52 protein-coding genes (2 of these 52 only partly in view) are annotated in these 57,407 nt (G+C 72.7%); 42 read left to right on the forward strand and 10 right to left on the reverse strand.

Annotated features, from left to right (window positions below; all coding sequences use genetic code 11):
• The 3 genes from ABD652_RS09800 to ABD652_RS09810 all read left to right on the forward strand — a co-directional run.
• A protein-coding gene (locus ABD652_RS09800) for an SPFH domain-containing protein (RefSeq protein ID WP_344720758.1) crosses the window boundary here: on the forward strand, positions 1-377 show its final stretch. 1,087 nt of this gene lie to the left of the window's left edge; only the last 377 of its 1,464 coding nucleotides appear in the window; its start codon lies off the left edge, out of view; its stop codon occupies positions 375-377.
• 148 nt (positions 378-525) lie between these two features.
• Positions 526-1,857: a M20/M25/M40 family metallo-hydrolase gene (locus tag ABD652_RS09805; protein WP_344720760.1), complete on the forward strand. Its 1,332-nt coding sequence runs from the start codon at positions 526-528 to the stop codon at positions 1,855-1,857.
• On the forward strand, positions 1,854-3,026 hold the full coding sequence (locus ABD652_RS09810; protein ID WP_344720762.1) for an acyl-CoA dehydrogenase family protein: 1,173 nt from the start codon (positions 1,854-1,856) through the stop codon (positions 3,024-3,026). The genes ABD652_RS09805 and ABD652_RS09810 overlap by 4 nt, the downstream gene beginning before the upstream one ends.
• A 22-nt stretch (positions 3,027-3,048) precedes the next feature.
• Here ABD652_RS09810 and ABD652_RS09815 read toward each other — a convergent pair whose 3' ends face one another.
• Positions 3,049-3,306: a DUF5703 family protein gene (locus tag ABD652_RS09815; protein ID WP_246161045.1), complete on the reverse strand. Its 258-nt coding sequence runs from the start codon at positions 3,304-3,306 to the stop codon at positions 3,049-3,051.
• Between the two features lie 209 nt (positions 3,307-3,515).
• Between ABD652_RS09815 and ABD652_RS09820 the strand changes: the two genes are divergently transcribed.
• From ABD652_RS09820 to mshC, 3 genes are all read left to right on the forward strand, one after another.
• Positions 3,516-3,863: a primosomal protein gene (locus tag ABD652_RS09820; RefSeq protein WP_344720765.1), complete on the forward strand. Its 348-nt coding sequence runs from the start codon at positions 3,516-3,518 to the stop codon at positions 3,861-3,863.
• 169 nt (positions 3,864-4,032) lie between these two features.
• Positions 4,033-4,878: an undecaprenyl-diphosphate phosphatase gene (locus ABD652_RS09825; RefSeq protein ID WP_344720767.1), complete on the forward strand. Its 846-nt coding sequence runs from the start codon at positions 4,033-4,035 to the stop codon at positions 4,876-4,878.
• Between the two features lie 121 nt (positions 4,879-4,999).
• On the forward strand, positions 5,000-6,298 hold the full coding sequence (gene mshC / locus ABD652_RS09830; protein ID WP_344720769.1) for a cysteine--1-D-myo-inosityl 2-amino-2-deoxy-alpha-D-glucopyranoside ligase: 1,299 nt from the start codon (positions 5,000-5,002) through the stop codon (positions 6,296-6,298).
• A gap of 43 nt (positions 6,299-6,341) precedes the next feature.
• On the opposite strand, the gene ABD652_RS09835 is transcribed toward mshC, so the two are convergent.
• Entirely contained in the window at positions 6,342-7,298 is a 957-nt protein-coding gene (locus ABD652_RS09835; protein WP_425574571.1) for a proteasome assembly chaperone family protein, read from the reverse strand.
• 103 nt (positions 7,299-7,401) lie between these two features.
• Here ABD652_RS09835 and ABD652_RS09840 point away from each other — a divergent pair, with 103 nt between their 5' ends.
• The 12 genes from ABD652_RS09840 to tatC all read left to right on the forward strand — a co-directional run bounded on the left by ABD652_RS09840 (position 7,402) and on the right by tatC (position 21,000).
• Positions 7,402-8,217: an HAD family hydrolase gene (locus ABD652_RS09840; RefSeq protein WP_344720773.1), complete on the forward strand. Its 816-nt coding sequence runs from the start codon at positions 7,402-7,404 to the stop codon at positions 8,215-8,217.
• Positions 8,217-8,978: a site-2 protease family protein gene (locus ABD652_RS09845; RefSeq protein ID WP_344720774.1), complete on the forward strand. Its 762-nt coding sequence runs from the start codon at positions 8,217-8,219 to the stop codon at positions 8,976-8,978. The genes ABD652_RS09840 and ABD652_RS09845 overlap by 1 nt, the downstream gene beginning before the upstream one ends.
• A 140-nt stretch (positions 8,979-9,118) precedes the next feature.
• Positions 9,119-10,207 carry a tRNA (adenine-N1)-methyltransferase gene (locus tag ABD652_RS09850; RefSeq protein WP_344721083.1) on the forward strand — a complete coding sequence of 363 codons (1,089 nt, stop codon included), beginning with the start codon at positions 9,119-9,121 and terminating at the stop codon, positions 10,205-10,207.
• 122 nt (positions 10,208-10,329) lie between these two features.
• Positions 10,330-11,991: a proteasome ATPase gene (arc, locus tag ABD652_RS09855; RefSeq protein WP_425574575.1), complete on the forward strand. Its 1,662-nt coding sequence runs from the start codon at positions 10,330-10,332 to the stop codon at positions 11,989-11,991.
• A complete protein-coding gene (gene dop / locus ABD652_RS09860) occupies positions 11,988-13,808 on the forward strand; it encodes a depupylase/deamidase Dop (RefSeq protein ID WP_344720776.1) in 1,821 nt (606 codons plus the stop codon). The genes arc and dop overlap by 4 nt, the downstream gene beginning before the upstream one ends.
• Positions 13,809-13,887: 79 nt before the next feature.
• The gene (locus ABD652_RS09865; protein ID WP_425574572.1) at positions 13,888-14,115 is read left to right on the forward strand and encodes a ubiquitin-like protein Pup; all 228 of its coding nucleotides are present in this window, start codon (positions 13,888-13,890) and stop codon (positions 14,113-14,115) included.
• A 4-nt stretch (positions 14,116-14,119) separates the two neighbouring features.
• Entirely contained in the window at positions 14,120-15,610 is a 1,491-nt protein-coding gene (pafA, locus tag ABD652_RS09870; protein WP_344720779.1) for a Pup--protein ligase, read from the forward strand.
• Positions 15,611-15,764: 154 nt separating this feature from the next.
• Positions 15,765-16,859, forward strand: a complete 1,095-nt coding sequence (locus ABD652_RS09875; protein WP_344720781.1) for an FKBP-type peptidyl-prolyl cis-trans isomerase — start codon at positions 15,765-15,767, stop codon at positions 16,857-16,859.
• A 158-nt stretch (positions 16,860-17,017) separates the two neighbouring features.
• Entirely contained in the window at positions 17,018-17,422 is a 405-nt protein-coding gene (locus ABD652_RS09880) for an FKBP-type peptidyl-prolyl cis-trans isomerase (protein ID WP_344720783.1), read from the forward strand.
• A gap of 6 nt (positions 17,423-17,428) precedes the next feature.
• Entirely contained in the window at positions 17,429-19,795 is a 2,367-nt protein-coding gene (locus tag ABD652_RS09885; RefSeq protein ID WP_344720785.1) for a helix-turn-helix transcriptional regulator, read from the forward strand.
• 69 nt (positions 19,796-19,864) lie between these two features.
• Positions 19,865-20,146 (forward strand): Sec-independent protein translocase subunit TatA, encoded by a 282-nt coding sequence (gene tatA / locus ABD652_RS09890; RefSeq protein WP_344720787.1) that lies wholly within the window; start codon positions 19,865-19,867, stop codon positions 20,144-20,146.
• A gap of 5 nt (positions 20,147-20,151) precedes the next feature.
• Positions 20,152-21,000: a twin-arginine translocase subunit TatC gene (gene tatC, locus ABD652_RS09895; RefSeq protein ID WP_344720789.1), complete on the forward strand. Its 849-nt coding sequence runs from the start codon at positions 20,152-20,154 to the stop codon at positions 20,998-21,000.
• A 92-nt stretch (positions 21,001-21,092) separates the two neighbouring features.
• On the opposite strand, the gene pepN is transcribed toward tatC, so the two are convergent.
• The 3 genes from pepN to ABD652_RS09910 all read right to left on the reverse strand — a co-directional run bounded on the left by pepN (position 21,093) and on the right by ABD652_RS09910 (position 26,455).
• Positions 21,093-23,819, reverse strand: coding sequence for an aminopeptidase N (gene pepN / locus ABD652_RS09900; RefSeq protein ID WP_344720791.1), 2,727 nt, complete (start codon positions 23,817-23,819; stop codon positions 21,093-21,095).
• A gap of 53 nt (positions 23,820-23,872) precedes the next feature.
• Positions 23,873-24,199, reverse strand: coding sequence for a hypothetical protein (locus ABD652_RS09905; RefSeq protein WP_344720793.1), 327 nt, complete (start codon positions 24,197-24,199; stop codon positions 23,873-23,875).
• 135 nt (positions 24,200-24,334) lie between these two features.
• Complete coding sequence (locus ABD652_RS09910; RefSeq protein WP_344720795.1) at positions 24,335-26,455, reverse strand: acyl-CoA dehydrogenase family protein; 2,121 nt, start codon at positions 26,453-26,455, stop codon at positions 24,335-24,337.
• Between the two features lie 246 nt (positions 26,456-26,701).
• On the opposite strand from ABD652_RS09910, the gene ABD652_RS09915 reads away from it, so the two are divergent.
• The 7 genes from ABD652_RS09915 (at position 26,702) to hemW (ending at position 35,397) form a co-directional block, all read left to right on the forward strand.
• Positions 26,702-27,997, forward strand: coding sequence for an acetyl-CoA C-acetyltransferase (locus tag ABD652_RS09915; protein ID WP_344720797.1), 1,296 nt, complete (start codon positions 26,702-26,704; stop codon positions 27,995-27,997).
• 7 nt (positions 27,998-28,004) lie between these two features.
• Entirely contained in the window at positions 28,005-29,390 is a 1,386-nt protein-coding gene (locus tag ABD652_RS09920; protein WP_344720799.1) for a 3-oxoacyl-ACP reductase, read from the forward strand.
• Between the two features lie 11 nt (positions 29,391-29,401).
• Complete coding sequence (locus ABD652_RS09925; protein ID WP_344720801.1) at positions 29,402-30,376, forward strand: MaoC/PaaZ C-terminal domain-containing protein; 975 nt, start codon at positions 29,402-29,404, stop codon at positions 30,374-30,376.
• 186 nt (positions 30,377-30,562) lie between these two features.
• Positions 30,563-31,576 carry a DNA polymerase III subunit delta gene (gene holA / locus ABD652_RS09930; RefSeq protein ID WP_344720803.1) on the forward strand — a complete coding sequence of 338 codons (1,014 nt, stop codon included), beginning with the start codon at positions 30,563-30,565 and terminating at the stop codon, positions 31,574-31,576.
• Between the two features lie 248 nt (positions 31,577-31,824).
• Complete coding sequence (rpsT, locus tag ABD652_RS09935) at positions 31,825-32,085, forward strand: 30S ribosomal protein S20 (RefSeq protein ID WP_153143821.1); 261 nt, start codon at positions 31,825-31,827, stop codon at positions 32,083-32,085.
• Between the two features lie 185 nt (positions 32,086-32,270).
• The gene (lepA, locus tag ABD652_RS09940; RefSeq protein ID WP_344720806.1) at positions 32,271-34,121 is read left to right on the forward strand and encodes a translation elongation factor 4; all 1,851 of its coding nucleotides are present in this window, start codon (positions 32,271-32,273) and stop codon (positions 34,119-34,121) included.
• A 4-nt stretch (positions 34,122-34,125) separates the two neighbouring features.
• Entirely contained in the window at positions 34,126-35,397 is a 1,272-nt protein-coding gene (gene hemW, locus ABD652_RS09945) for a radical SAM family heme chaperone HemW (RefSeq protein WP_344720808.1), read from the forward strand.
• Positions 35,398-35,460: 63 nt separating this feature from the next.
• On the opposite strand, the gene ABD652_RS09950 is transcribed toward hemW, so the two are convergent.
• Positions 35,461-35,880 (reverse strand): DUF4870 domain-containing protein, encoded by a 420-nt coding sequence (locus tag ABD652_RS09950; protein ID WP_211364985.1) that lies wholly within the window; start codon positions 35,878-35,880, stop codon positions 35,461-35,463.
• 215 nt (positions 35,881-36,095) lie between these two features.
• Positions 36,096-36,983, reverse strand: coding sequence for a DUF3097 family protein (locus tag ABD652_RS09955; protein WP_344720811.1), 888 nt, complete (start codon positions 36,981-36,983; stop codon positions 36,096-36,098).
• A gap of 236 nt (positions 36,984-37,219) precedes the next feature.
• Here ABD652_RS09955 and hrcA point away from each other — a divergent pair, with 236 nt between their 5' ends.
• From hrcA to ABD652_RS10005, 10 genes are all read left to right on the forward strand, one after another.
• Positions 37,220-38,236 (forward strand): heat-inducible transcriptional repressor HrcA, encoded by a 1,017-nt coding sequence (gene hrcA / locus ABD652_RS09960; RefSeq protein ID WP_344720813.1) that lies wholly within the window; start codon positions 37,220-37,222, stop codon positions 38,234-38,236.
• A gap of 3 nt (positions 38,237-38,239) precedes the next feature.
• On the forward strand, positions 38,240-39,361 hold the full coding sequence (gene dnaJ, locus ABD652_RS09965) for a molecular chaperone DnaJ (protein WP_344720815.1): 1,122 nt from the start codon (positions 38,240-38,242) through the stop codon (positions 39,359-39,361).
• Positions 39,358-40,185: a 16S rRNA (uracil(1498)-N(3))-methyltransferase gene (locus tag ABD652_RS09970; protein ID WP_344720817.1), complete on the forward strand. Its 828-nt coding sequence runs from the start codon at positions 39,358-39,360 to the stop codon at positions 40,183-40,185. Before dnaJ ends, ABD652_RS09970 begins: the two co-directional genes overlap by 4 nt.
• Positions 40,186-40,195: 10 nt before the next feature.
• A complete protein-coding gene (locus tag ABD652_RS09975) occupies positions 40,196-41,275 on the forward strand; it encodes a PhoH family protein (RefSeq protein ID WP_344720820.1) in 1,080 nt (359 codons plus the stop codon).
• Between the two features lie 77 nt (positions 41,276-41,352).
• Entirely contained in the window at positions 41,353-41,787 is a 435-nt protein-coding gene (ybeY, locus tag ABD652_RS09980) for an rRNA maturation RNase YbeY (protein WP_344721085.1), read from the forward strand.
• Positions 41,784-43,199, forward strand: a complete 1,416-nt coding sequence (locus ABD652_RS09985) for a hemolysin family protein (RefSeq protein WP_344720822.1) — start codon at positions 41,784-41,786, stop codon at positions 43,197-43,199. The genes ybeY and ABD652_RS09985 overlap by 4 nt, the downstream gene beginning before the upstream one ends.
• Before the next feature lie 26 nt (positions 43,200-43,225).
• Positions 43,226-44,182 (forward strand): GTPase Era, encoded by a 957-nt coding sequence (gene era / locus ABD652_RS09990; protein ID WP_344721087.1) that lies wholly within the window; start codon positions 43,226-43,228, stop codon positions 44,180-44,182.
• 298 nt (positions 44,183-44,480) lie between these two features.
• Positions 44,481-46,253 carry a 2-isopropylmalate synthase gene (gene leuA, locus ABD652_RS09995; RefSeq protein ID WP_344720824.1) on the forward strand — a complete coding sequence of 591 codons (1,773 nt, stop codon included), beginning with the start codon at positions 44,481-44,483 and terminating at the stop codon, positions 46,251-46,253.
• Between the two features lie 125 nt (positions 46,254-46,378).
• Positions 46,379-47,116 carry a DNA repair protein RecO gene (recO, locus tag ABD652_RS10000; protein ID WP_344720826.1) on the forward strand — a complete coding sequence of 246 codons (738 nt, stop codon included), beginning with the start codon at positions 46,379-46,381 and terminating at the stop codon, positions 47,114-47,116.
• A gap of 105 nt (positions 47,117-47,221) precedes the next feature.
• Positions 47,222-48,112 carry an isoprenyl transferase gene (locus ABD652_RS10005; protein WP_425574573.1) on the forward strand — a complete coding sequence of 297 codons (891 nt, stop codon included), beginning with the start codon at positions 47,222-47,224 and terminating at the stop codon, positions 48,110-48,112.
• Here ABD652_RS10005 and ABD652_RS10010 read toward each other — a convergent pair.
• Positions 48,055-49,161, reverse strand: coding sequence for an alpha/beta hydrolase (locus tag ABD652_RS10010; RefSeq protein WP_344720830.1), 1,107 nt, complete (start codon positions 49,159-49,161; stop codon positions 48,055-48,057). The genes ABD652_RS10005 and ABD652_RS10010 overlap by 58 nt on opposite strands.
• Positions 49,162-49,253: 92 nt before the next feature.
• Between ABD652_RS10010 and ABD652_RS10015 the strand changes: the two genes are divergently transcribed.
• Positions 49,254-50,408 (forward strand): quinone-dependent dihydroorotate dehydrogenase, encoded by a 1,155-nt coding sequence (locus ABD652_RS10015; protein ID WP_344720833.1) that lies wholly within the window; start codon positions 49,254-49,256, stop codon positions 50,406-50,408.
• Here ABD652_RS10015 and ABD652_RS10020 read toward each other — a convergent pair.
• Positions 50,383-51,015 carry a DUF3043 domain-containing protein gene (locus ABD652_RS10020; protein ID WP_344720836.1) on the reverse strand — a complete coding sequence of 211 codons (633 nt, stop codon included), beginning with the start codon at positions 51,013-51,015 and terminating at the stop codon, positions 50,383-50,385. The genes ABD652_RS10015 and ABD652_RS10020 overlap by 26 nt on opposite strands.
• A gap of 231 nt (positions 51,016-51,246) precedes the next feature.
• Here ABD652_RS10020 and ABD652_RS10025 point away from each other — a divergent pair, with 231 nt between their 5' ends.
• The 5 genes from ABD652_RS10025 to def all read left to right on the forward strand — a co-directional run bounded on the left by ABD652_RS10025 (position 51,247) and on the right by def (position 55,862).
• Positions 51,247-51,630, forward strand: a complete 384-nt coding sequence (locus tag ABD652_RS10025) for a HesB/IscA family protein (protein WP_153143805.1) — start codon at positions 51,247-51,249, stop codon at positions 51,628-51,630.
• Positions 51,631-52,063: 433 nt separating this feature from the next.
• Positions 52,064-52,933, forward strand: a complete 870-nt coding sequence (gene ctaC / locus ABD652_RS10030) for an aa3-type cytochrome oxidase subunit II (RefSeq protein ID WP_344720839.1) — start codon at positions 52,064-52,066, stop codon at positions 52,931-52,933.
• 2 nt (positions 52,934-52,935) lie between these two features.
• Positions 52,936-54,660, forward strand: a complete 1,725-nt coding sequence (ctaD, locus tag ABD652_RS10035; protein ID WP_344720841.1) for an aa3-type cytochrome oxidase subunit I — start codon at positions 52,936-52,938, stop codon at positions 54,658-54,660.
• A complete protein-coding gene (locus ABD652_RS10040; protein WP_344720843.1) occupies positions 54,660-55,061 on the forward strand; it encodes a cytochrome c oxidase subunit 4 in 402 nt (133 codons plus the stop codon). The genes ctaD and ABD652_RS10040 overlap by 1 nt, the downstream gene beginning before the upstream one ends.
• Positions 55,062-55,169: 108 nt before the next feature.
• The gene (gene def, locus ABD652_RS10045; RefSeq protein ID WP_344720845.1) at positions 55,170-55,862 is read left to right on the forward strand and encodes a peptide deformylase; all 693 of its coding nucleotides are present in this window, start codon (positions 55,170-55,172) and stop codon (positions 55,860-55,862) included.
• Between the two features lie 69 nt (positions 55,863-55,931).
• On the opposite strand, the gene trpD is transcribed toward def, so the two are convergent.
• Positions 55,932-57,035, reverse strand: a complete 1,104-nt coding sequence (trpD, locus tag ABD652_RS10050; RefSeq protein WP_344720847.1) for an anthranilate phosphoribosyltransferase — start codon at positions 57,033-57,035, stop codon at positions 55,932-55,934.
• Positions 57,036-57,322: 287 nt separating this feature from the next.
• On the opposite strand from trpD, the gene ctaE reads away from it, so the two are divergent.
• Positions 57,323-57,407 carry the 5' portion of an aa3-type cytochrome oxidase subunit III gene (gene ctaE / locus ABD652_RS10055; RefSeq protein ID WP_344720849.1) on the forward strand. The gene runs 563 nt beyond the window's last position, so only the first 85 of its 648 coding nucleotides appear in the window; it begins with the start codon at positions 57,323-57,325; the stop codon falls past the right edge of the window.

Genomic DNA, 57,407 nt, shown 5'->3' on the forward strand with positions numbered 1-57,407 from the left:
ACCAGGAAGCGGTGCTGGCCCGTGAGGCGCTGGCCGTGCTGCCCCAGCTGATGGACTCCTTCGCCGCCGGCTATGCCAACGTCGGCTCGATGACGCTGATCGGCGGATCCGGCGAGTCGGGAGCCTCCGAGCACTTCGACGGAGAGTCCTCCGTGGCCCTGGCCGGGGTCTTCAAGCGCGTCGAGGCCGCCACCGGCATCGACCTGGGGTCGATCCTGCAGGCGAAGGTCCAGGGCGAGGCCGTCGGCACCGCGATCTCCGAGTCCGGCCGCCGCGACGTCGGCGGATCTGCCGGGGCGTCGGCCGCGTCCTCCGCGGCCGACGGCGACCAGCCGCGCCAGGAGCCCGGCACGCCGTCGCCGGAGTCCGGTGAGTGACGCTCGACCGCCCGGTGAGCAGGCCCCCGTCGACCAGGAGCTCCTCCTGGTCGACGGGGGCCTTCTTCGTCGGCGGAGGGCTCCGGCCCCGGGCCCCGCGATAGGCTGGACATCGGCGAGACCACCCCACCGTCTGCAGGAGGCGCTGATGACCCCCACCGATGCCGACATCGTCGATCCCGCGGCGCAGGCCGAGGCCGACGTCGTCGCGTTCTGCCGCGACCTGATCCGCATGGACACGCAGAACTGGGGCGGCGGGGAGGCTTCCGGCGAACGCGAGGCGGCCGAGTACTGTGCGGCGATCCTGCGGCAGTCCGGCCTCGAGCCCGAGCTCGTCGAGACGGCGCCGGGCCGGACCTCGGTGGTGGCGCGGATGGCCGGCACCGATCCGGAGGCGGGCGCGCTGGTGGTCCACGGTCACCTCGACGTGGTCCCCGCCCAGGCGGCCGACTGGCAGGTGGACCCGTTCTCCGCCGAGATCGTCGACGGCATGATCTGGGGCCGCGGCGCCGTGGACATGAAGGACATGGACGCGATGATCCTCGCCGCCGTGCTGCGCATGAGCCGCGAGGGGCGCCGTCCCCGACGTGATCTCATCATCGCCTTCTTCGCCGACGAGGAGGACAACGGCCGCTGGGGCGCGGGGCGGATCGTCGCCGACCGGCCCGAGCTCTTCGCCGGCGCGACCGAGGCGATCAGCGAGGTCGGCGGGTTCTCCGCCGACATCGCCGGCCGGCGGGCCTACCTGATCCAGACCGGAGAGAAGGGCCTGCACTGGACGAAGATGATCGCCGAGGGGACCGCCGGCCACGGCTCGGCCGTGCAGCGCGACAACCCGGTGGTCACCCTGGGGGAGGCCGTCGCCGCGATCGGCGCGCACCGCTGGCCGATCGAGTACACCAAGACCACGCGCGCGCTGATGGAGCAGCTCTCCGAGCTCACCGGGATCCCCTTCGACGAGGAGGACCCCGCGCCGCTGCTGGAGGCCACCGGGTCCACGGCGAAGTTCGTCGCCGCGACGCTGCAGAACACCTCCAATCCGACGGCGCTCGACGCCGGCTATAAGCACAATGTGGTCCCCGGATCCGCCGAGGCGCTGGTCGACGCGCGCACGCTGCCGGAGCAGGACGCGAAGGTCGCCGCCACGCTGGCCGAGCTGGCCGGCGAGAAGGTGCGCTTCGAGCTGCAGAACGGCGGCCCCTCGCTGGAGGTGCCGTTCTCCGGAGCGCTGGTCGAGGGCATGGTCTCCAGCCTGCGCGCCGAGGACCCCGAGGCCGTGGTGCTGCCGTATATGCTCGGCGGCGGCACCGACAACAAGCATCTGGCCGCGCTCGGCATCTCCGGCTACGGCTTCGCCCCGCTGCGCCTGCCCGCCGAGCTGGACTTCACCGGGATGTTCCACGGCGTCGACGAGCGGGTGCCGGTGGATGCGCTGCAGTTCGGCGTCCGCGTGCTGCACCGCTTCCTGGAGGCGCAGTGACGGGGCCGGCGGCGGGCGCCGGGGTCGCCGAGGTGCTGGACCCGGCGCTGCTGGGCCGCATCCGGGAACGCGCCGCCGACTTCGACGTGCGCAACGCCTTCTGCCACGAGGACGTCGAGGAGCTCGCCGCCGCCGGGCTGCTGCGGGCCCTGGTCCCGGTCGAGCACGGCGGCCTGGGCTGGGACCTGCCGACCGCCGCGGCCGCCCAGCGGCTGCTGGCCGCCCATGCTCCGGCCACCGCGCTGGCGGTGAACATGCACCAGGTCTGGGTCGCCGCCGCCCGGCGGATGGTCGCCGGCGGCCATGCGGAGTTCGCCCAGGTCCTCGACGAGGCCGCCGCCGGCGAGATCTTCGCCTTCGGGATCTCCGAGCCGGGCAACGACGCGGTGCTCTTCGACTCCACCACCGACGTGCGCACCGACGCCGACGGCTCGGCGTCGTTCACCGGGCTGAAGATCTTCACCTCGCTCACCCCGGTCTGGACCCGGCTGGGGCTGCTCGGCCGCGACGTCGACGGCGGCGAGACGCCGCTGGTGGTCGGGTTCCTGCCGCGCTCGGCCGAGGGATGGTCGCCCGCCGGGGAGTGGGATGCCCTGGGGATGCGCGCCTCGGGCTCCTTCGCCACGGCGCTGGACGACGCGACCGTGCCCGCCGAGCGGGTGGTGCGCCGGCTGCCCGCCGGCCCGAACCGGGATCCGCTGATCTTCGCGATCTTCTCCAGCTTCCTCGGGCTGCTCTCGGCGGTCTACACCGGACTCGGCGACCGGGCGCTCGAGCTCGGCGCCGAGCACGCCGCCGCACGCACGGCGCTGACCACCGGGCGGGCGCTCGCGCAGGACCCCGACGTGCGCTATCGGCTGGCCGAGGCCCAGCTCGATCAGCTGGCCCTCGACGCCCAGCTGCGCGGGACGCTGACCGATCTGGAGTCCGGCGTCGACCACGGCGAGATCTGGTTCCCGCGTCTGGTCTCGCTGCGCACGCGGGCCACGCGCACCGCCCGGGCCGCCGTCGACGCCGCGCTGCAGGTCGGCGGGGGAGGGCAGTATGCCCGGACGAGCGAGCTGTCCCGGCTGCACCGGGACGTGCTGGCCGGCATCCACCATCCCTCCGACGACGCCTCGGCGCACCGGACGCTGGCCGCCCAGCTGCTCGGGCCTCTGGAGGACTGACTCCGCCGGGAGGGTGGGGCGCTCAGAGCGTGCGCCGGACCTTCATGATGCGCCGGCGCAGCCAGTACTTGCGGAATCCGCCGGAGTAGATCCGGCTGCGGCGCAGCTCCCAGCGCCCCTGCTCGGCGTGCTCGACGACCCGGCGTCGGACCTCGGCGAGGGACTCGCGCGGCTCGCAGCGGATCACCAGGTACTCCCAGGCGGAGCCCGGTCCGGAGTCGTCGGTGTAGTGCGCCGCCACCGCGGAGGCGGATCCGGAGAAGTGCTCGGCCATCGTCACGCTCGCTCTCTGCTGCGGTCCTTCCGGCAGGGCCGACCGGCGCGGCCTGGCCCTCGGGGCCACACCCTAGCGCACCGCCGGCGGCGGTCGGCACCGGCGGGGGAGGTCGCCTGGCGCGCGCCGTCTCGGGGTGCCGCCGCATCGGATCCGGCCGAGGATTCCTCCGCCGACGTCTTACCGTCGGGGCCCCGCATTGGTACCGTGATGCCATGAACATGGATCCCCGCGTCGCACTGAGCACGCTGACGAACGCTCTCGAGGAGCACCTTTCTGCCTCCCTCAACCGTCGCGGCGAGGAGGACCCTGCAGTCGAGTCGGCCTTCTACGGCGTAGCCGACGCCTTCGAGGCCTATGAGGACGCGCTGTTCGCGGCCACCGGCGAAGTCACGCCGCTCGACCTCTACGAGGAGGAGGGCGACGACGAGGACGACTTCGACGAGGACGAAGATGACGAGGACGAGGACGAAGACGACGAGGACGACGAGGACGACGAGGACGAGGGCGACGACGAGGACGCTGCGGAGGAGGACCAGCCCGCCTCCGCCCGCGGCGTCTGACCCGGCGCCTGATCCGGAGGCAGAGCCCGCCCGCGTCCCGGCGCGGCGTCCCGTCCGGAGTGCGCAGCACCGGCGGTGACCCGAGGCGCGGTGCGCCCGGTGCGGGGTGGGCGATGTCACCGACGCCGCCCGCGGCACACAGCGCCAGGTTCACCACGTCGGCGGGCTGATGGAATACGCTCACGGTGTGCAATGGATTGAAGCGATCATCCTGGGGCTGGTCCAGGGTCTGACGGAGTTTCTCCCGGTCTCCTCCTCGGCGCATCTGCGCATCGTGGGGGAGTTCCTGCCGGGAGGCACCGACCCGGGGGCGGCCTTCACCGCGATCACCCAGCTCGGCACCGAGGCGGCGGTGGTCACGTTCTTCTGGCGTGACATCGTGCGCATCATCGGCGCCTGGTGCCTGGCGATCGCGGGGAAGCGCCCGCATCGGGATCCCGACGTGCGCATGGGCTGGCTGATCATCGTCGGCTCCGTGCCCATCGTGGTGCTCGGGCTGCTCTTCGAGGACCAGATCGAGAGCGTGTTCCGCTCGCTCTGGCTCGTCGCCGCCATGCTCATCATCTTCGGTCTGATCCTCTCGATCGCCGATCTGAAGAGCCGGCAGCGCAAGCCGCTGGACCAGCTCACCGTCCGCGACGGCATCCTCTTCGGCCTCGCGCAGTCGCTGGCGCTGGTGCCCGGGGTCTCGCGCTCGGGCGGCACGATCACCGCGGGCCTGCTGATGGGCTATACCCGCGAGGCCGCGGCGCGGTACTCCTTCCTGCTGGCCATCCCGGCCGTCTTCGGCTCGGGCTTCTACATGCTCATCCAGTCCGTCGACGAGGCCTCCGGGCCGTATTCGCTGCCGCAGACGGCGCTGGCGACCGTGGTCGGCTTCCTGATCGCCTATGTGATCATCGGCTGGTTCATGAAGTTCATCTCGAGCCACTCCTACACCGTCTTCGTGATCTACCGGATCCTGGCGGGGCTGGCGGTCTTCGTGCTGCTCGGCCTCGGCATCATCAACGCCTGATCTCCTCGGCCCGGGCCGGAGCGCGGAAATACCGACGGGCGTCGGGCTGTTGGCCAGTGATCGGACGCCCCAGCCCAGATGCCCCCGTGCCGCGTGCGACGGGGAGGAAAGGACCGACTGCGTGGAATCGTGGACCTCCCCGACCGTGCCGAGCATCCCGGCGCTGCCGCCGACGCTGCGGCTGCATGACACGGCGACGGGCCGACTGGCCGACGTCGAGCCCCGCGACGGCGTGGGCTCGCTCTACGTCTGCGGCATCACGCCCTACGACGCCACGCATCTGGGGCATGCGAACACCTATGTGAACTTCGACCTGCTGGTGCGCTACTGGCGCGCCTGCGGGCTCGAGGTGCAGTACGTGCAGAACGTCACCGACGTCGACGATCCGCTCTTCGAGCGCGCCGCCGCCACCGGCATCGACTGGCGCGAGCTGGGGGAGGAGCAGACCGAGCTCTTCCGCCGCGACATGGCCGCCCTGGGCGTGATCGCTCCGGACGTCTTCCGCGGCGCGGCGGAGTCGGTGCCCGAGGTCGTCGCCGACGTCGAGCGGCTCGTGGAGGCCGGGATCGGCTATCGGGTGCCGGTGCCGGAGTCCGAGCGCGTCGACGCCGCCGACGGCGACGACGTCTACTTCGACATCGCCGCCGCCGAGTCCGCCACCGACTGGCGGCTGGGCTCGATCGGCGCCTACGACCGCGCCGCGATGGAGGAGCTCTTCCCCGAGCGCGGCGGCGACCCGCAGCGTGCCGGCAAGCGCGACGCACTGGATCCGCTGCTGTGGAGCGCGCGGCGCGCGGGGGAGCCCTGGTGGGAGGGCGGCGCGCTCGGACCCGGCCGGCCCGGCTGGCACATCGAGTGTTCGGTGATCTCCCGGCGTCACCTGCCGGCCCCGTTCGCCGTGCAGGGCGGCGGCTCGGACCTGCGTTTCCCGCACCACGAGTTCTCCGCCGCGCATGCCACGGCCGCCGACGGAGTGCCGCTGGCCGAGACCTACGTGCACACCGGCATGGTCGGGCTGCGCGGCGAGAAGATGTCGAAGTCCCAGGGGAACCTGGTGCTGGTCTCCGCGCTGCGCGCGGACGGCGTCGACCCGCAGGCGGTGCGGGTGCTGCTGCTCAGCCATCACCACCGCTCCGACTGGAGCTTCACCGACGAGGAGCTCGCCGCCTCGGGCGAGCGGCTGCAGCGCTGGAAGGAAGCCCTGGCCCGGGCTCCGCAGTCGGCGCGCGGCGGCGACGCCGATCAGGAGCCCGAGGACCTGCAGCACGCGCTGCACTCGACGCTCTCCCAGGACCTCAACGCGCCGGCGGCGCTCGAGCAGCTGGACCGCTGGGCGGCGGGCCAGCTGGCCGCCGGCACCGACGCCGCGCGCGCCGCCGACGTCGTGCAGGCGCTGCTCGGCATCGACCTGCGCGCCTGACCGGGAGCGGCCGGCGGAACCGGCCGGCGCCGGAGGCGGCGGATCAGCCGCGGCCGCCCCCGGAGCCGAAGCCGCCGTCCGGCGGGCGCCGACGGCGCAGGTAACGCTCGAACTCGCGGGCGATGGCCTCCCCGCTGGCCTCGGGGAGGTCCGAGGTGTCGGTGGCCTCCTCGAGACGCTTGACGTACTCGGCGATCTCCTCGTCCTCCTGGGCGAGGTCGTCGACGCCGCGCTCCCAGGCCGCGGCGTCCTCGGCGACGTCCTCGACGTCGAGGGCGATCCCCAGCAGGTCCTCGAGCTCGCGCATCAGCGCCAGCTGCGCCTTCGGCGAGGGCGCCTGGCCCACGTAGTGCGGCACCGCCGACCACAGCGAGACCGCGGGGATCCCGGCCTGGAAGGCGGTGTGCGAGAGGACGCCGACGATGCCGGTGGGGCCCTCGTAGGTCGGCTCGTCGACGTCGAGCCGGTCCTGCAGCTGCTCGTCCTCGGTGGACAGCGCCGCGGGGATCGGACGCGTGTGCGGCACATCGGCCAGCAGCGAGCCCACCAGCACGATCGCGTCGACGTGATGCTCGGCCGCGCGGGTCAGCAGGTCTGCGGTGAACCCCTGCCAGCGGAAGCTGGGCTCCACGCCGTGGACCAGCAGCAGGTCCATCTCGGCCCGCCGGGGACGAGCCCGGAAGATCCGCGTCGAGGGCCAGATGATCTCCCGATGGGAGCCGGTGCGGCGGACCTTCGGGCGGGTGAACTGGTAGTCGTAGTAGTCCTCGTCCTCGAGGCGCTCGACGAGCTCGGCGTCGGCGGCGGAGCCGATCGAGCGCACCGCCGCGGACGCCGCGCCTCCGGCGTCGTTCCACCCTTCGAAGGCCAGCACCATCACCGTCGGGCGCGCGGTCGTGCCGTCGCCCACCTCGCGCAGATGCGCGGCGAAGCGGGCGGCGCGACCGGGCTCCTCGGCCGGCTGGTCCGGCGGCTGCGTCGTCTCGTCCACGGTCCTCACACTAGCCCCGGGGCCTGCGCGGGGAAAGCACCCAGGTCAGCGTCGCCTCCGGCTGTGATCTGCTCGACGGCGCGACCCGGCACGACCTCTTAGAATGGGCTCCATGGTCTCCCGCGTCCCCGCCCCCTCGTCCGCCGCCCGCCCCTCCGCCGCCGACGCGTCGGCGGCGGGCCGCCCGGATCAGCGCCTGCAGGCGGTGTTCTGGGACATGGACGGCACGCTGGTCGACACTGAGCCGCACTGGATCGAGGCCGAGTACGAGCTCGTCGCCTCCTACGGCGGCACGTGGTCCCAGGAGCAGGCCCATGCGCTGGTCGGCCAGGCGCTGACGCACAGCGCCGCCGTCCTCCAGGAGGCCGGGGTGCGGATGACCTCCCGCGAGATCATCGACTGGATGATCACCCGGGTCGCCGCCCGGGCCCGGGAGAACATGCCGTGGCGTCCAGGGGCGCGCGAGCTGCTGGCCGATCTGCACGCCGCCGGGGTGCGCTGCGCGCTGGTGACGATGTCGGAGTCGCTGCTGGCCGAGACGGTCGTCGCCGCCCTGCCGGCCGGACACCTCGAGTTCATCGTCTCCGGGGACATGGTCGCCGCCGGCAAGCCCGATCCGGAGGCCTACCACCAGGCGGTGGAGCGGATGGCCGCCGACCATGCCGCCGTCTCCGGCGAGCCGCTCGACCCGGCGCGCTGCCTGGCGGTGGAGGACTCGGTGCCCGGCACCGCCGCCGCGGCCGCCTCCGGACTGCCCACGCTGGCGGTGCCGCACTTCAGCCCGCTGCCCGAGGACGACCGCTGGCACCTGCGCGAGAGCCTGGAGGGCCTCGACGTCCCCGCCCTGGACCGGATGGTCGGCCCCGGGGCGCCGTCGCCGCTCGCCCCGTCCCTCGGCGCGGTCCCGGACGCCTCGGCGGCCGGCTGATGACCCGCCGGCGCGGGGGATCCGCGGCGCGGATCCGCATCCTCGGCATCCCGCTGCGGCTGCGCGCCTCCTGGCTGATCGTCGCCGCGGCCATCGTGATGATCTTCGGCCCGCAGGTCGACCGCATCTTCGACCTGGGCATCGCGGCCTACGCGGTGGCGCTGGCCTATGCGGGGCTGCTGCTGGTCTCGGTGCTGGCCCATGAGCTCGCCCACGCGCTCAGCGCGCGGGCCTTCGGCTGGCCGCCGACCGAGATCGAACTCAACCTGTGGGGCGGGCACACCGAGTTCCTCGCCGGCGACTCCACGCCCACGAAGTCGTTGGCGGTCTCGCTCGCCGGGCCGGCGGCGAATCTGGTGATCGCCGGGGTCGGCTGGTGGCTGATCGAGACGTTCACGCCGGTCGGAGTCCTCGGCATGCTCGCCTCGGTGACCGTGCTGATGAACTTCCTGGTGGGCGTGTTCAACCTGCTGCCGGGTCTGCCGCTGGACGGCGGCCGGCTCGTCGAGTCGACGGTCTGGGCGGCCACCGGCAGCCGGCTCCGCGGCGCGCTGGCCGCCGGATGGGCCGGACGCGTCGTCGTCGCCGGCCTCGTCCTCGCGGCGGTGTGGCTGCTGATCGCCGACGGCGGCGGCACGAATCTGGTGGTCGTGGTCGTCGCCGCGATGGTGAGCTTCGTCCTGTGGCAGGGCGCCTCGGACACTGTCGCCGCCGCCCGCGCCGGTCTGCGGCGAGAGCGCGGCGAGGGGCGGGGACGATAGGCTCGCAGTGCCGCCCGACGAGACCGGCCCGCCCGCGCCGGCGGACCGGCCCCGCCTGATGACCGACCCCTCGAGGAGGACGATCCCCCGTGACCACCACCCAGCCCGACGGCCAGAGCACCGGCCCCGTCGGCGCCCGGATGCGCACCGGCCCGCTGCGTGCCGGCCAGCGCGTCCAGCTGACCGATCGCAAGGGCAAGCCGAGCACCATCACGCTGCAGCACGGCGGCGAGTGGCACACGCACCAGGGCGTGCTGCGGCATGACACGCTCATCGGCCGGTCCGAGGGGATCGTGGTGGCCAACGAGGCCGGGTACGAGTACCAGGTGCTGCGTCCGCTGCTGAACGACTTCGTCCTCTCCATGCCGCGCGGGGCGACGGTGGTCTATCCGAAGGACTCCGCGCAGATCGTGCAGGTCGCCGACGTCTTCCCGGGCGCGCGGGTCGTCGAGGCCGGGGTCGGCTCGGGCGCGCTGTCGCTCTCGCTGCTGCGCGCGGTCGGCGACCAGGGCGTGCTGCACTCCTATGAGCGGCGAGCGGACTTCGCCGAGATCGCCCGCGGCAACGTCGCGGCCTTCTTCGGCGAGGAGCACCCCGGCTGGGCGGTCCATGTCGGCGATATGCAGGAGAAGGTCCTCGAGGTCGAGGAGCCCGGCTCGGTGGATCGCGTGGTGCTGGACATGCTCGCCCCCTGGGAGTGCCTGGACGCGGTGAAGCAGATCATGGCCCCGGGCGGAGTGTGGGTCAGCTACGTGGCCACAGTGACCCAGCTCTCCCGGCTGGCCGAGGCCATCCGGGAGTCCGAGGGCTTCACCGAGCCCGAGGCGCACGAGACCATGGTGCGCACGTGGCACCTCGACGGGCTGGCGGTGCGGCCGGATCACCGGATGATCGCCCACACCGGCTTCCTGCTGGCCGCTCGGCGGCTCGCCGACGAGGAGACGCCGCTGACGCTGAAGAAGCGTGAGAAGCAGTCCGAGGTCAGTGCCGAGGACCTGGCGGCCTGGCTGCCCGACGACGTCCAGCAGCCCTGGGACGAGCAGGCCTTCAAGAAGCGCCCGGTCACCGGCAAGAAGGCCCGCAAGGCCGCCGCCCACGCGCAGAAGCTCGCCGATGCCGCCCGCGGGGCCGTCGACGGCGAGCTCGACGACCCCGACGTCGGCCCCGCCGGCGAGCCGGGCGGCACGGGCGCCGCCGTCGCCGAGGGGGATCGAGAGGAGGACCAGTGAGTCAGGACCACCCGCAGCAGGACGAGGCCCGGCAGGACCACGCGCGACAGGATGACGTGCGGCAGGACGACGCCGAGCAGCTGCGCGGCCGACTCGAGCAGACCCGCCGGCAGCTGGACTCCATGCGCCGGAGGACTCGGGAGCTCGAGGAGGAGGCGCGCACCGCCGGGCGGCAGAACACCCAGCTGGCCGAGACGCTGACGGCCGCCCGCGGGCGCATCGAGGAGCTGCGCGAGGCGCTGCACGCCGACGGTCAGGCGCCCTTCTCCTTCGCCACGGTCATCGCCTACCGCCCGCGGCACGAAGTCGTCGAGGGGCGCGAGATCGAGGCGGCCGCCGGTCCCGGCGTCGACGTGCTCCATGCCGGGCGCCGGATGCGGGTGAGCCTCTCGCCGCTGCTGGACCCCGAGGAGCTGGAGCCCGGCGCGGAGGTCCTGCTGAACGAGCACCTGGCCGTCGTCGCCGTGCTCGAGCCGGAGACCACCGGGGAGATCGCGCGGGTCAAGGAGGTGCTGCCCGACGACCGTCTGGTGATCCTCTCCCGCGGCGAGGACGAACGGGTGGTCCGGCTGTCCCCGGCGGCGAGCCGCCGCGCCGACCAGCCGGTGCGCGTCGGCGACGCGGTCACCGTGGACCTGCGCACCGGCACCGCCACCGAGATCGTCCCGCTCTCCGAGGTCGAGGACGTCGTGCTGGAGGAGACCCCCGACGTCAGCTACGCCGACATCGGCGGACTGGGCGAGCAGATCACCCAGATCCGCGACGCCGTCGAACTGCCCTTCCAGCACGCCGACCTCTTCCGCGAGCACGGACTCTCGGCGCCGAAGGGCATCCTGCTCTACGGGCCGCCGGGCTGCGGCAAGACGATGATCGCCAAGGCGGTCGCCTCCTCGCTGGCCGAGGAGGGGCCCGGCGCCGCGGGCGGGGTGCGCTCGCCGTTCTTCCTGAACATCAAGGGCCCGGAGCTGTTGAACAAGTACGTCGGTGAGACGGAGCGCCATATCCGGGTGATCTTCTCCCGCGCCCGGGAGCGCGCCGACGCCGGCCATCCGGTGGTGGTCTTCTTCGACGAGATGGAGGCGCTGTTCCGCACCCGCGGATCGGGGGTCTCCTCCGACGTGGAGACGACGATCGTGCCGCAGCTGCTGGCCGAGATCGACGGTGTCGAGACGCTGGACAACGTCATCGTCATCGGCGCGTCGAACCGTGAAGACATGATCGACCCGGCGATCCTGCGTCCGGGGCGGCTGGACGTGAAGATCCGGGTGCGGCGCCCCGCCGTCGACGGCGCCCGCGAGATCCTGCGCATCCACCTGGGCGCCGGAGTGCCGCTGCGGGCCGATCAGGTGGCCGCGCGCGGCGGTCGTGACGAGGCGGTCCAGCAGCTGGTGGAGACCGTGGTCTCGCGGCTCTTCCCGGCCGACGGTCGGGCGTGGCTGCGCCTGCGTCATGCCGACGGCGGGATCACGGACCTGGCCGCCGCGGAGGTCGTCTCGGGCGCGGTGCTGGGCAGCATCGTCGACCGGGCGAAGAAGGCCGCGATCAAGGAGCACCTCGGCGCCGGACGGGATCCGGAGACCAAGGGCGTGACGGCCGAGCACCTGCGCGTCGCCGTCGACGACGAGCTGGCCGACCAGCAGGACCTGCTCAGCACGGCGGACCCGCAGGAGTGGGCCCGCGTGCTCGGCTCGGCGCCGACGCCGGTGGTCGCCGTCGAGCGGCTGGCCGCGACCGGCGACCGGACGAGCGAGCGCGCCACCGAGCGGAACGGAGGACGGGCATGAGCGTGCGACGGCTGATCGGCATGGAGACCGAGTACGGGGTCCATGCGCCGAGCAATCCCCGGGCCAGCCACGTGGCGCTGTCCATCGAGCTGGTCAACGCCTACGCCGCCGCCGTCACCGAGGCCGGAGGACAGGTCGCCGGTGCCGAATGGGATTATCAGTCCGAGTCGCCGCTGGTGGATGCCCGCGGCTGGGTGCTGCCGCGCTCCGCGGCGCATCCGAGCCAGCTGACCGACAGCTCCGAAGCAGCCGACGCCGGCGATGGCTCAGCCGGCGCCGGCGTCGAGCCGCTGACCGGGGTCGGCGGCCCGGACCCCAGCCCGGCCGACGTCGCCGAAGGCGCCGGGGGAGCGGCCGCGGGCCGCGCCGACGTCGAGTTCCAGCAGGCCGGAGCCGCCGGCTGGCGCGGAGACTTCTTCCGGATGCGCGAGGACCAGCCGCATCTGCTGACCAACCTGGTGCTGTCCAACGGGGCGCGGCTCTACGTCGACCACGCCCATCCGGAGTACTCGGCCCCGGAGACCGTCGGGGCCAAGCGGGCGGTGCTGCACGACGTCGCCGGCGATCTGGTGGTCCGCCGCGCCGCGGAGCGGCTGGCCGCCGAGGAGGGCAGCCCGCAGGTGCTGCTCTACAAGAACAACACCGACGGCAAGTCGGCCTCCTACGGGGCGCACGAGAACTACCTGGTGCCGCGCGAGCTGCCCTTCGACGAGCTCGCCGCCGGTCTGATCCCGTTCTTCGTCACCCGGCAGATCCTCTGCGGCGCCGGACGCGTGGGGATCGGCGCCGAGCACCCGGAGCCGGGGTATCAGATCTCGCAGCGCGCCGACTTCTTCTTCGAGGAGGTCGGGCTGGAGACCACGATCCGGCGACCGCTGATCAACACCCGCGACGAGCCGCATGCCGACGCCGATCGGCACCGCCGGCTGCACGTGATCATCGGCGACGCGAACATGAGCGAGTACTCGTCCTGGATGCGGGTGGGCACCACGGCGCTGGTCCTCGACCTCATCGAATCGGGCCGCGCCCCGCAGCTGCGGCTGCGGGATCCGGTCGGCGCGCTGAAGGCGATCTCCCACGACCCGACGCTGCAGACGGCGGTGCGCACCAACCGCGGCGAGATGACCGCGCTGCAGATCCAGCGGCTGTATCTGCGCGCCGCCGTCTCCCGCGCCGCCGAGAAGTCCGGCCCCAAGGCCGCCCGCCATGCGCCCGACACCGAGACCGCCGAGGTGCTGGATGCCTGGGAGCAGCTGCTCGACGACCTCGCCGAGGACGTCGACTCCGCGGCCGACCGTGTCGACTGGGTGGCCAAGCGCCAGCTGCTCGAGTCCTACCGCCGGCGCGACGGGCTGGACTGGGATGCGCCGGTGCTGGCGATGGTCGACCTGCAGTACCACGACATCCGACCGGAGAAGGGGCTGCACCACCGGCTGGTCCGGGCCGGACGGATGCGCCGGCTGTTCACCGACGACGCCGTGCGCTGGTCGGCCGCCCACGCCCCGGAGGAGACGCGGGCCTGGCTGCGCGGTCAGCTCGTCGCCGAGCATCCCGAGCTGCTCGCCGGGGCGAGCTGGGACCAGATCCTGCTGCGTCCGGATCCGGCGTCGCCGCCCGAGCGGCTGAGCATGCCCGAGCCCACCACCGGCGCCCGCGCCGAGGCCGAGCCGGTGCTGCTCGCGGCGAAGGACCCGCGGGCGATGATCAGCGGGCTGCGCCGGATGCTCGAGCAGGTCTCCTGGCAGGACGGCGGTCCGGGCTCGGCGCCGTCGACCGGTCCGAGCCCCTCGGCCGCCTCCTCGCGGCGGAGGACGTAGACTCGCAGGACGGATCCCTCGACGCTCCCGCCGAGGGATCGGCATCGACAGCACGACACGTCGGCAGAAGGTGATCTCCATGGCCCCACACACTCAGGGCGGCGCCGAGCGCCGTCCGCAGGACGCCCGGCAGGAGGAGTCCGGCGACGGCGGACCCGGTGCGGGCGACGCCGGCGCGGCGGGCGGCAGCCCCCAGGCTCGACAGCAGGCCGAGGAGCTCGACGGGCTGCTCGACGAGATCGACTCGGTGCTGGAGTCCAACGCCGAGGAGTTCGTCCGCGGCTTCGTGCAGAAGGGCGGACAGTAGCGGCATGGATCGTCGCGTCGTCGGCGTCGAGACCGAGTTCGGTCTGGCCCACCGCGGCGGGGAGCGGCGAGGGCTGCCTCCCGAGGAGGCCGCCCGCTACCTCTTCCGGCCGGTGCTGGACTGGGGGCGCAGCTCCAACGTCTTCATCCCGAACGGCTCCCGGCTGTACCTCGACGTGGGCTCGCACCCCGAGTACGCCACCGCCGAATGCGACCGGCTGACCGACCTGATCGCCTCGGACCGGGCCGGCGAGCTGATCATGCACGACCTCGCCCTCCGGGCGGAGCAGACGATGGCCGCCGACGGCTATGCCGGCACGCTGTACCTGCTGAAGAACAACATCGACTCGCAGGGCAACTCCTACGGCTCCCATGAGAACTATCTGATCCCGCGCACCACGCATTTCCGGCGGCTGTCGACGATCCTGCTGCCGTTCCTGGTCACCCGCCAGCTGCTGGCCGGGGCCGGGCGCATCGTGCCGGCGGCCGACGGCCGCGGCGCGCACTGGGCCTTCTCCCAGCGCGCCGACCACATGTGGGAGGGCATCTCCTCGGCCACCACTCGTGCGCGGCCGATCATCAACACCCGCGACGAGCCGCACGCCGACGCCGGCGTGCACCGGCGGCTGCACGTCATCGTCGGCGACTCGAACATGTCCGAGACCACGCAGCTGCTGCGCTTCGGGTCCACCGACCTGGTGCTGCGGATGATCGAGGCCGGCGTCCCGCTGGGGGACTTCGAGCTCGAGGACCCGATCGCCGCCATCCGCACGATCAGCCATGACCTCACCGGCACCGCGACAGTGCCGACGCGCGACGGCCGGCGGGTCACCGCCGTCGACGTGCAGTCGGCGCTGCTGGACCGCTCCCGCCGCTTCGTCGCCGAGCACGGGGCCCACCACGAGCACGTCGACGCCGTGCTCGAACTCTGGGAGCGCACGCTGCAGGCGGTCTCCTCGGGCGACCACACGCTGATCGAGGCCGACATCGACTGGGCGATCAAGAAGCGCACCGTCGAGGACGTCGCCGCCCGCGGCGGTCTGCCGCTGGACGCGCCACGGCTGACCCAGGTCGACATGGCCTACCACGACGTCCATCCCGAGCGGGGCCTCTTCCGCATGCTCGAGCGGCGCGGGCGCGCCACCCGGCTGGTCGACGACGACGCCGTCCGCCGTGCGACGGTGGATCCGCCGGCGACCACGCGGGCGAGCCTGCGCGGCCGCTTCCTGTCCACCGCGCGGGCGTTCGGCGTCGAGCACCAGGTCGACTGGGTCCAGCACAAGCTCGTGGAGCGGCCGCTGGAGGCGCTGATGCTCAAGGACCCCCTCGCCGTGGAGGAGCCGCGCCTGGAGTCGCTGCTCGACAAGCTCGGCGACCGGGCCGCCCGGCTGCAGGAGCTGGACATCGAGCAGCGCGCCGCGCAACCGGGTCCGCTGGCGCTGAGCGAGCGGTACCGCGTCCGCGACGCGCCGCCGCCGGACCCGCCGTTGATCTGAGCCGGCGCCGCGCCGGAGGTTCCGTGTGCGGCGAGTCCAGATTCCGCAGGTACAGTGCTCCCCGGCGGGGATCGTCTCCCGAGGCCTCGCCGTGACCCCGCATCCGTGACCCTGCATCCGCGCCCCGTCGTCCCGACTCTGGAGGTCCTCCCTCGTGAGCAGAAAGCATCTCGCCCTGTCCCTGCCCGCCGTCCTGCTGCTGGCGGGCTGCGGCGGAGGAGACGGCATCGGCGACTCGTCGGCCCTGGAGGGCCTCGACGTGCACATGACTGAGGAGGGCGCCCCGGAGGTCGTCGTCAAGGACGCGATCGAGACCGAGGAGCGGTCCTCGCTCGTGCTCGACGCCGGCGACGGCGCGGAGGTCGAGGGCGATCACCTCATCGAGTTCTCCCAGGCCTCGGTGGACCCGAGCTCCGGGTCGGTGCAGCAGGAGAACTTCTCCTCCGGCGCGCCGGGCATGCTGTACCTGCCCGAGCTGAAGGCCGGCGACGAGTTCTCCTACAAGTCGCTGACCGAGACCGGGCTGAAGGTCGGCGGAGAGATCGCCCTGTACGTGCCGGCCGAGGCGCAGAGCGGCGGACAGCAGCAGATGATGCAGCAGCCGACCGATCAGCTGTCGGTGCTGCGCGTCGAGGACACCTTCCCCGACCACGCCTCCGGCGAGGAGGTCGAGCAGTCGGGCGACCTGCCGGCCGTCGAGTCGACTGAAGGCGAGGCGCCGGAGCTGGTCGAGGCGCCCGGCGAGGACGCCGAGGTGCCGGAGAGCACGCAGAGCGAGGTGCTCATCCAGGGCGACGGCGAGGAGATCGCCGACGACCAGGTGATGCTCGCCCGCTACACCGGCTGGACGTGGTCCGACGGCGAGGTCTTCGACTCGAGCTGGCCGGGCGTCTCGGCGTCGTCGGAGGAAGAGTCCGAGGGCGGCTCCGAGGGCGAGTCGCCGTCCGCCTCCGCCGCGGAGGACTCCGGGGAGGAGACCCCGCAGCGCCCGTACCAGTTCACCTGGGACACCTCGATCACCGGATGGGAGGAGGCGCTGACCGGCAAGCATGTCGGTGACCGGGTCCTCATGGTGGTCCCGGCCGCGGAGGCGTACCCCGAGGACAGCGAGCATGAGATGGCCGGCGAGGATCTGATCTTCGTCGTCGACCTCGTGGCCGCAGTGCCGCAGGAGGATCTCCAGCAGGGTCAGCAGGGTCAGCAGGGTCAGCAGGGTCAGCAGGGCCAGCAGGGCCAGCAGGGCCAGTAACTCGGGCTCCTCCGGGTGCGCGGCGAGGAATGACACGATCGTCCGGTGCGGTTCGTCGGCGCGCCGCGCCAGGATAGGCTGGCCGATGTGACGCAGGACCGGTCCGGCTGACGGCCCGCCGGTCGACCCCGCCCGTGACTCGAGAGGAATCCCGGACCATGTCCTTCGGCCAGCGCAGCTACGACCGCACCCGACCCGAGGTCGACTTCCCCGGCGAGACGCCGCCGCAGGATCTGGTGATCGAGGAGCTCATCCCGGGCGGCGGAACCGCCGTGGAGCCCGGCGACCAGGTCTCCTGTCACTACGTCGGCGTCTCCTGGTCCACCGGGGAGGAGTTCGACGCCTCCTGGAACCGCGGGAAGCCGCTGGACTTCACCGCCGGCATCGGCCAGGTCATCCAGGGATGGGACCAGGGACTGATCGGCATGCAGGAAGGCTCCCGGCGGCGCTTCGAGATCCCGCCGCACCTGGCCTACGGGGAGCAGGGCGCCGGGTCGGCCATCGGGCCGGACGAGACGCTGATCTTCGTCGTCGACCTCGTCGGCGTGCGTCGGGCGGAGTGAGCGACTGTGGCCGGCTACCAGTACCGCGGAGGATCGCGCTCCGCCGCCCAGCAGGCCACCAGCCCTTCCGGCGACGCCGTCGACCTGGCCCGCGGCGAGGAGGCGGACTTCACCGCCGCGCACGATGAGCGGCACGAGCAGGACGTCAGCGCCGAGCGCGCCGTCAGCCGCGCACTCTCGCTGGCGGCGACGATCGCCGACGAAGGGTCCGTCGGGCTGACCAAGTGGCAGATCAAGAGCCGGATCGAGGACTATCGCGAGCAGTCCGACCGCACCTTCGACCGGATGCTGAACCGCGACAAGCGGCTGCTGGGGCAGCTCGGCTTCGTCGTCACCGACGCCGCCCGCCTCGGCCGCGCTCCGCAGGACGCCGAGGAGGAGCCCGACGGCGCGGTCTCCGCCGGCCAGCAGGACCATCGTTACGTCATCGACCACCGCCGGCAGGGCCTGCCCCCGATGCGCATCACCGCCGCCGAGGCGCTGGCCCTGGACCGTGCCCAGCTGGCCTGGACCGGCACCGGGGCCCAGCGCAGCATCCGGCGGGCCGTCGGCGCGCTCACCGACGCCGGCCGCCTCGACGCCGCGGACGCCGAGTCCGCCGACGGCGAGCTGCCGGCCGCCGGGCTCGAGGCGCTGGTCGGGCGCCGGCCGGGCGAGTACCGGCTCGGCGTCGGCGGCGATGCGGATCTGGAGCACCTGGAGACGCTGGTCCGGCTGCCCGACCGGGCACCGGTGACCTTCGACTACACTGCGCGCGGCCGGCAGCGTCCGGCGCGGCGCACTGTGGTCCCCTTCGGCTGGGGAATGCGCGGACGCTGGTATCTGGTCGGCCATGACCTGGCCCGCGACGGGGTGCGGGTCTTCCGGCTGGACCGCATCCACGGGGCCGTCGAGCCGGCCGAGGCCTCCGTCCTGGACGGCGAGGCCGCCGAGCGGCTGTCCCGGCTGCGCGGCGACCTGGAGGCCGGCGTCGTCGACGCCTGCGCGGTGACGACCGAGCAGCTGGCCGACCTCGGGCCGGTCGAGGCGGGCGAGACCGTCGAGCTGGAGCTGACCGGCTCCGCCGCCGCCGTCCACCGCCCGCTGGCCGTGCCCGGCAGCGTGGAGGAGCTCGACGACGGAGCGGTGCGGCTGACGCTGGAGACCACGCTGCACGACTCGGTCGTCGCCGATCTCGCCGTCCGGCTGCCGGAGGTGCGGCGCGCGGACGGTCCGCGCCTGATCGGCAAGATCCGCTCGCACCTGCAGGCGGTCTCCACCGCCCACGAGGAGCATCGCGACACCGCCGTCGGTCGGCTGAAGCGGCTCGCCGACCGCGGCGAGAGCAGCACCAGCAGCCGCTGGCAGATCAGCCGAGCCATGGAGGTGCTGCCCTTCCTGCACGCCGGCGGCGGCGCGCCGGTGAGCCAGGTGCTGGACCGCACCGGCATCAGCGTCGAGGCGCTGCACCAGCTGCTGGTCACCGTCGAACAGGCCGGCAGCTACGACGCCGCCGAGTACGCCGACTTCGTGACGGTCCGCCCGACGATCCCGCTGACCCGGCGCGGGTTCGTCGAGGAGATCGTCGAGCCCGACGTCACGCTGAGCCTCGAGCTGCCCGCCGGGCGCAGCGCCGAGACGCTCGGCCGGCCGCTGGGGCTCTCCGCCGGCGGGGCGCTCTCGCTGCTCATCGCCCTGGAGGGGCTGATCGCCTCGGACGCGCCGGAGGACGTGGGACTCCAGGAGCCGGCCCGCGCGCTGCGCGAGAAGGTCCGGGGCCTCGCGCCGGCGGAGGTGGTCGAGTCGGCCTCGGCCGCCCGGATCTCCTGGGCCCGGACCGACCCCTACGAGCACCAGGCCGCGCTGCGGACGGCGATCCGCGACGAGCACGCGGTGCGCCTGGACTATGAGAAGTCCGACGGCGTGCGCACAGTGCGCGAGGTCGAGCCGGTCGACCTGGTCCACGACGTCGGGCGCACCTACCTGCGCGCCTGGTGCCGCAGCTCCCGCGGGGAGCGCTACTTCCTGCTCTCCCGCCTGCTGGGGCTCGAGCTGCTGCCCGGCTCGCCGATCGGCGCGGAGGCCGCCGCCGTGGCGGCGACGACGGCGACGCGGCCGCGGGTGCCGCACCGCGCCGGCGACCCGACGGCGGTGCTGCGCTTCTCCCCGCCGGCGGCCGGCGCCGCGGAGGAGCACGCCCCGCTGCGGCACCGCGTCGACGACGACGGCGCCCGGACGGTGGAGATCAGCTACCGCAGCGACGCCTGGTTGACCGACCTGGGGCTGCGCTCGGCCGGCGACGTGGTGGTGCTGCGACCCGCCGACGTCGCCGCGGAGATCCGACGCCGCGCCGCCGAGGGGCTCGCCCGGCTCGACGGCGACGTCGCGCGCTGAGCTCCGCGGCGTGACCGCGACCGTCGTCCGGTGGAGTATCCTGGAGAGAAGACGAAAGGACGTACTGGTATGAGTCTCGGTCCCTGGCAGATCGCCATCATCGCCCTGCTGATCATCCTGCTGTTCGGCGCGCCGAAGCTGCCGCAGCTGGCCAAGTCCGTGGGGCAGTCGATGCGCATCTTCAAATCGGAGGTGCAGACGATGAGCGGCGAGTCGAGCTCGAAGGACTCGTCGCAGGAGTCCGCGGAGGAGGGGGAGAAGCCCGCCGTGGAGGGCCGCGTGGTGAACACGGAGGATCCGGCCGCTCAGCGCAGCGGTGAGGGCGCCGAGCAGCGGCGAGACCGCAGCTGACGCCGATGGCGAGGACGCAGACCGGCGATCCCCGCTCCACCGGCCGTCGTCGGCCGCGCCGCCGCGACCCCGAGGGACGGATGCCGCTGAAGGAGCATCTGCGCGAGCTCCGGAAGCGGCTCGTCCTCGCCGCCGCCGGCATCGTGCTGGGCGCGGTCGCGGGCATCATCCTGTACGACCAGATCTTCCAGGTCCTCACCGCCCCGGTGCTCGGCTATGACGACGTCGACCGCACCACGGAGATCGCCTTCAACACTGTCGGGCAGCCGCTCGACCTGATGATCCGCATCTCGCTGTTCGTCGGGATCGTGATCTCGGCGCCGATGTGGCTCTACCAGATCTGGGCGTTCATCATGCCCGGGCTGAAGAAGCGCGAGAAGCGCTATGCGCTGAGCTTCCTGGCCATCTCGGTGCCGCTGTTCCTGGGCGGCATCTGGCTGGCCTATGTGGTGCTGCCGCGGGCGATCCGCTTCTTCTTCACGCTGAACCCCGAGGGCACGTCGAACATCATCGCCCCGGACGTGTACTTCACCTTCGTCATCCACCTCTTCCTGGCCTTCGGCGTGGCGATGATCATCCCGGTCGTGCTGGTCGGGGTGAACATGATGGGCCTGGTCAGCGGCAAGCGGGTGCTGCAGAGCTGGCGCGGCACGCTGATGCTCATCGCGCTGATGTCGGCGCTGGCCGCGCCCGGCGGCGACGCGGTGTCGATGTTCTTCATCGCCGGGCCGCTGGTGGTGCTCTTCGCCGTGGCCATCGTGCTCTGCCTGCTCAACGACAGGCGCCGGGCGCGTCGCGACCAGGAGCGGGAGCAGGCCAACGAGGCGCTCATCGACGACCCCGGCGAGGTCTGACCTGACCTGCCGGCACCGGGGATGACTCCGCGGCATGGGTGGGAATACGACCGCATTCCCACCCATGCCGCGGAGTCATCCGTGCGGCGGGCTCAGCCGCGGGCGGCCTGCTGAGCGCGCAGCCCGCGCAGCAGGTGGTCCTGCTCCTCGCGCAGGATGCGGCGCAGCGCCGCCGGGGCCTGCGGATGCTCCTCCAGCCAGGCCGCGACCTGCCGGGCCGCGGGATGCTCCTCGGGCTGCTGGCCCTCGGCCAGATCCCGGGCCCCGGGGAAGAGCCCGGAGACCACCCGGGTGGCCTGCCCCTGGCTCATCCGCCGCCAGACGTCCTCCAGCGCGGCGAAGTACGTCGCGTCGTGGACCTCGATCAGCGACTGCGGGCCGCAGCAGAAGCCGTCCACAGTGGCGGTGAGGTGGTCGTTGGAGAGCTCCTCGCCGTCCTCGTCGATGCCGCTGATCGCCTGCTCCAGCGCGTTCTCCTTGACCACTGCGTGCGGGCGGGCGGACAGCGCCAGCCGGTGGGCGACGCGGCCGCGAGCCGTGGTGCGGGACTCCAGCTCGGCGTCCAGCTGCGCGGCCTCGGTGCGCCCGTGGACCGTCAGCGCCTGCAGGAAGGCCCAGCGCAGCTCCTCGTCGACCTCCAGGCCCTCGATCCCGCGGCCGACGGCGTCGCCGTCGAGCAGCGCGGCCAGCAGGTCCAGCTGCGCGTCCGTCCGCCGGGAGACCGTCGCCAGCGTGCGCGCGGCGGCGCGCTGGCGGTCGCCCCCGGCCTCCTCGGCCAGATGGCCGGCCAGCCGGTCGGCGAAGCGGGCCTGCAGAGCCTCGCGCTCCTCGGGCGGGACATAGGCCTGCAGCGCCCGGTCGGCCTGACGCAGCAGGCTCTGGACCACGCTGACCTCGGTGATCTGCAGGCCGAGCTCCATCACCGCCTCGACGAAGCGGCGGGCGGGCAGCTCGCCGTCGCGGACCATCGACCACAGTGCCGCCCAGACCGTCGCCCGGGCCAGCGGATCGGCCACCGGGTGGGTGAGCACGGCGGCGGTGGACTCGGCGTCGAGCCGCAGCTTCGCGTAGGTCAGGTCGTCCTCGTTGGGCAGCAGCAGCCGCGGGGTGCCCTCGGCCGGCAGCTGCAGATCCTCGACGACGACGCGCCCGGCCGGGTCCTCGGGGGACAGCCGGACGTCGGCGACGTCGGCGCGGCGCAGCTCTCCGGAGGCCGCATCGAGGGCGTGGACGGCGCAGCGGATGCGGTGCGGCCGGGAGACCGGTCGCTCGGTGGCCGGATCGAGGCCGGTCTGGGTCACCAGCACGTGCCGCTGCGGCGTGCCGGAGCCTTCGACGTCGGCGGCCAGCTCCGGCACACCGGCGGTCTGCAGCCAGGCCTGCGCCCACCGGCCCATGTCCTCGCCCGAGACTTCCTCGAGCACCGCCAGGAAGTCCTGCAGCGTGGCGTTGCCGAAGGCGTGCCGGGAGAAGTACCGGCGGGCGGCGGTGCGGAAGGCCTCGCGGCCGACGGTGGCGGCGAGCTGCTTGAGCACGCTGGCGCCCTTCGCGTAGGTGATGCCGTCGAAGTTCTGGTCGGCGGCCTCCAGATCGGCGATGTCGGCGACGATCGGATGGGTGGTCGGCAGCTGGTCCTGCACGTAGGCCCAGGCCTTGCGGCCGTTGGCGAAGGAGATCCACGAGGTGGTGAAGCCGGTGGCCTCGTCGACCGCCAGCGCGCCCATGTAGTCGGCGAAGGACTCCTTGAGCCAGAGGTCGTCCCACCACTGCGGGGTGACCAGGTCGCCGAACCACATGTGGGCCATCTCGTGCATCAGCGTGTTCGCCCGGGTCTCGTGCTGGGCGTCGGTGGCGGCGGTGTCGAAGACGTGCTTCTCGGTGAAGGTCACCAGGCCCGGGTTCTCCATGGCGCCGAGGTTGTACTCGGGGACGAAGGCCTGGTCATAGGCGCCCCAGGGGTAGGGGTGGGCGAACTCGGCGTGGAAGAAGTCCAGACCGCGGCGGGTGAGGTCGAAGAGCTCCTCGGCGTCGAGGTGCTCGGCCAGCGAGGCCCGGCAGAGCAGCGCCAGCGGGATGTCGAACTCCTCGCCGTCGGCGACGCCGCCGCGCCAGGTCGACTCGACGCAGTGGTACGGGCCGGCCAGCAGCGCGGTGATGTAGCTGGACATCACCGGGGTCTCGGCGAACTCGACGCGGACCAGCCCGGCGTCGAGGCCTCCTGCGGCGCCCTCGACCGGGGTGCGCGAGACGGCGGCGCCGTTGGAGCGCAGCTGCCAGGTGTCCGGGCCGGTGATGCTGATCCGGAAGCGGGTCTTCAGATCCGGCTGCTCGAAGACCGGGAAGACGCGGCGGGAGTCGGCCGGCTCGTACTGGGTGTAGAGGTAGACCTGCCCGTCGGTCGGGTCGACGAAGCGGTGCAGCCCCTCGCCGGAGCGTGAGTAGACCGAGGTGGTGTGCAGCTCGATCTCGTTCTGCTCCTGCAGCCGCGGCAGGCGGATGCGGGCGGCGCCGGCGTGCTCGGCGACGTCGAGCGTCTCGCCGTTGAGCACCACCGACTCGACCGAGGACCCCAGGTAGTCCAGGAAGGTCTCGGCGCCGGGCGTCGAGGAGGTGAAGGAGATCCGGGTGCGCACCGGGTAGGTGGTCTGCCCCTCGGCGGCGGCGTCGCGCAGGTCGACGTCGACGGCGCAGGAGGTGACCTGCAGGTGCCCGGCCCGGGCGGCGGCCTCCTCCCGGGTGAGGTTCTCGACGTCGGACCGGTCGACGGGCGGCGCCGGCGCCGGAGCGGACGAGGGGACGGGGGATGCGGACGATGTCATGGGCATGCCTCTCATTCAAGCCCTCCGCCGGCCCGCCCGCAACGCGGAAGCCGTCAGTCGCAGGTGTCGCAGAGTCCGGAGAGCGGCAGCTCGATGAAGCAGCTCGGGCACAGCCCGTGCCGCAGGCGGGAGCTCTGTCCGGCCGGCGCGGTGCTCGGGGCCGCCGGCTCGGGGGCGGACCCCTCGGCGTGTCCGGCGTGCTCGGCGGGCGGCGGCGCGGCGTCGACCGCCTCGGAGGGGGCCGCCGAGCCCAGGCCTGCGACGGCGTCATGGGCTGGATGGCTCCGCGGCGTCGGGGGCGAGGCCGTCGTCGAGGAGGGCGGGTCGTCGGCCGTGGGGTCGATCGTCGGGTCGGGGGACTGGGGCTCTTCGTCGCGCATCGGGCTCTCACCACCGGGGAACGTCGGTCGTCCTCGCCCTCAGGATAGGACCGGGGTCCCGCCGCGGACCAGGAGCCCGGGCCGGCGGCCGACCCCCGCCCCCGGGGAGCCGGCCGCCGGCCGCGGCTCGGCCGGTCAGCTCCGGCGCAGCGTCTTCTCGTCCACCGGAGAGTCCCCCGAGGCGCGCCGGCGGCGATGGTACTCGGCGGCCTCGGCCTGCCGCTCGGCCTCGGCGCCGGAGGCGACCTCCATGCGCAGGTGGTCGGCGGTGTAGCCGAAGGACTCGGCGATCTGCCGGGCGTAGGGACGCACCCGCGCCAGCAGCCGGTTGAGATACGGCGTCAGCGTCCGCGCCCGCTGGGCGGAGATCCGCCCGTGGAGCAGATGCCAGTCCAGGTGCTGCTCGATCGTCGACAGCGCATGGATGTCGCGCAGCCAGGTCAGCACCGTCCGGGTGTCCTCATGCTCGACAGTCTCCAGCGCCTCGGTGAAGGACTCCCAGAGCAGCAGATCGGCGTGCGCGGACGCGGCGGCGATGATCTCGTGCTGGTGCTCGTTGAACGCCTCGGCCTTCTCCGCCGGTCCGAGCTTGGCGGTGCTGCGCAGCGCGGAGGCGACGTCGGCGACCATCTGCCGCACCCGGTCGGAGAGCAGGCTGCGCTGCACCTCGGTCTGCTTGAACCAGTTGGCGCTGCGTCGCTCGTCGCCGGTGTCCTGCACGTTCTGTAGCGCCCGGCGCAGGCCGAAGCGGTGCAGCACCGTCGACTGCGCCTGGGAGACCACATAGCGCGAGAGGGCGCCGACGTCGGCCTGGCGGAACTCGGCGGCGTAGTCGCTGAGCAGCCGCTTGGCCACCAGCTGCAGCAGCACGTTGTTGTCGCCCTCGAAGGTCGCATAGACGTCGAGGTCGGCGCGCAGCGTCGCGAAGCGGTTCTCGGCCATGAATCCGGCGCCGCCGCAGGCCTCGCGGGCCTCCTGCAGAGTGTCCAGCGCGTGCCAGGTCGCCGTCGGCTTCAGCGCGGCGGCCAGCGTCTCCAGCTCCTGGCGGTTCTCGTCGGAGTCGTCGGCGCCGGAGAAGACGTCGTCGAGCTTGGTCAGCAGCTTCTCATGGGCGAACCCGGCGGCCACTGTGGTGGCCAGCTTCGGGATCAGCCGCCGCTGATGCAGCTGGTAGTCCATCAGCACCTCCTCCTCCGTGGTGGAGGAGGCGTGGAACTGCCGCCGCTGCTCGCCGTAGGTGATCGCGCCCTGCAGCGCGATCTTCGAGGCGGCGATGGAGGCGCCGGTCAGCGAGACGCGGCCCTGCACCAGCGTGCCCAGCATGGTGAAGAAGCGCCGGCCCGGACTCTCGATGGAGGAGCTGTAGGCGCCGTCGGCGGCGACGGCGCCGTAGCGGTCCAGCAGGTCGACGCGCGGCACCCGGACGCGGTCGAAGCTCAGCCGGCCGTTGTCGACGCCGTTCAGCCCGCCCTTCTCGCCGTCGTCGGAGATGGTGACCCCCTCACGCGCCGAGCCGTCGTCCTCGCGGATCCGGCAGTAGAAGCAGTGCACCCCGTGGTTCACGCCGTTCGTGATCAGCTGCGCGAAGACCACCGCGTCGCGGCCGTGGACGGCGGCGTTGCCCAGGTATCGCTTGGTGGCGCCGGTGAACGGCGTGTGCAGGACGAACTCCTCGGACTCCGGGTCGTACTCGGCGGTGGTGCCGATGGAGGCGACGTCGGAGCCGTGGCCGATCTCGGTCATCGCGAAGGCCCCCGGGACCCGCAGGTCGACGATGGGCGGCAGCAGGCGCCGGTGGTGCTCCTCGGTGCCCAGGTGCATCACCGCCGCGCCGAAGAGTCCCCACTGCACCCCGGCCTTGATCTGCAGCGAGGGATCGGCGACGACGAGCTCCTCGAAGGCGGCGATGTTCGCCCCGTGGGCGTCCTGGCCGCCGTACTCGCGCGGGAAGGCGCGCTGGACCGCGCCCTCCTCGACGAGTCCGGCGAGCTGGGCGAAGACGCGCTCGCGGTGCTCGGCGGTGGACAGCCCCCCGACGCGGTGGAACCGCGGGTCGGCGGCGACGGCGCGGGCCTCGCGGCGGGTCTCGGCCCAGCGGCCCAGCAGCAGCTCCTGCAGCACGGCGCCGTCCGGAGCGGGGCGGCTTCCGGCGTCGTCGGCAGTGTCGGCAGTGCGTGCGGCGCCGGCAGCGCCGGCAGCGCCGGCAGTGCCTGCGGCGGCATCGCGGGCGGCGGTCGGGCGGGCGGTCTGGCTCATGGTGCGCTCCTTTGATGTGCTGATCCGGCGGGCCGGTCCTCGGCCTGGTCGACGCCCCGTGCGGCCGATCGCCGGAGGGGCTGACCAGGGCGGGCGACGGGGTCCTGCCCGCGTCCCGGGCCGCGGGCGGTCGACGCCGGCGGGGCCCGGGTGACAGTGACAGTCACCACAGGTAGTCTAAGATACTGATCAGTAATAAATCCACGTCCCGACTGCTCGAACCCCCGAGCCAGAGGAGAGTGCCGCATGCACACCGTCGACGCCCCCCGAGACGCCGTGATCATCGGGGGCAATCGGATCCCCTTCGCCCGCGCCCATAAGGCGTATGCGGGCGCGTCCACCCAGGACATGCTGACCTCGGCGCTGAACGGGCTCGTCGCCCGCTTCGCCCTGCAGGGCGAGCAGCTCGGCGCCGTCGCCGGCGGGGCGGTGCTGAAGCACCCGAAGAACTTCAACCTCGTCCGCGAGTCGCTGCTGGGCACCCCGCTGGATCCGCGGACCCCCGCCCACGACGTGCAGATGGCCTGCGCCACCGGCATGGAGGCCATCGGATCGCTGGCCGACAAGATCCGGCTGGGCCGCATCGATTCGGCCGTCGGCGGGGGAGTGGACTCGATCTCCGACGCGCCGCTGGTGGTCAGCGACGCGCTGCGCGGCATCCTGATGGAGGCCAACCGGGCCAAGACCCCCGGCCAGCGGCTCAAGGCGCTGGCGAGGATCCGCCCGGGGCACCTCGCGCCGCAGGCGCCGGGCGTGGACGAGCCGCGCACCGGCATGTCGATGGGCGAGCACATGGCCGTCACCGCCCACCGGTGGGGGATCACCCGGGCCGAGCAGGACGAGCTGGCCCTGGCCAGCCACCAGAACCTGGCCGCCGCCTGGGACCGCGGATTCTTCGACGACCTCGTCACCCCGTTCCGTCGCGTCGCGAAGGACGACAATCTGCGACCCGACTCGACGCTGGAGAAGCTCTCGACGCTCTCGCCGGTCTTCGGCAGGGACCTCGGCGAGGAGGCGACGATGACGGCGGCGAACTCCACTGCGCTGACCGACGGCGCGGCGACGGTGCTGCTGGGCAGCGAGGAGTTCGCCGAGTCCCGCGACCTGCCGCAGCTGGCGACCTTCGTCGACCACGAGCTCGCCGCCACCGACTTCGTCGACGGCGCCGAGGGGCTGCTCATGGCGCCCACGCGGGCGGCGGCGCGGATGCTCACCCGCCACGGGCTGACCTTCGACGACTTCGAGTACGTCGAGATCCACGAGGCCTTCGCCTCCACAGTGCTGGCCCAGATGAAGGCCTGGGAGGACGCGGAGTACTGCCGCGAGCACCTCGGCCTCGACGGCGCGCTGGGCCGCATCGACCGCAGCCGGCTCAACGTCGACGGCTCGTCGCTGGCCGCCGGCCACCCGTTCGCGGCCACCGGCGGGCGCATCGTGGCCTCGCTGGCCAAGCGGCTGCACGGCAAGCCGGGGAAGCTGGGCTTCATCTCGGTCTGCGCCGCCGGCGGCCAGGGCATCACCGCGATCCTGGAAGGACGGTGAGCCGACGATGACCCAGCGGAGCCCGCAGTCTCGGCCGGCGGCGCAGCCACGGCCGACCGACGCCTACACCGCCCTGGTCAACACGGAGCTCGGCCGGCGCATCGGCCGCGCGCTGGGCCTGCCGCGTCCGGCGCCGCTGCGCCGGCACACGCCGGGAGCGGCGCTCGCCGACGGCCCGGTGCTGGTGCTCGGCGAGACCTCCGTCGCCGAGGACATCGCCCAGCTGCTGCTGCGCTGGGGGCTGGACGTGCGCCGGCACATCGGCGGCGAGGAGCGGCTGTCCGGCGTCGTGGCCTGCTTCGACGCCGTCTCGGCGCCGGGGGACCTGCAGGAGACGGTGCTGCGCCTGGCCGGCGTGCAGCGGCAGATCGCTCCGTCGGGCCGGGTGATCACCGTGCTGCGCGATCCCCAGGAGGCGCGCGACCCCTCGGTGCGCGCGGCCCGCCGCGCCGTCGAAGGACTGACCCGCTCGCTCGGCCGCGAGATGCGCGCCGGAGCCACGGCCAACGGCGTGGTGCTGCAGGAGTCGCTGGACGCGGCGGCGCCGGGCGTGGCCGGAGTGCTGCGCTTCCTGCTCTCCGGGCGCTCGGCCTTCGTCTCCGGGCAGTTCCTCTCCGTGGACAGCGTCAACGGCACGCTGCCCGAGGACTGGGACCGCCCGCTGGCCGGCCAGGTCGCCGTCGTCACCGGCGCGGCCCGGGGGATCGGGGCGGCCATCGCCCGCACCCTGCGCCGCGACGGCGCACAGGTGATCGCCGTCGACGTCCCGGCCGCCGGCGAGGCTCTGGCGTCCGTGGCGAACGAGGTCGGCGGCACGGCGCTGCAGCTGGACATCACCGCCGAGGACGCCGGCGACCGGATCCTCGAGCACGCCGAGCAGCGGCACGGCCGGCTCGACGTCGTGATCCACAACGCCGGCATCACCCGGGACAAGCTGCTGGCCCACATGGACGCCTCGCGGTGGAGCTCGGTGATCGCGGTGAACCTCGAGGCCCAACTGCGCATCAATCGTCGCCTGCTGGCCTCCGAGCTGTTCTCGCACGCGCCGCGGATCGTCTCGCTGGCCTCGACCTCGGGGATCGCGGGCAATCGGGGGCAGACCAACTATGCGGCCTCGAAGGCCGGCGTGATGGGCATGGTCGCGGCCTCGGCGCCCGAGCTCGAGTCCCGGCACGGCACGATCAACGCGGTGGCCCCGGGCTTCATCGAGACCGAGATGACCGCGAAGATGCCGACGATCGCCCGCGAGGTCGCCCGTCGGCTGAATTCGCTCAGCCAGGGCGGGCTGCCCGAGGACGTCGCCGAGACGGTGGCCTTCCTGGCCTCGCCGGCCGCCGGCGGCACCAGCGGGATGACGCTGCGCGTCTGCGGCCAGAACCTGATCGGCGCCTGAGGAGGTCCCCGATGTCCGAGACGTTCTCCCCGACGCCCGCCGTCGCCGACCTCCGGCGGATCGAGATGCCGTCGCTGGCCGGCCTCTACGCCCGCGCCGCCGCCGAGGCCGCCGGCCGGGCGGTGCGCGGCTCCGGCGAAGTGGGCGCACTGCCCGGCCAGGCGCTCGCGGCTCGCTCCGCCGGGGCGACCACGGCGACGGCGGAGGCCTACCGGCGGCTCGTCGGCGGTGAGGCCTTCGACGGCGTGCACCGCTGGTCGCTGCCCTCGGTGCTGGTCCACGTGCTGGGCTTCCCGGTGCAGGTGGCGCTGATGGCCGACCGCCGGTTCCCGCTGCCGCTGATGGGACTGGTCCACCTGTCCAACGCCGTCGAGCACCGGCGGCCGATCGGCGTCGAGCAGCCGCTGCAGATCCGTGCACGGGCGGAGAATCTGCGCGAGCACCGACGGGGCGTGCAGGTCGACATCGTCACCGAGGTGCTGCGGGAGCAGGCCGATCCCGCAGCCCCGGCGGAGCAGGACGTGCTCTGGACCGGGACCTCGACCTACCTCGCCCGCGGGCTGCGGCTGCCGGACGAGCCGGCGGCCGGATCGTCCGAGGAATCGGGCCGGCGGGCCGGCGACGCCGTCGCCCTGCCGTCGCGGACGGCGTCGTGGAGGTTCGGCGCCGACGCCGGGCGCTCCTGGGCGGCCGTCTCGGGGGACTGCAACCCGATCCATCTCTCGGCGCTCACCGCGAAGGCGCTGGGCATGCCGAGCGCCATCGCCCACGGGATGCACGCCGCCGCGAAGATGCTCGAGGGGCGCGAGCCGCAGGAGGCCGGGCACCGCTGGCGCATCACCTTCGAGGCGCCGATCCGGCTGCCGGCGCAGGTCGCCGTCGCCGTCGAGGATCTGGGCGCCGGGCGGACGCGGATCACCGGCTGGGACGCGCGCCGCCGTCGTCGACACTTCCACGGCGAGCTGCAGCTGCCCGAGCACGACTGACGCCCGCGCCCCGCGGCCTGCGGCGAGTGCCGTGTGCGGTGTGCGGTGTGCCGTGTGCCGTGTGCCGGAGCGATGACTCGGCGGAAACTGTGGGAACGCCGACGCATTCCCACAGTTTCCGCCGAGTCATCGCCGCGGGGGAGGGCGGCAGGACCGGCGCGGGAGGTTCCTCGTAGGATGGGGAGCATGGCAGCAGCGCAGCGCGGGTCCTCCCGCCGAACCTCCGGCTCGGCCGGCGTCGACTTCCGCACCGTCGAGCCGGCGCCGCTGATGCTGCTCAAGGGGCCCGAGGACTACGCGGCGACCCGGGCGACGGACCGCGTCAAGGAGCAGCTGCGCGTCCAGCACCCGGATCTGGAGTACACCCGGCTGGACGTCAGCTCCGCGGCCTCCGGCGCGCTGGCCACGCTGGCCTCGCCCTCGCTGTTCGGCGAGGCCCGGCTCATCCTCGCCGAGGACCTGGCCCAGACCTCGGACGCCTTCCTGCAGGAGGCGCTGTCCTACCTCGACGAGGTCGCCGACGACGTCACGCTGGTCTTTCGCCACACCGGCGGCAACCGGGGCAAGAAGCTGCTGGACGTGCTGGCGAAACGCGCCGTCGTCGTCGACTGCTCGGCGGCGAAGACCGACGCCGACAAGCTGGACTTCCTGCGCCGCGAGTTCCGCGCCGCCGGCCGGGAGATCCAGCCCGACGCCGCCCGCGCGCTGGTCGCCGCGGCCGGCTCGTCGCTCTCCGACCTCGGCGGGGCGTGCCGGCAGCTCATCCGGGACATCGACGGCGAGGTCACCGAGGAGCACGTCGACCGGTACCACGGCGGGCGCGTCGAGGCCACGGCCTTCAAAGTCGCCGACGCCGCCTTCGAGGGACGCGGCGCCGACGCGGTGCGCCTCTACCGCCACGCCATCTCCACCGGCGTCTCGCCCATCGCGGTCACCGCCGCGCTGGCCCGCAAGGGACGGCAGATCGCCGCGCTGGTCGACCATCGCGGCAGCCCCGACGCGCTGGCCTCCACACTGGGCGCCGCGCCCTGGCAGCTGCGCCAGGCGCAGGACACCGCGCGCCGCTGGCAGTCCGCACGGGCCGGAGCGGCCGTGGAGGCGGTCGCCCGGGCCGACGCCGAGGCGAAGGGGGCCTCGCGCACTCCGGAGTATGCCGTCGAACATGCGCTGGCCGTCGTCGCCGCCGGCGTGGGGCGCTGACTCGGAGCGCCTCCCCGCCGCCCGCCGGGTCCGAGCGCTCGGTCTCTGGTAACATGGCGACGCAGTGCTCACGGCCCGTCACGGGTCGGCACCCCCTGCGGCAGAGATCCCTCTGCGCGGTTCGAGGTCCCTCTGCCTGACGAGCCGCGTGATCGCCATGGCCCCCCACGCCACTCAGTCTGTCTTCTGCCGCCACGCAGGGATGCAGCCCTCACGTACGCAGTGAACCCCAGACAGGAAGACATCACGTGGCTAACATCAAGTCTCAGAAGAAGCGCGTCCTCACCAACGAGAAGGCTCGCCAGCGCAACCAGGCCGTCAAGTCGGACCTGAAGACCTCGATCAAGAAGGTCCGGAAGGCCGTCTCCGCCGGCGACAAGGACACGGCGCTCGCCGCGCAGCGCGTCGCGGCCCGCAAGCTGGACAAGGCCGCCTCCAAGCGCGTCATCCACAAGAACCAGGCCGCCAACCGCAAGGCCGGCCTGGCCGCGAAGGTGAACTCCCTCTGATCGGTCCGCACTGACCGCGGACCCGCCGCGGCGCGATGCGAACCTCCGCCCGCCGCACGACGGCGGGCCACCCGAAGGCCCCCGCGCAGCTCGTTGCGCCGGGGCCTTCGGCATACCCGCGCGCGGATCCATGGAAGAATGGATCCGTCCGCCCGCCCCGACGCCCAGAGAAGGATGTCCGACACGTGTCACCGAAGGCCCGCACCCCGCAGGTGCCCGCTGCGACGGATCCGAGCCTCATCCGGAACTTCTGCATCATCGCGCACATCGACCACGGCAAGTCCACGCTGGCCGACCGCATGCTCCAGCTCACCGGCGTCGTCCAGCCGCGGGAGATGAAGGACCAGTACCTGGATCGGATGGACATCGAGCGGGAGCGCGGCATCACGATCAAGTCCCAGGCGGTGCGGATGCCCTGGGAGTTCGAGGGCGAGAGCTTCGCCTTCCACATGATCGACACGCCCGGGCACGTGGACTTCTCCTACGAGGTCTCCCGCTCGCTGGACGCCTGCGAGGGCGCGGTGCTGCTCGTCGACGCCGCCCAGGGCATCGAGGCGCAGACGCTGGCCAACCTCTATCTGGCCATGGAGCACGACCTGGTGATCATCCCGGTGCTCAACAAGATCGACCTGCCCGCGGCGGAGCCGGACAAGTACGCCGAGGAGATCGCGCATCTGATCGGCGGCGACCCCGACGACGTGCTGCGCGTCTCCGGCAAGACCGGCGCGGGCGTCGAGGAGCTGCTGGACCGGCTGGTCGTCGAGGTCCCGGCGCCCACCGGCGACGCCGACGCGCCGGCCCGGGCGATGATCTTCGACTCCGTCTACGACACCTACCGCGGCGTGGTGACCTTCGTCCGCGTCGTCGACGGCCATCTGTCCCGGCGTGAGCAGATCCGGATGATGTCCACCGACGCGACCCACTCGCTGCTGGAGATCGGCGTCTCGCAGCCGGAGCCGCAGGCCACCGAAGGGCTCGGCGTCGGCGAAGTCGGCTACCTGATCACCGGGGTGAAGGACGTCCGCCAGTCCAAGGTCGGCGACACCGTCACCGCCCGGGACCGCCCGGCCGCAGAGCGGATCGGCGGGTACCAGGAGCCGCGGCCGATGGTCTTCTCCGGGCTGTTCCCGATCGACGGCTCCGAGTTCCCGGTGCTGCGCGAGGCGCTGGAGAAGCTGCAGCTCAACGATGCCGCGCTGAGCTTCGAGCCGGAGACCTCGGCGGCGCTGGGCTTCGGGTTCCGCGTCGGCTTCCTCGGCCTGCTGCACCTGGAGATCACCCGGCAGCGTCTCGAGGCCGAGTACGACCTGGACCTGATCTCCACCGCGCCGAACGTGATCTACCACGTCACCACCGAGGACGGGGAGCTCCACGAGGTCACCAACCCCAGCGAGTTCCCCGACGGCAAGCCGACCGAGATCCGCGAGCCCATCGTGGACGCCACCGTCATCGTCCCCGCCGAGTACGTCGGTCCGGTCATGGAGCTCTGCCAGTCGAGGCGCGGCACCATGCAGGGGATGGACTACCTCTCCGAGGAGCGGGTCGAGCTGCGCTACACGCTGCCGCTGGCCGAGATCGTCTTCGACTTCTTCGACCAGCTGAAGTCGCGCACCAAGGGCTATGCCTCGCTCAACTGGCAGGGGACCGGCGACCAGGCGGCCGACCTGGTCAAGGTCGACATCCTGCTGCAGGGCGACAAGGTCGACGCGTTCTCGGCGATCACCCACCGCGACCACGCCTACTCCTACGGCGTGAAGATGGCCAAGCGACTCAAGGACCTGATCCCGCGCCAGCAGTTCGAGGTGCCGGTGCAGGCCGCCGTCGGCTCGCGCATCATCGCCCGCGAGACCATCCGTGCGATCCGCAAGGACGTGCTCTCGAAATGCTACGGCGGCGACATCTCGCGCAAGCGCAAGCTGCTGGAGAAGCAGAAGGAGGGCAAGAAGCGGATGAAGACCGTCGGCACCGTCGACGTCCCGCAGGAGGCCTTCATCGCCGCGCTGTCCTCCGACGAGGACGGCGAGGGCAAGGACTGACCCGGTGCCGGCCGCCCTGCCGCCCGGCGACCCCGTCCCGAGCGACGGATCCCCGCCGCCCGCCGTCCGCGCGGCGCTGCCCGCCCGCGCCGACCGGCCGCTGGGGCTCTACGTCCACATCCCGTTCTGCTCGGTCCGCTGCGGGTACTGCGACTTCAACACCTACACCGCCGCGGATCTCGGCGAGGGCGCCTCGCGGGAGAGCTACCCGGACACGCTGATCGCCGAGCTGGAGTTCGCCGCCGGCGTCCTCGACGCCGCCGCGGCGCCCGCCCGCCGGCTGTCGACGGTGTTCTTCGGCGGCGGCACGCCGACGCTGCTGCCCGCCGAGGAGCTCGCCCGCATCCTGACCCGCGCCCGGGAGCTCTTCGGCTTCGTCGAGGGCGCGGAGGTCACCACGGAGGCGAATCCGGACACGCTCGACGACGCCGCGGCGGCCACGCTGGCCGCGGCCGGCTTCACCCGGGTCAGCATCGGGATGCAGTCGGCGGTGCCGCATGTGCTGGCCACGCTGGACCGCACCCATGACCCGGCCAACGTCTCGCGCGCGGTCGCGGCGGTCCGCGGCGCCGGCATGGAGGTCAGCCTGGACCTCATCTACGGCACTCCCGGCGAGAGCCTGGCCGACTGGGAGACGAGCCTGCGCGACGCCGTGGCGATGGATCCCGATCACCTCTCGGCGTACTCGCTGATCATCGAGGAGGGCACCGCCATGGCCGCGCAGATCCGGCGCGGGCGGCTGGCCGACGTCGACGGCGACGACCACGCCGACAAGTATCTGCTGGCCGACCGGATCCTCGCCGAGGCGGGCTACTCCTGGTACGAGGTGTCGAACTTCTCCCGCGGGCCGGGGATGCGGTCGCGGCACAATCTGCACTATTGGCAGGACACCGACTGGTGGGGCGCCGGCCCCGGAGCGCATTCGCATCTGGCCGGCCTGCGCTGGTGGAACGTGAAGCATCCCGCGGCCTACGCGCAGCGGCTGGCCGCCGGCATCAGCCCGGGCCACGGCCGTGAAGTGCTCGACGCGGAGGCGGTCGCCCTGGAGCATCTGATGCTGCGGCTGCGCATCGCCGACGGGCTGGATCTCGCCGCGCACGCCGCGCTGGAGGCCGCGGAGCCGATCACCGCCGAGACCACCTCCCGGCTCGTCGCCGAGGGGCTGGTGGAGGAGGAGCCGCTGGTGCCGGATGCGGAGCATCCCGTCGGCCGACTGGTGCTCACCCTGCAGGGCCGGCTGCTGGCCGACGCGGTCACCCGCCGGCTCGCGGACTGATCGCGGCGGCTCGTCGCCGACGGCGCGCCCCGCAGGTCCGAGCGCTCCGGCCGCCGCGGCGGATCAGTGCACCAGGCGCAGGTTCAACCGATAGCGGTACGGACGGCCCTTGTTGCACTCGATGCCGGCGATGAGCCCGGCCAGCGTCATCACGACCCAGAGCAGCACCGCCGCCAGTCCGAAGATCCAGCCGATCAGCGGCAGCAGCGCCAGCATGTAGGCGGCCAGCAGCAGCACGGTCAGCGGCAGCGTGAAGTTCAGCGCCTCCTTCGACTCCTGGGCCACGAACGGCCCGCGGTCGCGGAAGACCAGATAGATCACCAGCGACGGCAGGCAGCCCATCAGCCCGCCGAAGTGCGCGAGCGTGGCCCAGCGCCGGTCCTCGGCGGGGGTCAGCGGCAGGGCGGCCGGCGAGGAGCCCTGCAGATGCTCGGAGGCGCGGGAGCGCTCGGGACGCTCGGCGGAACTGTCGGGCTGTGACACGGCACCTCAGCTCTCTTCACGTGCACTCGGGTCGGCGGTCTGTCGCGGGCGCGTCGCCGCCGCGGAGACGGTCGGCGAACAGTGCCCTGGCGCGCATTCTAGCCGCCGCGCCTGGATGCGCGCCGACATCCGCGGCGCCGCGTCGAGGCGTGTCGGCCCGGTCGGGCGGTCTCAGGCCGTCTCAGGCGGTCTCAGGAAGTCGCAGGACGGGCCCATCAGCCCTGCGGCTCGGCGGTGACGAAGTCGATGAGCTCCTCCACCCGGCCGAGCAGCGCGGGCTCCAGATCGGCGTAGCTGCCCACAGTGCCGAGGATGCGCTTCCAGCCGTGGGCGACGTCGCGCTGGGAGGCGTGCGGCCAGCCCAGCGCGCGCAGCGTGCCGATCTTGATGTCGACGTCGCGCGGGATGTCCGGCCAGCGGTCCAGCCCGAGCAGCTGCGGCTTCACCGCCTGCCAGACATCGACGTACGGATGGCCGAGGACCAGCACGTTGTCGCGGGCGCCGGAGAGCGCCATGGCCTCGGCGGCGATCCGCGACTCCTTCGATCCGGAGACCAGGTGGTCCAGCAGCACGCCCACGCGGCGACCGGGGCCGGGGGAGAACTCGCGCAGTGCGCCGACCAGGTCGTCGGCGCCGTGCAGCGGCTCGACGACGACGCCCTCCAGGCGGAGGTCCTCGCCCCAGACCTTCTCGACCAGCTCGGCGTCGTGCGTGCCCTCGACCCAGATGCGCGAGGCGCGGGCGACGCGGGCGGCGGCGCCGTCGACGGCCACTGAGCCCGAGGCGGTCCGCCGCGGGGCGGCCGGGGCGCTCGTCCGCGGCGCCGGGGCGACCAGCCGCACCGGCTCGCCGTCGACCAGGAAGCCGTGGCCCAGCGGGAAGGCCCGGGTGCGGCCGCGCCGGTCCTCGAGACTCACCGCCTGCACGCCGCCGGCGGCCTCGACGCCGACGACGGCGCCGACCCAGCCGCTCTCGGCCTCCTCGACCACAGTGCCCGGGTCCGCCGGCACGTCGTCGATCTCGCGCTGCTGGGCGCGGCGGCGGGCGGCGAGGTCCGTGGGGCCCCAGGCGGACCAGTCGGCGGAGAATCCAGCGGGTGTCACAGTCTGCAGACCTTAGCAAGGCCGCGTTCGCCCAGGGAGGAGGCGCGCTGCGGGGAGGCGAACAGCCGGGACGAGACGATAGAATCAGCACCTGCCCGCGGAGAGTGCCAGCCGTCGGGCGCCCGCGGCGCGCCCCGCCCGTGCCCGGAGCGTGCCCGAGACCGCCACGGCCGCGCCCCGGCCCGCCGGGGCATCCCGGACCAGCCAGCCCCGTCCACGAGGAGGACCGAGCAGCGATGTCGGACACGCGACGACTGCAGGTGCTGCGCGCCATCGTGGAGGACTATGTCCACAGCCACGAGCCCGTCGGCTCCAAGGCCCTGGTGGACCGGCACAATCTGGAGGTCTCGCCGGCGACGATCCGCAACGACATGGCGCATCTGGAGGCCGACGGGCTCATCGAGGCCCCGCACACCTCCGCCGGCCGCATCCCCACCGATCGGGGCTATCGGCTCTTCGTCGACCGGATCTCCGAGATCCGGCCGCTCAGTCCCGCCGAGCAGCGGGCGATGGACGCCCTGGTCGAGGCCGCCGACGACTACGAGGCCATGCTGGAGCAGACGGTGCGCCTGCTGGCGATGCTGACCAATCAGGTCGCGGTGCTGCAGCATCCGCAGCACAGCACCGCGCGGATCCGCCATGTCGAGGTGCTCTCCATGGGCCGGCAGAAGGTGCTGGTCGTGGTGATCCTCTCCTCCGGCAAGGTCGAGCAGCGGATGGTCACGCTGGCCGAGGGCCTCGAGGAGGAGTCGCTGCACGTCATCGGACGTCGGCTCGTCGCGCAGCTGCACAACCGGTCGGCGACGGCGCTGCCGCTGCCGGTGGACCGGCTCATCGGCTCGGTGGAGCCGGTGCTGCAGCCGGCCATGGCGGTGGTCGCGCAGACAGTGGCCGCGATCCTGGAGTCCGGACGGGTGGATCGCATCATCATGGCGGGCACTGCTAACCTCGCCAGGTCCGACCAGGACCTCGGGCCCTCGCTCGGACCGGTCCTGGAGGCCCTCGAGGAGCAGGTGGTGCTGCTGCGCCTGCTGGAGGAGATGAAGCAGGACGAGCGCGGTCTCTCGGTGCGCATCGGCCACGAGACCAGCCACGACTCGCTCGCCGGAACTGCGGTGGTCGCCGCGGAGTACGGCGCCGACGACGGCGCCCAGCTGGGCGTCGTCGGACCCACGCGCATGGACTACGGCTCGACGATGTCGGCGGTGCGCGCGATGGCACGCTATCTTTCCCGAATCCTGTCTGAAGGGTGAACAGTGACTGACTACTACGAGGCGCTCGGCGTCGACCGCGACGCGTCGACGGAGGAGATCAAGAAGGCGTACCGGAAGCAGGCCCGCAAGCTGCATCCGGACGTGAACCCCTCGGAGGAGGCCGCGGAGAAGTTCAAGGTCCTCGGCCGCGCCTACGAGGTGCTCTCCGACGAGGAGAGGCGGCGGAACTACGACGCCACCGGCGACGAGAACGGCCGCGGCGGCCCGTCCTTCGGCGGGGGAGGCTTCGGCGGCTTCGGCGGCTTCGGCGACATCTTCGAGACCTTCTTCGGCGGCGGGGGAGGCGGCCCGGCCTCGCGCACCCGGCGCGGCCAGGACTCGCTGATCCGCGTGCGCATCGACCTGCAGGACGCGGCCTTCGGCACGACCAAGGAAGTCGAGGTCGAGACGGCGGTGACCTGCTCGGTCTGCGACGGCACCTGCACGCGCGAGGGCTCGACGCCGACCACCTGCTCCGACTGCGGCGGCCACGGCCAGATCCAGCGGCCGATGCGCTCGATCCTGGGCACTGTGCTGCAGACCGAGACCTGCGCCCGCTGCTCCGGCTTCGGCTCGATCATCGAGGACCCCTGCCAGGAGTGCGACGGCCAGGGCCGGGTGCGCGAGCGGCGCACGCTGAAGGTCAAGATCCCCGCCGGCGTGGACAAGGGCAACCGGATCCACCTGGCCGGCGAGGGCGAGGCCGGTCTGGCCGGGGGCCCCTCCGGCGACCTCTACATCGAGGTCGACGTGCGCGCGCACGAGGTCTTCACCCGCCGCGGCAACGACCTGCACGCCACGGTCACCGTGCCGATGACCGCCGCGGCGCTGGGCACCACGGTCAGCCTGGACACCTTCGACGGCGAGGAGCAGATCGAGGTGAAGCCGGGCACGCAGTCCGGCGAGGTCTTCACCCTCCGCGACCGCGGCGTGCAGCACCTGCGCGGCGGCGGACGCGGGGCGCTGAAGGTCCACCTGAAGGTCGAGACCCCGCAGAAGCTCAGCGAGCGGCAGAAGGAGCTGCTCCGCGAGCTCGCCGAGGAGCGCGACGAGGAGGCCGGCGAGTCCACCACCGAGCACCGCGGCGTCTTCACCAAGCTCCGCGAGGCCTGGGACAGTCTGTGACCGCTCCGCTGTTCCACCTGGCCCCGGGGGCGCTGGACGCCGTCGAGGCCGGGGCCCGGGTGCTGGTCGACGGCGCCGAGGGCCACCACGCGGCCACCGTGATGCGGCTGGCTCCGGGGGAGGAGATCGTCCTCTCGGACACCCGCGACCGCCGGGCCGCGGGCGTGGTGGCCGCGACCGGCTCGGGCGAGCTGACGGTGGAGGTCCGCCGCGTCGACGTCGAGCCGCGTCCGGCCCCGCAGCTGGTGCTGGTCCAGGCGCTGGCCAAGGACCGGCGCGACGTGCAGGCGATCGAGTCGGCCACCGAGCTCGGCGTCGAGCGGATCGTGCCGTGGAGCGCCGAGCGTTCGGTGGCCCGCTGGAAGCCCGGCCGTGAGGCGAAGAAGCATGCTGAGTGGGTCTCCACCGTGCGCACGGCGGCCAAGCAGACCCGCCGGACCGCGATCCCGGAGGTCGAGTCGCTGCACTCCACCGCCCAGCTCGCCGAGCGCATCGCGTCCTCGGCGGACCTCGCCGCCGTGGTGCTCCACGAGACCGAGGAGCACACGCTCGCCGAGGCGCTGGCCTCCCTCGGGATGCCGCCGGCCGGCGCCGCCGGGGGCACGGCGGGCGCGGACGGCACGACGCCGCAGACGCTGCTGCTGCTCGTGGGGCCGGAGGGCGGCATCTCCGAGGCCGAGATCTCCCGGCTGGCCGAGGCCGGTGCCGGACCGGCGCGCCTGGGCCCGACGGTGCTGCGCTCGTCGACCGCCGGGCCGGCCGCGCTGACGGCGGTGCAGGTGCTGCTGGGACGCTGGGACCGCCCCGGCGCCGACGGCCAGTAGACTGGCGGCGATGACAGAGACACCGCAGACTCCGCCCGAGGCGACCTCCGGGCTGGCCAAGGGGGCCGCCTCGGCCCCGGTGGGCAGCATCGAGCGCACTGTGCACTTCGCCGACCCCGACATCATGTTCCGCGCGCTGGGCCCGCAGGACCTGGCGGTGCGCATCCTGCAGGGCATCAGCCCGGCCAGTTCGATCGGCGTGCGCGACCAGCGGCTGACCGCCGCCGGTCCGGCGCGCGAGGTCGAGCAGATCGTCGAGATCCTGACCCAGCTCAAGACGCTGGCGGTCTCCGGGACGACGGCCACCGAGGAGCTCATCGAGCGGGTGGCCACCATGGTCCGGGCCGACCAGGCCGCCGACTCCGCGCGGATGGTCAGCACCGACGTGCTCTCCCACCGCGGCCGGACCATCCGCCCCAAGACCGCCAACCAGCAGGCCTACGTGGAGGACATCGACACCTCCACCGTGGTCTTCGGCATCGGACCGGCCGGCACCGGCAAGACCTATCTGGCCATGGCCAAGGCCGTCCGGGCCCTGCAGGCCGGGGAGATCAACCGGATCATCCTGACCCGCCCGGCCGTCGAGGCCGGCGAGCGGCTGGGATTCCTCCCGGGGAGCCTCAACGACAAGATCGATCCGTACCTGCGCCCGCTCTACGACGCGCTGCACGACATGCTCGACGCCGAGTCGATCCCGCATCTGATGGAGTCGGGGATCATCGAGGTCGCTCCGCTGGCCTATATGCGCGGCCGCACGCTCAACGATTCGTTCATCATCCTCGACGAGGCGCAGAACACCACCGCCGAGCAGATGAAGATGTTCCTGACCCGGCTGGGCTTCAACTCCAAGATCGTGGTCACCGGCGACATCACCCAGGTCGACCTGCCCGGAGGCACCGACTCCGGGCTGCGCACGGTGCTGGACATCCTCGCCGACGTCGAGGATGTGACGATCACCCGGCTGACCTCCGACGACGTCGTCCGCCACCAGCTGGTCGGGCGCATCGTCGACGCCTACGAGGCGCATCAGGACCGGCAGCAGCGCCGCTCCGAGGGACGCCGCTCCGCCGGGGCGGGGGAGTCGCGATGACCGACGCCGCCGAGACCTCCGGCGTCGTCGTCGAGGACGTCTCCGGCTCCGACCGCGTCGCGGCCGGGTCCCCGGAGATGCTCCGCCGGCTCGCCGCCCACGTGCAGGGGCGCCTCCACCTGGGCGCCGCCGTCGAGGTCGTGATCACGCTGATCGACGACGAGCAGATGGCCGCCCTGCACGAGGACTGGCTGGATCTGCCCGGCACCACCGACGTGATGAGCTTCCCGATGGACGAGCTGCGCGCCGGCACGGCGGAGGAGCCCGTCGTCGCCGGGACGCTCGGCGACGTGGTGATCAGCCCCGAGGTCGCCGCGCGCCAGGCCGCCGAGGCCGGCCACGGCACCGACGACGAGCTCGCTCTGCTGGCCGTGCACGGGATGCTGCATCTGCTCGGCCACGACCACGCCGAGGAGGAGGAGCGGCGGCGGATGTTCGCCCTGCAGACCGAGCTGCTGAGCGGCTTCCTCGGTCGCCCGGCCCCGACGCCGACCACCGGAACGGACGCATGAGCGACGGATCCCTGGGCGACGGGCCGATGCTGCCGATGGTGCTGCTGGTGCTCGCCGCGCTCTGCGCGCTGGCCGCCGTCGTGCTGTCCACGGCGGAGTCCGCGTTCATGCGGCTGAGCCGCCGCGAGGCCGAGGAGGCCGCGCAGAAGCACGGCTCGAGCGCGGTGGCCCGCATCCTGGACGACCCGGTCGCGCACACTGTCGCGCTGCAGCTCTGGCGCTGGCTCGGGGCGGCGGTCGCCGTGCTGCTGGTGACTCTGGCGGCCGTGCGGCTCACCGGCGGACTGCTGGCCGGAGGCCTCGCCGCGGCCGGCCTGGTGGTGCTGGGCGGGATCGGGCTCGCCACGCTCTCGCCGCGCCGGGTGGGCCGACAGCACCACCTGCTGGTCGCCGCGCACACCGCGCGGCTGGTGCGCGGGCTGCGCACGGTGCTGGGCCCCGTCCCGCGGCTGCTCATCGCCGGGGGCACGCGGCTGGTGCCCGGCACCGGCGGCCCGGACCAGGGTTTCTTCGACGACGAGGAGCTGCGCGACGCCGTGGTGCGCGCCTCGGAGGGCGACGTCATCGAGGACGCCGAGGCCGAGCTGATCCAGTCGGTCTTCGACCTCTCGGAGACCCGGGTGCGCGCGGTGATGGTCCCGCGCCCCGACATGGTCTCGGTCTCCGCGACGGCGACGCTGGGGGAGGTGATGTCGATCTTCCTGCGCTCCGGCTGCTCCCGGGCGCCCGTCATCGAGGGCTCGGCGGATGCGGTGACCGGCATGATCTACCTGAAGGACGTCGCCTTCCTGGAGCACCGGCTGCACGCCGGGGAGCCGCCGGCGGCCTTCGCCGAGCGGGACCCCGCGGGCATCGTCGCCGCCGAGGTCCAGCGCGAGGCGCGCTTCGTGCCCGAGTCCCAGCGCGTCTCGGCGCTGCTGCCCGAGCTGCAGCGCGAGTCCACGCATGTAGCCGTGGTCGCCGACGAGTACGGCGGCACCGCCGGGCTGGTGACGCTGGAGGATCTCATCGAGGAGATCGTCGGCGACATCGTCGACGAGTACGACGTCGAGACCGCCGACGTCGAGGAGCTCGGCGACGGGCGGCGCCGGCTCTCGGCCCGGATGAGCGTCGACGACTTCGCCGCGCTCCACGGGATCGACCTCGACGACGAGGAGGACGTCGACACTGTCGGCGGTCTGCTCGCCAAGGCGCTGGGGCAGGTGCCGATCGTCGGCTCCGAGGCCGAGATCCGCGGCGTGCTGGTGCGCGCCGACGGACTCTCCGGCCGGCGGAACCGCATCAGCCATGTGCTCGCCGTCCCGGCCCCCTCCGGAGAGAAGCGTGAGACCATGGAGCGTCCGTCCGATGCCGACGCCGACGGCCGCAGCACCGACGAGCCCCGCACCGACGAGCAGCAGGAGCACCAGTGAGCGATCCCCAGAGCGATCCCCGGACCGTGCGCTTCGCCGAGCACGACGAGAACCATCGTGCCGGCTTCGCCAGCTTCGTCGGGCGGCCGAACGCCGGCAAGTCCACGCTGACCAACGCGCTGGTCGGCGAGAAGGTCGCGATCACCTCGTCGAAGCCGCAGACGACTCGCCACACCGTCCGCGGGATCGTCCATCGCGAGGACTCCCAGCTGGTGCTGGTCGACACCCCGGGGCTGCACCGCCCGCGGACGCTGCTCGGCCAGCGGCTCAACGATCTGGTGATCGAGACGCTCTCCGAAGTCGACGTCATCGGCTTCTGCCTGCCGGCGGACGAGGCGATCGGCCCCGGCGACCGGTTCATCGCCGAGCAGCTGACCAAGGTGCCGCACCAGCCGGTGGTGGCCCTGGTCACCAAGACCGACCGGGTGGCCCGCGATGCGCTGGCCGAGCAGCTGATGGCCGTCGAGGCGCTGGGCCGCGAGCGGCTGGCCGGGCGCGGCCGCCAGGACGACGGCTTCGACGCGATCATCCCGGTCTCCGCGACGGCCGACGACCAGGTCGAGGTGGTCGCCGACGAGCTGGTCGGCCGGCTGCCGCTCTCGCCGCCGCTGTACCCGGAGGGCGATCTGACCGACGAGCCCGAGGCGATCATGGTCGCCGAGCTCGTCCGCGAGGCGGCGCTGGAGGACGTGCGCGACGAGCTGCCGCACTCCATCGCCGTCGTCGTCGACGAGATGGCCCCGCGCGAGGGCCGGCCGGAGGACCGGCCGCTGGTCGACGTCCACGCCAGCATCCACGTCGAGCGCGACTCGCAGAAGGCGATCATCATCGGCCGCGGCGGGCGCCGGCTGCAGGCGATCGGCACCGAGGCCCGCGAATCCATCGCGAAGCTGCTGGGCACCCCGGTCTACCTGGACCTGCATGTCAAAGTCACCAAGGATTGGCAGCGCGACGCGAAGAAGCTCGGCAAGCTGGGCTTCTGAACGATCCGAGGGGTCGGCCGTCCGTCGCCCGCGGTCCACACTCTGGACCCGTCGGCCGGCAGATGCCGCCGCCGTCGAGGGCATGCTACGTTGTGTGCCGTGCAGCACTTCAGCGTTCCGATGCCTCGACTAGAGCTTCTCCGCCGCAGCGGGGAAGAGCTGTCGCGCGCACCGCTTCCGGCGGTCGTCGCGGCATCCTGAGGCCGGTCCCCGTTGCGGAGTCCCCGCGCCGCCGGTGAGGCGGCGCGCCCCGGCTCAGTCCGACGACCCGCACCCGACGACCCGAGGACGTGATCCCGTGCGCCAGCTCCAGAAACCCTCTCCCATGCCGTTCCACCGGTACCTGCCCTTCGCGGAGCAGATCACCGTCGAGCTGCCCGACCGCACCTGGCCGGGCCGGACCATCACCCAGGCCCCGCGCTGGTGCGCCGTCGACCTGCGCGACGGCAACCAGGCGCTCATCGACCCGATGTCCGCGGAGCGCAAGCACCGGATGTTCGACCTGCTGGTCGAGATGGGCTACAAGGAGATCGAGGTCGGCTTCCCGGCGGCCTCGCAGACCGACTTCGACTTCGTCCGCCAGCTCATCGAGGGCGACAAGATCCCCGACGACGTCTACATCCAGGTGCTCACCCAGGCCCGCGAGCACCTCATCGAGCGCACCTTCGCCGCGCTGCAGGGCGCGCCGCGGGCGATCGTGCATCTGTACAACTCCACCTCGGTGCTGCAGCGCGAGGTCGTCTTCGGCCTCGACCAGGACGGCATCGCCGACATCGCCGCCCAGGGGGCCCGGCTCTGCCTGAAGCATCAGGAGCAGATGCTGGCCGGCTCCGCCGTCGACACCGAGATCGTCTACCAGTACTCGCCGGAGTCCTTCACCGGCACCGAGCTGGACTTCGCCGCCCGCATCTCCGACGAGGTGGTCGACATCCTGGGCGGCACCCCGGAGCAGAAGGTCATCGTCAACCTGCCGGCGACGGTGGAGATGGCCACGCCCGACGTCTACGCGGACTCCATCGAGTGGATGCACCGGAACCTGCGCAACCGGGAGTCGATCATCCTCTCGCTGCATCCGCACAACGACCGCGGCACCGGCGTCGCCGCCGCCGAGCTGGGCTACATGGCCGGCGCAGACCGCATCGAGGGCTGCCTCTTCGGCAACGGAGAGCGCACCGGCAACGTCGACCTGATCACCCTCGGGATGAACCTGTTCAGCCAGGGCGTGGACCCGCAGATCGACTTCCGCGACATGGCCCGCATCCGGCGGATCGCCGAGCACTGCAACCAGATGCCGGTGGAGGAGCGGTCGCCCTACGCCGGCGATCTCGTCTTCACCGCCTTCTCCGGCTCCCACCAGGACGCCATCAAGAAGGGCTTCGACCACCTCGAGCGCCGTGCGGCCGAGCAGGGCGTCGCCGTCGCCGACACCACCTGGGCGGTGCCGTATCTGCCGATCGATCCGAAGGACATCGGGCGCAGCTACGAGGCCGTCATCCGGGTCAACTCGCAGTCGGGCAAGGGCGGCGTGGCCTACCTGCTCAACAGCGACCACGGCATCGACCTGCCCCGCCGGGCGCAGGTGGAGTTCTCCGCCGTGGTCCAGCATCGCGCCGACGACGGCGGCGGCGAGGTCTCCGGCGACGAGATCTGGCAGATCTTCCGCGACGAGTACCTGCCGGTGGACAGCGCCTCGCACCAGTGGGGCTACTACCGGCTGGGCCAGGTGCAGACGGCCTCCACCGCCGACGGCGGCTTCTCCATGGAGGTCGAGCTCGAGGCCGGCGGGTCCCGGACGACGGAGCATGCCGAGGGCAACGGCCCGGTGGCCTCGCTGCTGGAGATCCTGGCCCGCGACGGGGTCGACGTCCGCGTGCTGGACTACAGCGAGCACGCGATGAGTCAGGGCGGCGACGCCCAGGCGGCGGCCTTCGTCGAATGCGCCATCGGCGAGCGGGTGCTCTGGGGCGTGGGCATCGACCACAACACCACCACCGCCTCGCTGAAGGCCGTGGTCTCGGCGGTCAACCGCGCCGTCCGCAGCATCGAGCACCCGGAGGACTCCGCCGTCTGAGCCCTTCCGCCCCGCCTGCCCCGTCGTCCCCGGAGGCCGCGCTGCGGCCGGCGCGGCCTCCGGAGACGGGGAGCGGGGCGGGGGACTCGGGCGGACGCGGCTGAAGACGGGAGTAGACTGGGGCGGTGTCCGGATCGACCTTCGCCTCGCGCAGCTATCGGGACGCCGCCGTCGTGCTGCGCACCCAGCAGCTCGGCGAGGCGGACCGCATCATCACCCTGCTCACCCGCGGCAACGGGCTGGTGCGCGCCGTCGCCAAGGGCGTGCGGCGGACGTCGTCGAAGTTCGGCGCCACCCTCGAGCCCTTCATGGTCGCCGACGTGCAGCTGGTCCACGGCCGGAGCCTGGACCTGATCACCCAGGCCGTCTCGCGCGGGACCTACGGCTCGCAGATCGTCGCCGACTACGACAAGTACCGGGCGGCGGCCATCATGGCCGAGGCGGCCGAGCGACTCACCGACGCCGACGCCGACGGCACCGCCGCGCAGTTCGCCCTGCTCCACGGAGCCCTCTCGGCGCTGGCCCGCTCGGTGCATCCGCCGGACCTGGTGCTGCACTCCCATCTGCTGCGGGCGATGGGCCTGGCCGGCTGGGGAATCTCCTGGGAGGCCTGCGCCTCCTGCGGACGTCCCGGCCCGCAGGAGAGCTTCCACCCGGCGTGGGGCGGCCCGCTGTGCGGCGACTGCCGCGCCCCGGGGGCGCTGAGCACCTCCCGCGCCGCCGTCGAGCTGCTGGCGGCGCTGCAGGCCGGCGACTGGGAGGGCACCCGGGCCGTCGACGCGACGAGCCGCCACGACGCCGGCGAGGTCGTCGTCGCCCATCTGCAGCACCATCTGGAGCGCCGGCTCGTCTCGCTGGGCTGAAGACCTCGCTGAGCTGAAGACCTTGCTGATCTGAAGACCTCCGTGGGCTCGGGCCTCGCCGGGCTGACGCGTCGCTGTGCCCGCCGGCCGCGGACACGCGCCATAATGGTCGCCATGGCATCCTCCTCGACCGTCCGCAGCTATGCGGACCCGTGGCCGCACGCCGACGGCGCGACGCCGCCGCGGCTCCCTGCCGAGCTGATCCCCGGCCACGTCGCCGTCGTCATGGACGGCAACGGCCGCTGGGCCAACCAGCGCGGACTGCCGCGGACCGAGGGCCACCGGGCCGGCGAGCAGGCGCTGATGGAGGTGATCGCCGGCGCTGTGGAGGCCGGCGTGTCGCATGTCAGCGTCTTCGGCTTCTCCACCGAGAACTGGAAGCGATCTCCGCAGGAGGTCCGCTTCCTGATGGGCTATTCGCGGGACGTGATCCGGCACCAGGCCCAGGTGCTGCACTCCTGGGGAGTGCGCGTGCGCTGGAACGGCCGGCGCCCGCGGCTGTGGAAGTCGGTGATCCGCGAGCTCGAGGCGGCCGAGGATCTGACCAAGGACAACGACCGCTGCACGCTGACGATGTGCGTCAACTACGGCGGCCGGGCCGAGATCACCGACGCGGCCCGGGAGATCGCCCGCAAGGCCGCCGACGGCCGGCTGGACCCCGAGCGGATCCGCGAGTCCACCCTGGCCGCGCACCTCGACGAGCCCGATCTGCCCGACGTCGACCTCTTCCTGCGCAGCTCCGGCGAGCAGCGGATCTCCAACTTCCTGCTCTGGCAGTCGGCCTACGCCGAGATGGTCTTCCTCGACGTGCTCTGGCCGGACGTCGACCGCACCACGCTGTGGCGTGCGCTGGACATCTACGCCCGCCGCGACCGCCGCTACGGCGGCGCCGTGGATCAGGTGCCCGGGGCCTCCTCGCCGGAGGAGGGGGAACCGACTCAGGGGACGTCGGCGTCCTCCGGAGGCGCCGCGGGCGCCGGAGCCTCCGGGCCGTAGGCGCTCAGCCAGCGCAGCATCGCGTCCAGCGCCGTCCGGCGCACCGGCGCCCGCGAGGCGAAGACGTCGTGCAGCGCCCCCTCGATCCGCGTCACGGTGACCTGCGGACCGAGCCGGACGGCGCGGCGGGCCAGCACCTCGACGTCGAGCACGGCGTCGGAGGTGGTCAGCTCCTCGCTCCAGCGTCGCTGGTAGCGGGTCTTCTCGGAGAGCAGCACCAGCACCGGCACGGTGATGTCCAGGCCCGCGGCCACCGCCCGGTGTCCGGCGACGACGGCGCGCATCCACCCCGGCGCCATCGGGAACGACTTCCGCGGGCGCCAGCGCGGATGCAGCCGCCATTCGCCGCGCGCCTCGACGGAGAGCGAGCGCCAATAGTGGTCCAGCCGGGGCAGCGAGAGCGGCCGGTCGGGATCCAGGCGGGTCAGCGGGGCCGCCAGCGCCTCGACCGCGGTGCGCGCCGGGGCGTCGCCGGGCATCTCCAGCCAGGGGCTGTTGAGCACCAGGGCCGAGGCGCGGCCGGGATGCCGGTGGCTCCACAGCGCGACGACGAGCCCGCCGGTGGAGTGCGCGTGGATCACCGGTGCCGGAGCCCCGGGGTTCTCCTCGGCGATGATCGTCAGCGCCGCGTCGAGCTCCTCGTCGTACCGGGCCAGATCGTCGATGTAGCCCGGGGTCTGCCAGGGGCGCAGGCTGCGGCCGTAGCGCCGCAGGTCCAGGGCGTAGAAGCGTCGTCCCGCCGCGCTGAGCCGACGGGCCAGCGGCAGGTTGTAGAAGTAGTCCGACCAGCCGTGCACGTGCAGCACCGGGGCGGCGGGCACGGCCGCGGCGTCGTGCCGGGATCCCGGAGCGCGGCCCGGCTCCTCGTCCAGCCGCACCAGCGTGGCCGCGGCCGGACCGGCGCCGTCGTCGGCCAGCGGCAGCGTCCGGCGGGAGCAGCCGTCCAGCACGTCGGAGACCCACGCGCCCGGCGGGGTGTCGCCGAGCAGGGCGTCGTCGAGGGATGAGGCCGCGGCGCGGCGGCAGGGGTCGTCGGCGGAGACGTCCATGACGGCATGCTATCGGGCCGCCCGTCGGAGGAGGCCGGACGACGCGGGGCGGTGTCGACGGCCCCGGGACTGCGGACGCTTAGGATGGAGCCATGCCGACAGCGCGCCCCATCTCCTCCCGCGCGGACGCCCGCTCCGCCGCTCCGGTCTATTCGCGGCTCTTCCGCACCGTCCTGTCCCGGATGGATCCCGAGGACGCCCACCGGCTGGTGGTCGCCGGGCTGCGGCTGGCGGACCGTCTCGGCGCCTCGGCCGCCGTCGCGCGGCTCACCCGGCCCGCGCCGAGTCTGCGGACCCGGGCGCTGGGCCGCGACTGGCCCTCGCCCTTCGGCCTGGCCGCCGGCTTCGACAAGGGGGCCGCGGCGGTGCTCCCGCTGGCGGCGCTGGGCTTCGGCCACATCGAGATCGGCACGGTCACGGCCCGGGCCCAGCCGGGGAACCCGCGACCGCGGCTGGCGCGGCTGGTCGCCGATCGCGCGCTGATCAACCGCATGGGCTTCAACAACGACGGCGCGGTCGAGGTGCGGAGCCGGCTGCAGGCGATGCACCGGCGCGCCGAGCGGCTGCGCGCGGCCGGACGCCATGTGCCGGTCATCGGAGTGAACATCGGCAAGACCAAGGCCACGCCGCTGGAGGAGGCGGTGGAGGACTACCGCTTCTCCGCGCGCCAGCTCGCGCCCTGGGCGGACTACCTGGTCGTCAACGTCTCCTCGCCCAACACCCCGGGTCTGCGGCAGCTGCAGGACATCGAGTCGCTGCGTCCGCTGCTGCAGGCAGTGCGCGAGGCCGCCGACGCGGCGACGGAGGAAGCGGGCGGGCCGCGGGCGCCGCTGCTGGTGAAGATCGCCCCGGACCTCGCCGACGCCGACGTCGACGCCGTGGCGGATCTGGTCGCGGACCTGGGGCTCGACGGCGTGATCGCGACCAACACCACGATCTCCCGCGACGGGCTGCGCACCTCCGCCGCGCAGGTGGAGGCCGCCGGCGCGGGCGGGCTGAGCGGTCCGGTGCTGGCCGCCCGCGCCGAGGAGGTGCTGGTCCGCCTGCGTCGGCGTCTGCCGGCGGAGGCCGCCGTGATCTCCGTCGGCGGCGTGGTCGACGCCGCCGACGTCGACCGTCGTCTGCAGCTGGGCGCCGATCTGGTGCAGGGCTACAGCGCCTTCATCTACGAGGGGCCGCTGTGGGTCCGGAGGATCAACCGCGGGCTGGCCGCTCGGCGGGTCAGCTCGGGTGCTCGCCGCGCTTGACCTGCGGCTTCGGCAGGCGCAGCCGGCGGATCTGCAGCGTGCGCATGATCGCGTAGAAGCGGATGCCGCGCTCCGGCTCGCCGAACTTCTCCGCCACGCGGCGGCGTGCGGCGCGGGCGACGAAGAAGGCCTCGATGAGGACCACCAGCACCATCGCCCAGAGCACGCCGGACATCAGCATGCGCAGCTGCTCGGCGACGATCAGCGAGATGAACAGGAAGACGATCACCACGACGAGCATCCACTCGGCGATGCCGGTGCGCGCGTCGACCCAGTCGCGCACGAAGCGGCGCTGGGCCCCGCGGTCGCGCTCGGGCAGGTAGCGCTCGTCGCCGGTCTCCATCGCCTCGCGCTGCTTGGCGCGCAGCTCGCGCATCTTCTCGCGCTGGGCCTGCTTGGACGCCTTCTTCTCCGCGCGGCTGCCGGCGACGAGCGGCTGCTTCCGCGCCGCCACCTGGTCGCGGCGCTTCGGGGTCGGGCGGCCCTTGGGCTGGGGCTTCCGGGGCGCGTCGGCGCCGTCGTCGGCCGCCGCGGCGTCGTGGCCGGCGGCGTCGGCGTCGCGGTCCCGGGCATCCTGGTCGGTCTGCGTCTTCTGTCGTCTGAACACCCCGCCAGTGTAGCGGGAATGAACCGGAGCGCCGTCGGGTTGGTACGGTGAAGAGGACGGGCATGCGAGGTGTCCGACGCCTCGGGCGGTCCGGCCTCTCCCGGTCGATCCGTCCGTCCGCATCGTCCGGACCAGCACTGACCAGTGCTGCGCCGATCGCCGGGCTCCGGCGAGGGCCGGGGCCGATCGGCATGACCAGCACTGACGTTCCTCACGAGAGAGGTGCACGCGATGAGCACGCCCACCCAGGAAGTTGCAGAGACCCCCGGCGCGGTCGAGGGCCGCCCCGTCCACCAGGTCGAGCTGACCGACGCGGCCGCCGAGAAGGTCGGCTCGCTGCTGGAGCAGGAGGGCCGCCAGGACCTGCGCCTGCGCGTCGCCGTGCAGCCCGGCGGCTGCTCGGGCCTGATCTACCAGCTGTACTTCGACGAGCGGGTGCTCGACGGCGACGCGCTGCGTTCCTTCCAGGGGGTGGAGGTCATCGTCGACAAGATGAGCACCCCCTACCTCGAGGGCGCGACCATCGACTTCGAGGACTCGATCTCCAAGCAGGGCTTCACGATCGACAACCCCAACGCCGGAGGCTCCTGCGCCTGCGGCGATTCGTTCCACTGATCATCCGCTGATCTGCGGAGGGAGCGGGCGGGAGATCCTGCCCACATCCGCACGCTGCCGAGGCTCCGTCCGACCGGCCGTCACCGAGGTGGCGCGCCGGACGGGCGGAGCCTCAGTGCGTCCGGCCCCTGTCCCGCCGCGCCGCGGCGCGGCGGTCGGGTGACGTCGGCGCCCGAGGCGGCCGCCGTCGATCCAGGTCACCCGGGCTCCTCCGCGGATCACACCGTGTCATAGCGGACCGCCGGGGGCGGCGAACTACTACAGTTGGTAGTAATCTTGTGGTCGAAGCGTCCAAGGTCGTTCCGTGCCGCGGCTCGCCGGGTGCTGCCGAGCACCCGCCCGGGTCGACGGCCCTGCCCCGCTGAGGCGGGGGAGGGGCGGCCCCATCACGTGTCGAGCACGTTCGCACACCGAGGAAGAGGAAGGGCCGTCTGTGAGTTCGGAGAGACGAACCGGCAGCCGAGGCCAGCGCGCAGTGAAGGGCATCGCACTGGCCAGCGCGGCGGCACTGGTGCTGACGGGCTGTTCGGAGCAGGTCCAGCGCGGCTGGCTGCCCGGAAGCCGAGAGACCACCAGCAATACTGCTGAAATCACTGATCTGTGGGTCAACTCCTGGATCGCCGCTCTGGCGGTGGGTCTGCTGACCTGGGGTCTCATGCTGTGGTGCATGGTGGCCTACCGTCGCCGCAAGGGTGATTCCGGCTACCCGCGCCAGCTGGCGTACAACATCCCGCTGGAGATCATGTACACGATCGTGCCGCTGGTCATGGTCGGGGTGCTCTTCTTCTACACCGACCAGGTGCAGCGCTCGGTCGACTCGGACGAGGAGGAGCCCTCGCTCGTCGTCGACGTCCGCGGCAAGCAGTGGTCCTGGGACTTCAACTATGAGTACGACGGCGAGCAGCGCTACTCGGTCGGCGTCCAGGGCCAGCTCGACGGCGAGTCGGGCGCGCAGGAGGACCTGCCCACGCTCTACCTGCCGGTCGACGAGCCGGTGGAGTTCCAGCTGAACTCCCGCGACGTCGTCCACTCGTTCTGGATCCCGGCGTTCCTGCAGAAGCGGGACATGGTGCCCGGCCGCACCAATGAGATCCACCTGACCCCGCAGGAGGTCGGCAGCTTCGACGGCAAGTGCGCCGAGCTCTGCGGCGAGTACCACTCGGAGATGCTGTTCAACGTGGAGGTCGTCGAGGAGGACGAGTTCCGCGAGTACCTCGAGACGCTGCCCGAGGGCCACCTCGGCGACGAGTACGATCGCAACACCAACCGTCACGACGACGTGACCGCGACCGAGGGGGACTGAGCGTGGCGACCTACGAATACAGCGCCGACGACGCGCGCGAGATCGCGCCGGTCGTCCCGCGTTCCAAGGGTCAGATCGTCGTCAGCTGGCTGTCGACGACGGACCACAAGATCATCGGGTACATGTACCTGATCGCCTCCTTCCTCTTCTTCTGCATCGGCGGCGTCATGGCGCTGCTGATCCGCGCCGAGCTCTTCGAGCCGGGCATGCAGCTGCTGGAGACGAAGGAGCAGTACAACCAGCTGTTCACCATGCACGGCACGGTGATGCTGCTGATGTTCGCGACGCCGCTGTTCTCCGGCTTCGCCAATGTGGTGATGCCGCTGCAGATCGGCGCCCCCGACGTCTCCTTCCCGCGGCTGAACGCGCTGGCCTTCTGGTTCTTCCTGTTCGGCTCGCTGATCGCCGTCGCGGGCTTCCTGACCCCGCAGGGCGCGGCGTCCTTCGGCTGGTTCGCCTATGCGCCGCTGGCCGACACCACGTATTCGCCGGGAGTGGGCGGAGACCTGTGGGTCTTCGGCCTGGCGCTCTCCGGCTTCGGGACGATCATGGGCGGCGTCAACTTCATCACCACGATCATCTCGATGCGTGCGCCGGGCATGACCATGTGGCGCATGCCGATCTTCACCTGGAACACGCTGATCACCGCGATCCTAATCCTGATGGCCTTCCCGCCGCTGGCCGCGGCGCTGTTCGGCCTGGGCCTGGACCGGCGCTTCGGCGGCCACATCTTCGACCCGGAGTCGGGCGGGGCCATCCTGTGGCAGCACCTCTTCTGGTTCTTCGGACACCCTGAGGTCTACATCATCGCGCTGCCGTTCTTCGGCATCGTCTCCGAGATCCTGCCGGTGTTCAGCCGCAAGCCGATCTTCGGGTACAAGGGTCTGGTCTACGCGACCATCAGCATCGCCGCGCTCTCGGTGACCGTGTGGGCCCACCACATGTACGTCACCGGTGCGGTCATGCTGCCCTTCTTCGCGCTGATGACGATGCTCATCGCCGTGCCGACCGGGGTGAAGTTCTTCAACTGGGTCGGCACCATGTGGCGCGGCTCGATCACCTTCGAGACGCCGATGCTGTGGAGCCTCGGCTTCCTGGTGACCTTCCTGTTCGGCGGACTGACCGGCATCATCCTCGCCGCCCCGCCGCTGGACTTCCACATCTCGGACAGCTACTTCGTCGTCGCCCACTTCCACTACGTGGTCTTCGGCACCGTGGTCTTCGCGATGTTCGCCGGCTTCTACTTCTGGTGGCCGAAGTGGACGGGCAAGATGCTCAATGAGCGGCTCGGCAAGATCAACTTCTGGATGCTCTTCGTCGGCTTCCACGGCACCTTCATGATCCAGCACTGGCTCGGCGTGATGGGCATGCCGCGGCGCTACGCCGACTACATGCCCGAGGACGGGTTCACCGCGATGAACCAGTTCTCCTCGGTCTTCGCCATGATCCTGGGCGCCTCGCTGATCCCGTTCTTCTGGAACGTCTGGGTCACGCACCGGAAGGGCAAGAAGGTCCTCGTCGACGACCCGTGGGGCTTCGGCGCCTCGCTCGAGTGGGCGACCTCCTGCCCGCCGCCGCGCCACAACTTCTACTCGCTGCCGCGCATCCGCTCGGAGCGCCCGGCCCTGGACCTGCACCACCCGGAGCTCTCCGACCGGCACAGTGAGCGGTCCCCGGCCGGCTCGGTGTTCGGCCCGGCCGATCAGAAGGACAAGGAAGGCATCTGATGAAGATCAACGCGACTCTCTTCGGCTCGCTGGGCGCCTTCGCCCTGGTGATCGCCTTCGTCTACGGCTTCGTGACCGGCTTCGAGGAGCTGGCGGGCTTCCCGCTGCTGCTGCTCACCGCCGGGCTGGGCTTCATGCTGTGGTTCTACCTGCGGCTGACGGCCAAGCACCACCACGTGATGGACGGCGACAATCCCGAGGGCGAGATCCACGAGCAGGCCGGTGTCTACGGCGACTTCGCCCCGTGGAGCTGGTGGCCGCTGGGGCTGGGCTTCTCCAGCGCCATGGTGTTCTTCGGCATGGCCATCGGCTGGTGGTTCTTCTTCCTGGGCTGCATCCCGGCGCTGTTCTTCGTCACCGGCTGGGTGATGGAGTACAACCGCAAGCGCTACGCGCACTGAGCCGCGGCGCGGCACGCGTCCGGCAGGACGCATCTCACACGACGGCGGGCCCGTCGCGGACACGCTCCGCGGCGGGCCCGCCGTCGTGTGCGCGCTAGAATCGTGCCCATGAGCATCCGCCCCATCACCATCCACGGCGAGCCGGTGCTGCATCGTCGTGCCGCCGAGGTCAGCGTCGTCGACGAGGAGATCCGCACCCTCGTCGAGGACATGTACGAGACGATGGACGCCGCCCACGGCGTGGGCCTGGCCGCCCCGCAGGTGGGGGTGGGGCTGCGTCTCTTCACCTACACGTATCCGCCGGCCGGCCCCGGGCTGCCCGCCCGCGGGGTGTTCATCAATCCGCGGCTGCGGCTGATCGGCCGCGTCTCGCAGGAGGAGCCCGACCGCGACGAGGAGAGCGAGGGCTGCCTCTCGGTCCCCGGCTACGGCTTCCCGCTGAAGCGCAGCCACCACGTGGAGATCAGCGGGCTCGACGCCGACGGCGAGCCGGTGTCCTTCGAGGCCACCGGCTGGTTCGCGCGGATCCTGCAGCACGAGTACGACCATCTCGACGGCCGGCTCTACGTGGACCGGCTGAACTCCCGCTGGACGCGGCGCTGGAAGAAGGCGCTGAAGCGCGAGGGATGGACGGTTCCGGGCCACACCTGGACGCCGGGCGTCGACCGGGATCCCTTCGGCCACGACGACCCTGACGAGCCCGACGAGGCCGAGGACGAGCCGCGCGCCGCGCAGGACGACGGCGCCCCGGAATCTCTCGCGCCCCGCGGCGCCGACGTCGGCCCGCGCGAGGCCGACTGACGCGCCGGCGATCTCCGGGCGGCGTCGGAGCCGCCTCAGGGCAGCTTCAGAGCCGTCTCGGACGCACGCTCAGGCGCGGCCGGAGGTCGTGTAGTCCACCCAGCGGCGCAGGACCTCGGCGGCGGCGCCGGCGTCGATCGCGGCGGCCGCCCGGGCCATGTTGGTCTGGATCCGCTCGGGCAGCGGGGCGGCGTGGTCCTCGTCGAGGGCGGTGAGACCCGCGGCGGCGTTGAGCAGCACCGCCTCGCGCACCGGGCCGGGCTCGCCGGCGAGGACCGAGCGCACCAGGGCGGCGTTCTGCGCGCCGTCGCCGCCGGCCAGCGCCTCCACCGGCCGCCGGGCCAGCCCGAACTGCTCCGGAACGATCTCGTGGTGGGCCACCTCGCCGTCGCGGACCTCCCACAGGTCGGTGGCCGCGGAGGTGGTGATCTTGTCGCGTCCGTCGCGGCCGCGGAAGACCATGCCGCGGGTGCCGCGGGCGGCCAGCACCTCGGCCATCCGCGGGGCGAGGCGTTCGTGGGCGCAGCCCAGCGCCTGGGCCGTGACCCGGGCGGGATTGGTCAGCGGTCCGAGGAAGTTGAAGATGGTGCGCACGCCCAGCTGGCGACGCACCGGGCCCACATGGCGCATGGCCGGGTGGACCGATCCGGCGAAGAGGAACGTGATGCCGACCTCGTCGACGGCGCCGGCGATGGTCTCGGCGGCGGGGGAGAGGTCGACGCCCAGCGCCTCGATGACGTCGGCGGCGCCGGCGGTGGTCGACGCTCCTCGATTGCCGTGCTTGACCACCCGTGCTCCGGCCCCGACGGCCGCCAGCGAGGACATCGTCGAGATGTTCACCGTGCCGAGGCGGTCGCCGCCGGTGCCCACGATGTCCAGCGTCGGGCCGGGCACCGGCACCGGAACCGCCTTGTCGAGCATCGTGGCGCTGAGGCCCACGAGCTCCTCGGCGGTCTCGCCCTTGGCGCGCATGGCGATGAGGAAGGCCGCGACCTCGCTGTCGGCGAGCTCGCCGCTCATCAGGCGATCCATCGCCCAGGCGGCGGTCGCGGTGCTGAGGTCGCGGTCGGCGAGCAGCGTCTCGAGCAGCTCGGGCCAGCCGCCCGGCAGCGGGGCGGGACTCGAGGCGGACGACTCGTCGGGGCGCGGGGTGGTCTCGGCTGCGTCACTCACGACGCCAGGATATCCCGCAGCACCGCGGCCGGCTCTCCCCGTGTCGCCGCCGGGCGGCGTGCGACCCCGGCCGGGACCCGTCGCGGACCCCCGCGGAGGTCCCGGCCGGGCCCTCCGTCCGCCTCGTTGTTCGACACATCGTAGAAATTTCGGTCACATTCACGACGCCGGTCGATGCCGCGCTCCCCGATGCTGGCGGGGGATCGGCCTGCTGACGTGGAATCGAAAGCCCGCCACGCGCCGGCGAGAGATGGCGAAGACCGCCGCATTCAGGCCATAATGTCTTCGTGACGTCTGCAACCCAAGCCCCCAATGTCCCGGCGCGCACTCTGCCCAACCGGCCGAACATGGTCTCGGTGGGCACCATCGTGT

The organism is Nesterenkonia halobia (genome assembly GCF_039536005.1).
Classification (GTDB): Bacteria; Actinomycetota; Actinomycetes; order Actinomycetales; family Micrococcaceae; genus Nesterenkonia; species Nesterenkonia halobia.

Bases quoted from the DNA above. Each gene is read 5' to 3' on its own strand.
- ABD652_RS09805 (WP_344720760.1), top strand. From the start codon at position 526: ATGACCCCCACCGATGCCGACATCGTCGATCCCGCGGCGCAGGCCGAG.
- ABD652_RS09820 (WP_344720765.1), top strand. From the start codon at position 3,516: ATGAACATGGATCCCCGCGTCGCACTGAGCACGCTGACGAACGCTCTC.
- ABD652_RS09825 (WP_344720767.1), top strand. From the start codon at position 4,033: ATGGAATACGCTCACGGTGTGCAATGGATTGAAGCGATCATCCTGGGG.
- ABD652_RS09840 (WP_344720773.1), top strand. From the start codon at position 7,402: ATGGTCTCCCGCGTCCCCGCCCCCTCGTCCGCCGCCCGCCCCTCCGCC.
- ABD652_RS09845 (WP_344720774.1), top strand. From the start codon at position 8,217: ATGACCCGCCGGCGCGGGGGATCCGCGGCGCGGATCCGCATCCTCGGC.
- ABD652_RS09850 (WP_344721083.1), top strand. From the start codon at position 9,119: ATGCGCACCGGCCCGCTGCGTGCCGGCCAGCGCGTCCAGCTGACCGAT.
- arc (WP_425574575.1), top strand. From the start codon at position 10,330: ATGCGCCGGAGGACTCGGGAGCTCGAGGAGGAGGCGCGCACCGCCGGG.
- dop (WP_344720776.1), top strand. From the start codon at position 11,988: ATGAGCGTGCGACGGCTGATCGGCATGGAGACCGAGTACGGGGTCCAT.
- ABD652_RS09865 (WP_425574572.1), top strand. From the start codon at position 13,888: ATGGCCCCACACACTCAGGGCGGCGCCGAGCGCCGTCCGCAGGACGCC.
- pafA (WP_344720779.1), top strand. From the start codon at position 14,120: ATGGATCGTCGCGTCGTCGGCGTCGAGACCGAGTTCGGTCTGGCCCAC.
- ABD652_RS09880 (WP_344720783.1), top strand. From the start codon at position 17,018: ATGTCCTTCGGCCAGCGCAGCTACGACCGCACCCGACCCGAGGTCGAC.
- tatA (WP_344720787.1), top strand. From the start codon at position 19,865: ATGAGTCTCGGTCCCTGGCAGATCGCCATCATCGCCCTGCTGATCATC.
- tatC (WP_344720789.1), top strand. From the start codon at position 20,152: ATGGCGAGGACGCAGACCGGCGATCCCCGCTCCACCGGCCGTCGTCGG.
- pepN (WP_344720791.1), bottom strand. From the start codon at position 23,819: ATGACATCGTCCGCATCCCCCGTCCCCTCGTCCGCTCCGGCGCCGGCG.
- ABD652_RS09905 (WP_344720793.1), bottom strand. From the start codon at position 24,199: ATGCGCGACGAAGAGCCCCAGTCCCCCGACCCGACGATCGACCCCACG.
- ABD652_RS09910 (WP_344720795.1), bottom strand. From the start codon at position 26,455: ATGAGCCAGACCGCCCGCCCGACCGCCGCCCGCGATGCCGCCGCAGGC.
- ABD652_RS09915 (WP_344720797.1), top strand. From the start codon at position 26,702: ATGCACACCGTCGACGCCCCCCGAGACGCCGTGATCATCGGGGGCAAT.
- ABD652_RS09920 (WP_344720799.1), top strand. From the start codon at position 28,005: ATGACCCAGCGGAGCCCGCAGTCTCGGCCGGCGGCGCAGCCACGGCCG.
- ABD652_RS09925 (WP_344720801.1), top strand. From the start codon at position 29,402: ATGTCCGAGACGTTCTCCCCGACGCCCGCCGTCGCCGACCTCCGGCGG.
- holA (WP_344720803.1), top strand. From the start codon at position 30,563: ATGGCAGCAGCGCAGCGCGGGTCCTCCCGCCGAACCTCCGGCTCGGCC.
- hrcA (WP_344720813.1), top strand. From the start codon at position 37,220: ATGTCGGACACGCGACGACTGCAGGTGCTGCGCGCCATCGTGGAGGAC.
- ABD652_RS09975 (WP_344720820.1), top strand. From the start codon at position 40,196: ATGACAGAGACACCGCAGACTCCGCCCGAGGCGACCTCCGGGCTGGCC.
- ybeY (WP_344721085.1), top strand. From the start codon at position 41,353: ATGCTCCGCCGGCTCGCCGCCCACGTGCAGGGGCGCCTCCACCTGGGC.
- ABD652_RS09985 (WP_344720822.1), top strand. From the start codon at position 41,784: ATGAGCGACGGATCCCTGGGCGACGGGCCGATGCTGCCGATGGTGCTG.
- ABD652_RS10005 (WP_425574573.1), top strand. From the start codon at position 47,222: ATGGTCGCCATGGCATCCTCCTCGACCGTCCGCAGCTATGCGGACCCG.
- ABD652_RS10010 (WP_344720830.1), bottom strand. From the start codon at position 49,161: ATGGACGTCTCCGCCGACGACCCCTGCCGCCGCGCCGCGGCCTCATCC.
- ABD652_RS10015 (WP_344720833.1), top strand. From the start codon at position 49,254: ATGCCGACAGCGCGCCCCATCTCCTCCCGCGCGGACGCCCGCTCCGCC.
- ABD652_RS10025 (WP_153143805.1), top strand. From the start codon at position 51,247: ATGAGCACGCCCACCCAGGAAGTTGCAGAGACCCCCGGCGCGGTCGAG.
- ABD652_RS10040 (WP_344720843.1), top strand. From the start codon at position 54,660: ATGAAGATCAACGCGACTCTCTTCGGCTCGCTGGGCGCCTTCGCCCTG.
- def (WP_344720845.1), top strand. From the start codon at position 55,170: ATGAGCATCCGCCCCATCACCATCCACGGCGAGCCGGTGCTGCATCGT.